The organism is Burkholderia sp. Cy-637 (genome assembly GCF_011753175.1).
GTDB lineage: Bacteria > Pseudomonadota > Gammaproteobacteria > Burkholderiales > Burkholderiaceae > Burkholderia > Burkholderia gladioli.
Window position 1 is genome coordinate 1 of the sequence record NZ_VWWC01000014.1, and the last position, 53,970, is coordinate 53,970.

Sequence of the window (53,970 nt, forward strand, 5' to 3'; positions counted from 1 at the left end):
CAGCGCCGGCTACGCCTCGCTGCTGGCCTCGGTGGCCCGCCACGTGGCCGCGCCGGTGGTGCTGGGCCGCACGCTGGCCGAGGCGACGCCCGAAGCCGCGCGCGAGGACGAGACGCAACGCGCGGTGCTGATCCACCTGCTCGACGACGCGCTGTACCATCCCGCGCCCGAGCGGCTCTCGCATGCACTGGCGCAGGCCGCGCTGCATCGCGCGACGGCCGCCCAGGCGCTGGCGCTGGCGCCGAAGGTGCGGGTCGCGGCGCTGGTGCGCGGGCGCGCCCCGCATGCCGACGAACTGGCGGCGGCCGCCTGCTACCTGGCCGATGCGCCGGGCGTGACGGGCGCCACGCTGAGCGTGGACGGCGGCGAGCATCTCGCCCCGCCCGCGGCCGGCCAAGCCTGAGGACCGGCGCGCCGAGCGCGCCATTTCGCGTGTTAGCACGCCTATTTGACTGGACCGACCATGTTTTCCGCCCTCCTGCACCCCAGGCTCGCCGACTGCCGCAGGCTCTACCTGCGTGACCACGAGGTCTCCATGCGTATCGGCGCGTTCGAGCACGAGAAGCGTGGCGAACAGCGTGTCGTGATCAACATCGACGTGTTCGTGCCGCTCGCCCTGACCACCCCGCTCAAGGACAAGCTGCGCGAGGTGATCGACTACGATCTGATGAAGCAGGCCGTCGCGCATTGCATCGCGAGCGGCCATATCCACCTGCAGGAAACGCTGGTCGACTCGATCGCCGCGCGCCTGCTCGCGCACCAGGCGGTGCGCGCGGTGCGCGTCTCCACCGAGAAACCGGACGCCTACCCCGATTGCGACGCAGTGGGCGTCGAGGTCTTTCGCATCAAGGACGAGGAGCGAGCATGAATGCGCCCCATACCCCCGCACAACACGAGGCCGTGGAGGCCGTCGAAGCCGGGGCCGAAGCCGGCCGCCGCGCGCTGACGCGCCGCGAGCAGAAGGAAGCCTACGAGAACAACAAGCTGTTCAAGCGCATCGTGCGCCAGGTCGGCCAGGCGATCGGCGACTACAACATGATCGAGCAGGGCGACAAGGTGATGGTCTGCCTGTCGGGCGGCAAGGACAGCTACGCGATGCTCGACGTGCTGCTGCGCCTGCGCGAGCGCGCCCCGATCGACTTCGAGATCGTCGCCGTCAACCTCGACCAGAAGCAGCCGGGCTTCCCCGAGCACGTGCTGCCCGAGTACCTGCGGCAGGTGGGCGTGCCCTTCCATATCGAGAACCAGGACACCTACAGCATCGTCAAGCGGCTGGTGCCCGAGGGCAAGACCACCTGCTCGCTGTGCTCGCGGCTGCGCCGCGGCATCCTCTACCGCGTGGCGGGCGAGCTCGGCGCGACCAAGATCGCGCTCGGCCACCATCGCGACGACATCGTGCAGACCCTGCTGCTCAACATGTTCTACGGCGGCAAGCTCAAGGGCATGCCGCCCAAGCTGCAGTCCGACGACGGCCGCAACGTGGTGATCCGCCCGCTCGCCTACGTGAAGGAAACGGACCTCGAGAAGTATGCCGAGCTGCGCGAATTCCCGATCATCCCCTGCAACCTCTGCGGCAGCCAGCCGAACCTGAAGCGCGCCGAGATGAAGGCGCTGATCCGCGACTGGGACAAGCGCTTCCCGGGCCGGGTCGACAACATGTTCAACGCGCTGTCGGCGGTGGTGCCCTCGCACCTGATGGACACCACGCTGTTCCCGTTCAAGGACCTGCGCGCCACCGGCGTGGCCGATCCGGCCGGCGACATCGCCTTCGACGAAGACCCTTGCGGCACCGATGCAGGTGCCGGCAAGGGCGAGGGGCAAGCGATCTCGATCGTCCAGTTCGACGACCTGTAACAAGCGCTCACAAGTTCGTGGGAGGCCCGCCCGGCGGGCCTTCCCACGGAAAATCGGGGCGTCGGGGCCCCTCTCGACGGCACCCCTGCGTGCTAGAATCCGCAACTCCAAACTCTCCCGACACGCTGGCGCCATGAATATCGTGATTTTGGCGGCAGGCACCGGCAAGCGCATGCGTTCCGCGCTGCCGAAAGTGCTCCATCCCCTGGCTGGCAAGCCGCTCCTCTCCCACGTCATCGATACCGCCCGCTCGCTCGCGCCCTCGCGCCTGGTGGTGGTGGTCGGCCATGGCGCCGAGGCGGTGCAGGCCGCGGTGGCCGCGCCCGACGTGCAGTTCGCGCTGCAGGAACAGCAGCTCGGCACCGGCCACGCGGTGCGCCAGGCACTGCCCTTGCTCGACCCCGCCCAACCGACCCTGGTGCTGTACGGCGACGTGCCGCTCACGCGCGCGAGCACGCTCAAGCGCCTGACCGAGGCCGCCACCGACGCCCGCTACGGGATCCTGACCGTCACGCTCGACGATCCGAGCGGCTACGGCCGCATCGTGCGCGATGCCGCCGGCAGCGTGACGCGCATCGTCGAGCAGAAGGACGCCTCGCACGAGCAGCTCAAGATCGCCGAGATCAACACCGGCATCGTCGTCACGCCCACCGCGCAGCTGGCGATGTGGCTCGGCGCGCTCGGCAACGACAACGCCCAGGGCGAGTACTACCTGACCGACGTGGTCGAGCAGGCCATCGAGGCCGGTTTCGAGGTGGTCACCACCCAGCCCGACGAGGAATGGGAAACGCTCGGCGTGAACAGCAAGGCGCAGCTCGCCGAGCTCGAGCGGATCCACCAGCGCAACCAGGCCGAGGCCCTGCTGGTCGGCGGCGTGACGCTGGCCGATCCGGCGCGCATCGACATCCGCGGCTCGCTCGCCTGCGGCCGCGACGTCTCGATCGACGTGAACTGCGTGTTCGAGGGCGAGGTGGTGCTGGCCGACGGCGTGACGATCGGCGCGAACTGCGTGATCCGCAACGCCCGCGTGGGCGAAGGCGCGCGCATCGACGCGTTCTCGCACCTGGACGGCGCCCAGGTCGGCGCGCAGGCCGTGGTGGGCCCCTATGCGCGGCTGCGCCCCGGCGCCTCGCTCGGCGACGAAGCCCATGTGGGCAACTTCGTCGAGGTCAAGAACGCGGTGCTCGGCCACGGCTCGAAGGCCAACCATCTCACCTATATCGGCGACGCCGACATCGGCGCGCGCGTGAACATCGGCGCCGGCACCATCACCTGCAACTACGACGGCGCGAACAAGTTCCGCACCGTGATCGAGGACGACGTGTTCGTCGGCTCCGATACGCAGCTGGTCGCGCCGGTGCGGGTGGGCAAGGGCGTGACGATCGCGGCCGGCACCACCGTCTGGAAGGACGTGGCCGACGGCCAGCTGGTGCTCAACGACAAGACGCAGACGGAGAAATCCGGCTACGTGCGCCCGACCAAGAAGAAGGGCTGAGGAAGCGGGCCGTTGCAGCGGCTGCAGCGGCCCCGACGGGTTAGAACAGTTTCGAAGGCGCACACGGGTTGCGCCTTCCTCATTTCGGAGGATCGATCGCCATGTGCGGCATTGTCGGCGCAGTTGCGCAACGTAACATCGTTCCGGTGCTGATCGAAGGTCTGCGCCGGCTGGAATACCGCGGTTACGACTCGTGCGGCGTGGCCGTGCTCGAGAACGGCGCGCCCAAGCGCGCGCGCAGCGTGGCCCGCGTGGCCGACCTCGACGCCCAGGTGCGCGAGACGCAGCTCGAGGGCGTGACCGGCATCTCGCATACGCGCTGGGCCACGCACGGCGCGCCGGTCACCCACAACGCGCATCCGATCTTCTCGTCGGACGCGGTGGCCCTGGTGCACAACGGCATCATCGAGAACTACGAGGCGCTGCGCGAAGGGCTGCGCGCCAAGGGTTACGAGTTCGTCTCGCAGACCGATACCGAGGTGATCGCCCACCTGGTGCACAGCCTCTATCGCGGCGACCTGTTCGCCGCGGTGCGCGAGGCCGTCGCGCAACTGCACGGCGCCTACGCGATCGCGGTGATCCACAAGGACCAGCCGAACACGGTGGTAGGCGCGCGCCAGGGTTCGCCGCTGGTGGTGGGCTTCGGCGAGGGCGAGAACTTCCTCGCCTCCGACGCGCTCGCGCTGGCCGGCAGCACCGACCGCTACACCTTCCTCGAGGAAGGCGACGTCTGCGAGCTGTCGCTGGACGGCGTGAAGATCGTCGACCGCAACGGCGCGCGCGCCGAGCGCGAGATCCGCGTGGTGAGCGCCTATGGCGGCGCGGTCGAGCTGGGCCCGTATCGCCACTTCATGCAGAAGGAAATCTTCGAGCAGCCGCGCGCGATCGGCGACACCATCCCGCCGGTGGAGGCCTTCGAGCCCTCGCTGTTCGGCGACGATGCCGCGGCCACCTTCAAGGAGATCGACAGCCTGCTGATCCTCGCCTGCGGCACGAGCTACTACTCGGGCATGACGGCGAAGTACTGGCTCGAATCGATCGCGAAGATCCCCACCCAGGTGGAGATCGCCAGCGAGTACCGCTACCGCGACTCGGTGCCGAACCCGCGCGCGCTGGTGGTGGTGATCTCGCAATCGGGCGAGACCGCCGACACGCTGGCCGCGCTCAAGCACGCGCAGACGCTGGGCCACCAGCACACGCTGGCGGTGTGCAACGTCGCCACCAGCGCGATGGTGCGCCAGACCGCGCTGCAGTTCCTGACGCGCGCCGGCACCGAGATCGGGGTGGCGTCGACCAAGGCCTTCACCACGCAGCTGGTGGCGCTGTTCCTGCTGGCCGCGACGCTGGGCAAGGTGCGCGGGCATGTGGATGCGACGCGCGAGGCCGACTACATCCGCCAACTGCGGCACCTGCCGGCGGCGCTGAACAGCGTGCTGGCGCTGGAGCCGCAGATCATCGCGTGGTCGGAGGAGTTCTCGCGCAAGGAGAATGCGCTGTTCCTCGGGCGCGGGCTGCATTACCCGATCGCGCTGGAAGGCGCGCTGAAGCTGAAGGAGATTTCGTATATCCACGCGGAAGCGTATCCGGCCGGGGAGTTGAAGCACGGGCCGCTGGCGCTGGTGACGGAGGCGATGCCGGTGGTGACGGTGGCGCCGAATGACACGCTGCTGGAGAAGCTGAAGTCGAACATGCAGGAAGTGCGGGCGCGAGGGGGCGAGCTTTATGTGTTCGCCGATGCGGATACGCATATCGTCAACGACGACGGGCTGCATGTGATCCGGATGCCGGAGCATTACGGGCCCTTGTCGCCGATCTTGCATGTGGTGCCGCTGCAGTTGCTGGCTTATCACACGGCCTGTGCGCGGGGAACGGATGTGGATAAGCCGCGGAATCTGGCGAAGTCGGTGACGGTGGAGTGAGGGGGTAATCAGGGCTTGGTTGCCGTGGCAATTCGGATCAGAAGTCGTTACACGCTTCCAAGCGGTTGATTTCTCGGCGTAAGCACTTCTAATCCGAAAACCTGAAAGCGCCTGCGTTGGGGTCGGCCAGCTATGCCGTGCTTCGCACAAAAGCCAGCAGCAGGCTGTAGTCACGATTATCGGCCGCGCGCAGCGCCGTCAGGTAACGCGCGCGGACCTCATCGGCCTTGACTAGCGAGCCACCGTTGCCCCAAGTAAATGCCGGCTGCTTCATGCTGCCCAGCAGTCCGTCAGCCATGAGCCGGGAGTGGCGGCCGTTGCCGTTCGCAAAGGGATGAATCCACACCAGCTTGTGATGGAATCGTGCCGCGATTTCGTCCGGTGGGTACACCTCAAACTCAATCCAAGTTTTCGCGTCCTCAAAAAGGTTGCGGCATTGAACGGCGACCTGCGTCCAGTCACACCCGATATTCTTGTCGGATTGTCGAAACGTCCCGGCCCACTTCCATGTCTCGCCGAACATCTTCTCGTGCAAGTCGCGGCAGAATCCTTCGCTGAGAACGTCCTTGTTCCTCGCTCGGCGAAGCCATTTGACGGCCGCAAGGATGTTCGTCTGTTCCCAGTCGTTCAGGTCTGCCTTTGTCTCGAGATGGGTGGGAATCAGACCGGCGAGTTCATCCGGGTCGAGCGGTGTCTGCCCGTCCTGCACATCGAGGTCTAACGCCATAGCTCGGACCATCGGCCGCGAAGAAGCTCGGCCTTGCGCTGCTCAACCTGCTTGCGCAGCCGCTCGGCGCCCGGACGTTGGTCTTCCAGGCTCATCGTGTGCGCGACCCCATTCACCTCCTGCATGGCGATGGCGCGCGCTTGGTCATCGACCATCTGCGTCAGCGGCTTGCGTGGAACGAGCGCGTACACCAGGTCGCAATCCAGACCCTCCGCGAGCTTGCGCAACTGCCCGAGCGTGATGCGCTCATCCGCTTCGGCTTTTTCGGATTTGTGCAAAGTGGGCGCCGAGATGCCCAGGCGACTGGCCTGCTGACGTCCGGTCAGGCCCAGGGCCTCACGGATAAGCTTGAGCCAGCCCGTCGGTGGCGCACGACGCTTCGATAGTTCCGCGTATGCCTCGACCGTGCGCTGCACCTGCTCAAGTCGAAGCTCATTCATCCGGGAGTTCATTACGGTAGCCTATAAGCTAACAAGTGATGACTGAACGGTAGCCTATAGTGCAGCAAAAAACAATATTTTGATAGCCCAAAGGCTAGCAGATTAATGTTGATTGTTAGCCTATAGGCTAACGAAAGTGCATTCACGCTGAGCATGGGGATGGGCCAGCCGTTCTTTTGCCCGCCACATTTGCTCACCTATGCGCGTTCGCGAGCGCCGGTGCAAGGCGGGGACGATAGCGAGGAAATCAAGCGACGCGCCCTGGAGCAGCAGCAACAGTTCGATGACATGGTGCGGCGGGAACATGGGCAGTGAGCCCCGAGATAGCGCAAAGAGTACGCGTCATCATGTTCAATTTACTGTCGGCGCTTTCCCTGGGACCATGAAGCTGCACCCTCGTAGTCGAGGCCCCGTCCTTTAAGACAAACCGAGTCGAAAAATTCACAGCTCCATGCGAATTCGAGAAAATCAGATCAGAACGATCTCATGAAGAAATTTTTCATTTGCGTGACGTTGCTCGTTCCCTTCGGCTCACACGCCAGCCCCGCCTGTGAAGGGCAGACAACTTCCGATCTCGCGAGCTGCGCCCAAGCAGATTTCGGCCGCAAAGATCGGGAGTTGAATCGTGGCTACAACGATCTACTGAAAAAACTGCCTCTCCCTCAAAAACAAAAATTCATCGATACACAGAGAGCGTGGATCAAATACAAGGAAAATTACTGCCAACAAGCTTTCAGCGCGACCGCCCCAGGAGCCGAAGCATCGATCGACAAATGGTCGTGCCTTGCCTCAACCACGGCATCTCGAATCGACGAAATTCACTACCTCGATTCATCCACCGGGATGGATGCGTTCAGGCGCTCCCTGGCAGTGATGGCCAATCTTTACGAGGGCGGCGATACGACCAAGGTCATCTCCAAGCTGCGCAGAGACACATCCGACGGAAACAACCCCGATTGGGTCAGCTATGTCGATTTGGACTGCAGCATGACCGCCGCCAAGCTGGAGGAGGCTCACGACGTATGTGTCGCTCGACTGAATTTCTATAAGAATTGGTAACCTGAATTTCCAGGTTCCTGAACAAAGGGCGACCCGCTTGGATCGATCGAGCAGCCACCATGAAAAAGCGAAAGATATTCCACCTCGTAGCCGCCTTCGCCTTCATCCTCGTCACGACCGACATACTTGGCGCTCCCCTTCCGGCTACCCTCGCCGGCAAGTGGCAAGTCAAGGAAGTTCATCTCAATACGGAATCGGGCCGCACCACCGAATACGCATGGAACGATCCGCGTCTGAACGGGCGGATCTTCGAATTCACGCCTGATGAGGTGTCGGACGACGCCGACGATTTCCCGGATCATTGCGCGAAACCTGCCGTGCACGACATCGATGCATCGCTGCGAGATCTCATGCTCCGCAGCTTAGGTGGGTACGCATATCCAGCACCTGCCGATGTCGATCCCGTTCGCGACTACAAGCTGGAGAGTGCCGAAGGAATGCATATCCGAGCATTCACGCTCATGTGCACGACAGGCCGGTGGCAAGGCGACCTCGGCCGCTCGGACAACACGGGCAACTCGGCCGACAACAAGAACAAGGGCATCCCTGGCGCCTGGATCGCTCTCGCCGATGACCAGAAAATGTATCTGCGTTGGCGTGACGAAGTCATGTTGGTGCTTATGAAAATTCCGAGCAACGCGCCCATCCAAGCGTCGTTCCCTTGCCTCAAGGCATCGACCTCGACGGAACACGCGATTTGCGGTTCTTATCAACTGGCCGCCTTTGATCAAAGCATCGCAGAATCCTATAGACGCGCCGTAACCCAAGCCAAGGCATCAGGTTCACCGATGGCCTCCCTCATCCAGGATCAGCGCCTCTGGGTCAAGGATCGCGATGCATGTGGCTCGAATGCTGCATGCATTCTTGGGTCGATGCGAAGGCGCCTCGCGGCCCTGGCAGCAGGTTCGAATGGAAGTTAAAAATTTTCACTGATCAATCGAAGACGCCATGAATAAAATCATCTGCCTGTTGCTTCTCCTCGCCCCTTTGAGCGCACTCGCCGAAACCTGCACCGGCAACGGAACCGTCTACGACGATCTAACCTGCACGAATCGTACCCTGGCCGACGCGAAGAAAAACCTCAACGCGATCTATCAGAAGATATACGCCTCCACGCAATACAAGGCCGAGTTCGAGCAATCGCAGAAAGCCTGGCTCAACTACCGAGACAAGCAATGCAATGGCTATCTCGCGGCGGAGGCCTCGCAATCCCAGGGGGAAGGTCCCGCCCTGATCGTCAGGGATTGTCTTGCCGAACTCACCAGGCAAAGAGTGGATTACCTGAAGACGCTTCTGGAAAAATAACGGACCGACGCTGAAGGCAGCCTGCCTGTCATTTCCGCCGCACGGACATCACCAACCATCGCATCCGCGTCGAAACCTTCACCATCTTGGTGCTATTTCCGCAAACCGCTAGGCACTCAATCCCTCGCAACCACCTTCGCACCAACCAACCCTGCAAACAAAGCGCGTAAGCGTGTACTGTTCTACCAGGCGACAACAGACACAAACGCGAAACCGTAAGCGGGCAAGCTGGCTTGTCCTGCACGGGACCTGATTCGCCGGCCATCGAAGCACGCGTAACGCAGTCCCACGTGCTCCGTGCCCCCAAGCTCTCACGCTCGCTCAGCCGAGCACCGTCGCCCCGTTCCACCCGCACCACCACCAACCCCGCGCCGAGCCCCGCTCGGCCCGGCCCCTGCTCCAAATCTTTCTCAGAGTGAGGATTACCATGCCGTTCGTCACCACCAAAGATCAGGTCGAGATTTTCTACAAAGACTGGGGCCCCAAGGACGCGCAACCCATCGTCTTCCATCATGGCTGGCCCCTGTCCTCGGACGACTGGGACGCGCAGTTGCTGTTCTTCGTGCAGAAGGGCTATCGCGTGATCGCCCACGATCGTCGCGGGCATGGCCGCTCGTCGCAGGTATCGGACGGACACGACATGGACCATTACGCGGCCGACGCCTTCGCCGTGGTCGAGGCGCTCGACCTGAAGAACGCCGTCCACATCGGCCACTCGACCGGCGGCGGTGAAGTCGCCCGCTATGTCGCCAAGCATGGCGAGCCGGCCGGCCGCGTCGCGAAGGCGGTGCTGGTCAGCGCGGTGCCCCCGCTCATGCTGAAGACCGATGCCAACCCCGAAGGCCTGCCCCTCGAGGTGTTCGACGGCTTCCGCAAGGCGCTGGCCGACAACCGCGCGCAGTTCTTCCTCGACGTGCCGAGCGGCCCGTTCTATGGCTTCAACCGCCCGGGCGCGACGATTCATCAGGGCGTGATCCAGAACTGGTGGCGCCAGGGCATGATCGGCAGCGCGAAGGCGCATTACGAGGGCATCAAGGCCTTCTCGGAAACCGACCAGACCGAGGACCTGAAGGCGATTTCCGTGCCGACCCTGGTGCTGCACGGCGAGGACGACCAGATCGTGCCGATCGCCGACGCCGCGCTGAAGTCCATCAAGCTGCTGAAGAACGGCACGCTGAAGACCTACCCCGGCTTCTCGCACGGCATGCTGACGGTCAATGCCGACGTGCTCAACGCCGACCTGCTCGCCTTCATCCAGTCGTGATGCGGTAATGGAAAAGCGAGTCCGCGAACGCGTGACTCGCTTTTCTCGATACGGACTGATTATCCGGAGCCTGGCCCGATCGCATCAATCAGGCAGGCTCGCCGCCACGCTCCGCTTCCGCGCAGACAAACTCCATCTCGACCAGCGGAAACCTGACATCCCCCGGCAACAGGAAGTCGAGCCGCTCGCGCGCCTGGAAACCGTATTTCGTGTAGAAGTGCTGCCCCGTCAGCGTCGCCGTCAATTGCAGCCGCGTGAAGCCGCGCTCCCGCGCCGCCGCTTCGCTCGTCTTCATCAGCAGCGTGGCGATGCCCAGTCGGGCGAATTGCGGATGCACATAAAACGCTCGAATATGCGCCGCCTCGTTGGCCGGATCGAGGCAACCCGCTTCCCGATTCGCGACCGCCTCGCCGCCGAAGGCCTTGCGCCGAAAACTCCAGCCGCCGCAACCGGCAATCACGCCATCCGACTCGACCACGAAATAGGTCCGATCCTCGATCAGTTTCCGGTCCACGCCGAACAGCGCGCCGATCGAGAGCCTGCGCTGCTCGTCGGAATACTCGCGCATCATCAGCTCGGTGACGGAATACTCGATCAGCGCCTCGATCGAGGGAATATCCGAGAGTTCGGCATGGCGTGTTTGAAGCTGATTCATCGCGTCTCCTTCGATATAGCCGGGACTGAAAGTGCCACCGTCGATCTTGCTCCCTTTCGGCGCGCTCCGGCTCACCCCACCCGAAACCCCGCCTCCCCCGCCGCCGCCAGGCTCGCCTCGAACCTGCCGCCGTCCCCGCCCAACGCCACCGTCGCCCGCCTGGCACTCGCCAGCAAGGCCCTCACCGCCTCGGCCAGAATCGGCGGCAGATCAAAGCGCCCCTTCGGCCCCGACATCGTCAGCGCCCCCACCAGCTCGCCGCTGGCCCCGAACACCGGCGCCGACACCGAAGCCGTTTCCGGATCCCGCTCGCCGCGCGACACCGCCCAAAGCTGTTCGCACACCCCGGCCAGCTTCGGCTGGTGCTCCGTGAAGGCTCGCAGCACCTTCCCCGACGCGCCCTTGTCGATCGGAAACTCCTCGCCCACACGCACCGCCACGCGCACCGAACGCGCCGGCTCGACGCGATACAGCACCAGGCGCTTGTCGTCCTGCCGCACGTAGAACGACGCCGTCTCGGCCAAGTCCTGGCTCAGGTGCTGCAGGATCGGCTCGATCACCGGCCCGACCGCGAACGAGCGCTGGTACAGCGCCGCCAGCCGCAAGGGCGCCGGCCCGATCGCGTACTGCCCGTCGGGCAGCCGGCGAATGAAGCCGCCGTGCTCCAGCGCCGCCAGCAGCCGCAGGATCGTGCTCTTGTACAGCGCCGTGCGGCGCGACAGCTCGGCCAGCGTCAGGCGATCGTCGCCCGGGCCGAACGCCTCGAAAATCGCGAACGCGCGATCGAGCACGGCCACGCCGCTCGAATTCGCGTCCACCGCCTCCTGCGCGGAACCTGCTTCGTCTTCCATCACCCGCCCGATCCTTTCGAGATTGATACGTCGCACACTCTATCGTTCTGCCTGATAGAACACAAGATCCAGGATTTTCGCGAAATTGCGGGTTAACACGGCTTAAAACAGTACGCTCACGCTTCTATAGTTCCATCTGACAGAACATTGATCTATCAGATAGAACGCAATAAAGGAGCCGCACCATGACGACATCGTCCCCAAACCGCGTGCTGGTCAGCGAGGTCGGCCCTCGCGACGGCCTGCAGAGCATCAAGCGCGTCATGCCGACCGAGGCCAAGCTGCGCTGGATTTCCGCGCTGGCCGCAGCCGGCCTCAAGGAGATCGAGGTGGGCTCCTTCGTGCCGTCGCGCCTGCTGCCGCAGATGGCCGACATCCAGGAGGTGGTCGCGCATGCGCTGTCGATCCCGGGCCTGCACGTGGCCGTGCTGGCGCCCAACCTGCGCGGCTCGCAGCACGCCTTCGAGGCGGGCGTGCACAAGATCACGCTGCCGGTCTCGGTGACCGACGAGCACGCGATGGCGAACATCCGCAAGACCACCGCGCAGTTGATCGACGAGGTCCGCCAGATCGTCGCCCTGCGCGACGCGAGCTTTCCCGGCATCACGATCGAGGCGGGCGTCTCGGTCGCCTTCGGCTGCACGCTCGCGGGCACGGTCAGCGACGACCAGACCTTGCGCATGTGCCTGGCGATGGCCGAGGCAGGCGTCGACGAGATCGGCCTGTCCGACACCAGCGGCTACGCGAATCCCGCCCAGGTCCGCCGCCTGTTCAAGCGCCTCCAGGCGGAAGTCGGCAGCAAGGCCGGCGGTGCCCATTTCCACAACACGCGCGGCCAGGGCCTGGCCAACGTGGTGGCCGCGCTCGACGCGGGCGTGACCACCATCGACGCGAGCCAGGCGGGCCTGGGCGGCTGCCCTTACGCGCCCGGCGCCACCGGCAACATCGTCACCGAGGATCTGGTGTTCCTGCTGGAAGCGATGGGCTACGACACCGGCATCGACGTCGATGCGCTGGTGGCGGCCCGCGCGATCCTCGCCGAGGCGCTGCCCGGCGAGGCGCTCTACGGCCACCTGCCCGACGCGGGCCTGCCCAAGGGCTTCGCCTATGCCGACGGCCGCGCCCCGAGCGCGCCGCAACCCGAAGCCTGCCTGCTGGGAGTGCCGCAATGAGCCAGCAGCCCGAGCGATCGCTGCCCTACGAGGGCCTGCGCGTGGTCGAGATGACCCACATGGTGATGGGCCCGACCTGCGGCATGGTGCTGGGCGACCTCGGCGCCGAAGTCGTCAAGATCGAGCCGATCGCCGGCGACAGCACGCGCACGCTGCGCGGCTCCGGCGCCGGCTTCTTCGGCACCTTCAACCGCAACAAGAAAAGCCTCGCGGTGGACGTGAAGGACGCCCGCGGCCAGGAAATCGTGCATCGATTGCTTGGCAGTGCAGATGTGTTCAGCGAGAACTTCAAGAGCGGCACCATGGAGAAACTGGGGCTGGGCTACGCCCATCTCTCGAAGCTCAACCCGCGCCTGGTCTACGTCTCGCACAAGGGTTTCCTGCCCGGCCCCTACGAACATCGCACCGCGCTCGACGAGGTGGTGCAGATGATGGGCGGCCTGGCCTACATGACGGGCCCCGACGGGCGCCCGCTGCGCGCCGGCACCAGCGTCAACGACATCATGGGCGGCATGTTCGGCGCGATCGGCGCGATGGCGGCGCTGGCGCAGCGCGAACGAACCGGCCGCGGCCAGGAGGTGCAGAGCGCGCTGTTCGAGAACAACGTGTTCCTGGTGGCCCAGCACATGATGCAGTTCGCCGTGACGGGCAAGACCGCGGCGCCGATGCCGAACCGCATCTCGGCCTGGGCCGTCTACGACGTGTTTACCGTCAAGGACGGCGAGCAGATCTTCCTCGCGGTGGTATCGGACACGCAATGGCAACTGTTCTGCGACGCGTTCGGCTTCGCCGACCTGAAGGCCGACGCGCGCATCGCCACCAACAACCAGCGCGTGCAGGCGCGCGACTGGCTGCTGCCGCGCCTGCGCAGCCACATGGAAGCGCTCGAGGCGGCCGAGATCAGCGCGATCTTCGAGCGCATCGGCCTGCCCTATGCGCCGATCACCCGGCCGCACGAGCTGTTCGACGATCCGCACCTGCTCGCCACCGGCGGCCTGGCCGAGGTCACGCTGCCGGCCGATGCCAGCGGCGCCGGAAAGCCGGTCGCCACGCGCACGGCCCTGCTGCCGCTGACGCTGGACGGCGAGCGCCTGCGCCTGCGCGCGGCGCCGCCGGCGCTGGGCCAGCACACGCAGGCGCTGCTGCAACAGATCGGCTACCGCCCGGAGGAGATCCGGCAACTGAACCAGGCCGGCGTAGTGCGCTGCACCGAGCCACACGCCGGCGACGCGCCAGCTGCTTCGGATAACGAACTGGCCAGCGCCTGACAGCGATACGCATCACACGAGAAAGCGGCCGAAGCGCGATCGCATGCGCGCTTCCGGCCGTCCAAACGATACTGGAGACGCCATGGTTTCGATCTCGCGGGACATGACACGCGCCCTCACCCCGGCGAACGCCTCGCTCGAGCAGCAGGCGGTGAGGAAGGCGGCGTGGCGGTTCATTCCGCTGCTCTCGCTCGCCTATTTCTTCAACTACCTCGATCGCACCGGGGTCGGCTTCGCGGCGCTGACCATGAACCGCGACCTGGGCCTCACGGCCACGCAGTTCGGCTGGGGCGCGGGCATCATGTTCGCCGGCTATTGCGTGTGCGAGGTGCCGAGCAACCTCGCGCTCTACCGCTTCGGCGCGCGGCGCTGGCTGGCCCGCATCATGATCAGTTGGGGCTTCTTCGCGGCGGCCACCGCACTGGCCACCGGGCCCAACAGCTTCTACCTGATCCGGCTGCTGCTCGGCATCGGCGAGGCGGGTTTCTTCCCCGGCGTGGTGTTCTTCCTCGCGGTCTGGTTCCCGGCGCACTACCGCACCCGCGTGCTGGCCTGGTTCACGGTGTCCACGCCGCTGTCCTCGCTGGTGGGCGGCCCGCTCTCCACCTGGCTGCTGCAGATGGACGGCAGGCTCGGCATCGCGGGCTGGAAGTGGATGTTCATCGTGGAAGGCCTGCCGGCCTGCCTGCTCGGCTTCCTGGTGCTGCGGCTGCTGGCCGACAAGCCGGCCGACGCGAGCTGGCTCTCGCCCGACGAGCGGCAGGCGCTGCAGGCCGCCTTCGATCGCGACCAGGGCGCGAGCGGCAAGCGCAAGGACTTCCGCGCCGCGCTGCGCGACCCGCGCATGTACGTGCTCGCGTTGATCTCGTTCGGCTTCACGATGGGCTCCTACGGCATCGGCATCTGGCTGCCGCAGATGCTCAAGGCGCATGGCATGAGCCTGGCCGCGACCGGCTGGATCTCGGCGATCCCCTACTTCTTCGCCACCATCGCCCTGCTCGCGTGGGCCCGGCATGTGGACCGGCGCGGCGGCCACATCACCCATCTCGCGGTGGGGCTGCTGATCGGCGCGATCGCGCTGGGCGTATCCACCTGCTTCCAGCACCTGCTGCCGGCGATGACGGGCATCACGCTGGCCCTGATCGGCACCATCGCCGGGCGCACCATCTTCTACACGCTGCCGGCGCGCTTCCTGTCGGGCCAGGCGGCCGCAGGCGGCTTCGCGCTGATCAACTCGATCGGCGCGCTGGGCGGCTTCGCCGGCCCCTACCTGGTCGGTTATCTGAAGGACGGCTTCGGCACCTTCTCGTCCGGCATGATCGGCCTGGCCATCGTGCTCGGCATCACGACCCTGCTGACGCTGTCGCTCCACGCCTTCCACCGCGAATCCTGAGATCGTGACCATGAGCCATCCCTCTCGTTTTTCCGCGCGCCGCCGTCGCCTGCTGGGCGCGGCCGCCGCCTCCACCCTGCTGCCCGCGCTCGCGTCGCGGCCGGGTTTCGCCAAGGAGAACCCGCCCCCGATGAATCCCTCCAGCAACTACCTCCCGGTGCGGGCCGACTGGCTGGCCTCGGGCACCGAGGCGGCGCTCGAACCCGGGCTGCCGATCATCGACGCGCATCATCACTTCTACGAGCGCCCCGGCTGGACCTACCTGCTCGACGAATACCTGGCCGATGCGCGATCGGGGCACGACATCACGGCTTCCGTCTACATGCAGGCGCTCACGCGCTATCGCCGATCGGGCCCGGAAGCGCTGCGCCCGGTCGGCGAGATCGAATACGTGGCGGGCGTGACCGCGCCGCTGCAGCACGGCAAGCCGCAGGTGGCCAAGGGCATGGTCGGCTACGCGGACCTGCGGCAGGGAGCGGCCGTGCGCGAGGTGCTGGAGGCGGAGCTGGCCGCCGGCGACGGCCGCCTGCGCGGCATCCGCCACCTGGTGACCTGGGATGCCGATACCACGCTGGCCAATCCGCTGACCGGCGCGCCGCGCGGCTTGCTGCTCGATCGCCGTTACCAGGAAGGCATCGCGCAACTCGCGCCGCTGGGGCTGTCCTACGATGCCTGGCTGTTCTTTCCGCAACTGCCGGAACTGTTCGAGCTGGCCAAGGCGCATCCGGACCTGCCGATCATCATCAACCATTGCGGCGGCGTGGTGCGGATCGCCAGCTACGCCGCGCATCGACAGGACGTGTTCGAGCAGTGGTCGCGCTCGATGCGCGAGCTGGCGCGCCTGCCGAACGTGCACGTGAAGGTGGGCGGCCTGGGCATGCGCATCAACGGCTTCGACTTCGAGAAGGGGGAGCGCCCGCCCTCGTCGATCGAGCTGGCCGCGGCCTGGAAGCCCTGGATGCTCGCCTGCATCGAGATGTTCGGCGCCGAGCGCTGCATGTTCGAGAGCAACTTCCCGGTCGACAAGGGCTCCTATCCGTTCAGCAACGGCTGGAACGCCTTCAAGCGGCTGACCGCGGATGCCGGCGCCGACGAGCGCGCGGCGCTGTTCCGCGGCACCGCGGAGAAGGTCTATCGCCTGGGCTGAGCCGCTTCGTGGCTCCATGATTCCGGCACCGCGTGGCGCTCAACAAGCGCCACGCGCGCTCCTATACTGGCCGGCAATCCCTTCATGCCGAACCCAGGAGCCCTTGCCGTGAAAGACACGCTCGTCGTCCGTTACGTCACCCCCGCCGATTTCAACGCCTGGCTGCCGCTCTGGAACGGCTACAACGAGTTCTACGGCCGCGTGGGCGAGACGGCGCTGCCCAGGGACATCACCGAGCTGACCTGGCGCCGCTTCTTCGACGGCTACGAGCCGATGCACGCGATGGTGGCGGAATCGGCGGGCGAGATCGTCGGGCTGGTCCACTTTCTCTATCACCGCCACACCACGCTGGCCGGCCCGATCTGCTACCTGCAGGATCTCTACACGCTGGCCTCGGCGCGCGGCAAGGGCGTCGGGCGCGCGCTGATCGAGGCCGTCTATCGCGAGGCGAGGCAGGACGGCGCCGAACGCGTCTACTGGCAGACGCACGAAACCAACCAGACGGCGATGAAGCTTTACGACCAGCTCGCCAGCAAGTCGGGCTTCCTGGTGTATCGCCACGCGCTCTGAGCGCGCGCGAGCGAACGCGCCGCAATCCACCGGCGCGCGCTCGATGCGGGGCGGGCCGCGCCTGGCGCGCCGCCCGCCCCGCCCGGCTCACGCGTTGTTGGCGCTGCCGGCGCTGCTGCCGCTCGCCCGGGCCTTGCGCATCAAGGTCATCACGAACGGCAGGCACAGCGCCGTCACCAGTGCGCCGCCCACGGCGTTGTTGGCCATCGACGCATGGAAGTCGCTGTAGCCGTCCGCCGCGATCGCCGCGCCGGCCGCCGCCGAGGTGCCGATCGCCGAGCCGAACAGCGACATCCGCGAGATGGTCTTCTCGGCGGCGTCGCCCCATTCGGAGCCGGTCGGCCAGTGCAGTTCGTCGTGGCCGATCTGCAACTGCGCGGCGCCGCTCCAGCCGAGCTTGCCCACCGCCTGCTCGAACACGCTGCCGGCGATCTTGTCGAAGAACTCGCCGCCGGTATTCGCGCCGACATAGGCGAACAACTGCAGCGGCGCCTCCTTGGCGAGCTGCAGCGAAGCTTCGTCGGCCTCGGTCTTGTTGCTGATCTGCGAGATTTCGTGGAGCCTGTCGGCGAAGCCCGCGCCCGACATGCCGCGCGCGCCCTGCCCCCAGTTCACGAAGAACTGGTTGAAACCGTAAGGCACGGTGTTCGCCAACTGTGCCAGCAAGGGATTGCCCTCGCCGTCGGGGGTGCTCTTGTAGGGCTTCACGGTGTTCACGGTGTCGCGCAATCCGGCATAGACGAAGGTACGCGCGAGCGCGGGCAACTGGTCGCGCAACTGGCCGGTTTCCTTCGCGCTGAGCGCGCTGCTGATCAGCCCGGCGATCTGCAGGCCGTTGCCGATATCGGCAATGTTGGAATTGGTGCCGCGTGCGCGGCGCGAAGCCATCGCCAGCAGGTTGCCCAGGCCCATCAACGCGATCAACGCGCCGGCCGCCGCCTCCTGCGCCTTCTCGGTGCCGGGCGCGTTGTTCTGCGCCGCCCGCACCAGGCCGCTCACCACCTCGCGGATCGCCGTGGTCAGGCCGACCGCCACCGCCTCGTGGCCGGCGACATGCCCGATATTGGAAGCCCAGCCCTTCAGGTTGGCCACCAGTTGCGCGTTGCCGCCCAGCTCCGAACTGCTCGAGCTTTCCGTGCTGGCGCTCGACGGCGAGGCTTCGGCTTCATTGGTGGTGGCGTTGCGGGTCCGCAGCGGGATATCGCCTTCGCGCTCGGGCACGTCCTCGGTCTCGATCTGCAGCGAGGGGCGCTGGCTGGACGACAGGCGCGTGCGCGGCGGCGGCAGCCGGCCCGAGGCGCCGCTCGCCGACGACGCCGGGCGGCGCAGTGAGGAGTCGCTACTGTCGGGCAGCGGCGGCACGTGCAGGCTCGCGTTCGAGCCATTGCCCTGCAGCGGCAGGTGCAGGCTCTCGCTCGACACACTGCTGCGCAGCGAGGAATCGCTGCTGTCGGGCAGCGGCGGCACGTGCAGGCTCGTGTTCGAACCGTTGCCCTGCAGCGGCAGGTGCAGGCTCTCGCTCGACACGCTGCTGCGCAGCGAAGAATCGCTGCTGTCCGGCAACGGCGGTACATGCAGGCTCGCGGACGACGGCGAAGGCGGCTGCGCATGCGGCTGCAGTGCCGCCACCAGCGAGGCCATGAACTCGATCGCCTCGTCGGCGTTCCTCACCGCTTCGTTGAGTTGGGCCTCGGCCTGCGCCGGCGTGGCAGCCGGGGCCGACGGCGGGAGGTGCGGATCGTCGAGCGCCAGCGAGCTGATCGAGCTGGTGGGGCTCGACTCGCCCGAGCCGTTGATCTGTTCCTCCACCGCGTGCTGGACGTGCTGCGCCATCCTGGCCTGTAGCGGCGACAGGTTCGCCGGCGGCGATTCGACCATGCCGTTCCGCGCGGCCAGCGCGCTGTCGGAGGCGCTGCGCGCGAGCGACGACGCGCCCGTCTGCACCGGCGTGCCACCATTCAGCGAGCTCGGTCGCTGGCGGCGGCGCTGCATGGCCAGGGCCGGGTTGTTCTGCTGCTGCGTGGCCTGGGCCGGCTCGTTGATGACGGGCGTGGTGCCGTGCTGCGACGACGGCTCGGCAGTTGTCGGGGCCGGGCTGGTGCGCCCGCTGATCAGGGGAGACGGAGGCATGACGGAACTCGCTGACGCGTTGTAAGTGCCGTCACTATAGGAATTCGGCGCGGCCGTCACGGCGGCGACACGAAGTGCGTGACCGGGATGCGAACGCAGCGAGACAGGCTGGTCACGCCCGAGGCAACGGGGCGGGATCCCGGCGGGCCGCGCATCGGGCGGCCCCCGGGCCTGCCGCGGGGCGCTGCCCCTATCGCCCGGCCTCCACCACTTTCAGCCGGGCCGCGCCGGGCGGCGCGTCGCCGGCCGCCTGGTTGCGCGCGCTGCTCACCGACAGGTAGCGCATGCAGCACACGCGCAGGAACGAGGCGAAGTTGAGCGGCTCCTCGCCGCGCAGCGCCACCAGCTCGTCATGCAGCTTGGCGGCGAACTGGCTGGTGGTCATGTCCTCGCGATTGGCGATCTCCTGCAGCACGTCCCAGAACAGGTTCTCCAGGCGCACCGTGGTGACCACCCCGTGTATCCGGATCGCGCGCGTGCGCGATTCGTAGAGGATGGGATCCGCGTTGATGTAGACACTGCACATGCGAACAGTCTCCTTGAGAGGGGCCCGCGCCGCTCACAGCTCGCGCCGCTTGATGCGCCCGGCGATATGGTCGGCCTGGCGGATCGCCAGCGTGACGATGGTCAGGGTCGGATTCTCCGCCGCGCCGGTGGTGAACTGGCTGCCGTCCGAGATGAACAGGTTGGCGATGTCGTGGGTCTGCCCGAAACCGTTGCAGACCCCGTCTTCCGCGCGCGCGCTCATGCGGGCCGTGCCGAGATTATGCGTCGAAGGATAGGGCGGCACACGATAGACCGTCTTCGCGCCCGCCGCCTCGTAGACGGCGCTGCCCTGCCGGAAACCGTGCTCGCGCATCGCCTCGTCGTTGGGGTGGTCGTCAAAATGCACGTTCGCCACCGGCAGGCCGTATTGGTCCTTCACCGCGTGATTGAGCGTGATGCGGTTCGAGGCGCGCGGCATGTCCTCGCCGACGATCCACATGCCGGCCGTGTAGGGATAGGCATCCATGGCCTGGGTGAAATCGCTGCCCCAGGCGCCCGGGTTCAGGAAGGCGGCGTAGAAGGGCAGGCCCAGCGAGATGGTTTCCATGTGATAGCCGCCGGCGAAGCCGCGCCTGGTATCGAACCGCGCCTCGTCCTCGATGATGCCGGCCATGGTGGTGCCCTTGTACATCTCCACCTTCTTGTCGAACACCGCGTAGACCGAACCGGTGGTATGGCGCATGTAGTTGCGCCCCACCTGCCCCGAGGAATTGGCGAGCCCGTCCGGGTAGCGGCTCGAGGCCGAGGCCAGCAGCAGCCGCGGCGTCTCGATCGAGTTGCCGGCCACCGCCACCACGCGCGCCTTCTGGCGCTGCAGGCGGCCCTTGGCGTCGTAGTAGAGTACGGCGCTCGCCTTGCCGTGCACGTCGTGCTCGATGCGCGCCACGTGCGAGTTCGGCCGCAGCTCCATGTGGCCGGTGGCCTGCGCCTTCGGGATCTCGGTATAGAGCGTCGACCACTTCGCCCCGAAGCGGCAGCCCTGGAAGCAGAAGCCGCGCTGATAGCAGTGGCTGCGATCGTCGCGATTGGTGCTGTTGATCGCCATGTGGCCGGTATTGCACTCGCGATAGCCGAGCTTGCTCGCGCCGGCGTGCATCACCTTGAAGTTGTTGTTGCCGGGCAGGCCCGGCCAGCCATTGGTGCGCGTCACGCCCATCTTCTTCTCGGCGCGGTCGTAGTAGGGATCGAGTTCCTCGCGCGTGACCGGCCAGTCGAGCAGCGAGGCGCCCTCGATCGCACCGTAGTGGGTACGCGCCTTGAACTCGTGCGGCTGGATCCGCAGGCTCGCGCCGGCCCAGTGCGTGGTGGTGCCGCCCACCGTCTTGCAGATCCATGCCGGCAGCGTGGGAAAGTCGCGCGCCACGCGCCAGGAGCCCGAGGTGGTGCGCGGGTCGAGCCAGGACAGCAGGTGGAAGGCGTCCCATTCCTCGGTCTTGAAATCGGCCTGGGTGTTCAGCGAGCCGGCCTCCAGCACCACCACGTCGATACCCTGCTGCGCCAGTTCGTTGGCGAGCGTGCCGCCGCCCGCGCCGGAGCCAATGATCACCACCACGTTGCCGTCGTCATGCGAAAAGCGCTTGCCAGCTTGTTGCGTTGCCATGTCGGTTCTCCCAGGGGTCAGGCTGCCGGAACGGGACCGCTGTCCTGCGGCGCGGGATCGGGCAGCCAGCTCAGGTCGTCGAAGCCCTTGAACAGGTAACCCCCGTCGCCCTCGGCGGCGCCGTAGCCGAAGTGCCGATAGGCCAGGCCGTTGCTGTAGAGCGAGACCACCGCCGTGCTGCGCACCGTCTCGAAGAACGGCGTGCCGGCGAGCGCCGCGGTGTCCTTGGCCTGCGCGGCGCCGTCCTGTTTGGTCCAGTCGCCGTCGGCCGCCTTCGCGTCGAGTTGCCTGACGCCCTCGGCGAGTTGCCGGCGCGTGGCGGCATCCTTGCGCGCCTTGGCGTCGAGATCCTTCACCACCAGCGCGTAGACGGCATCGTCGAGCGACGGATGCGGGTAGATCTGCCGCGTCAGCGCCAGCAGCACCGCGCCCTGGTGCGCGTCCAGGCCCTGCAGCTCCAGGGCCCAGACCCGGCTCGGCGCCAGCGCCGCCAGCGACGAGGACAGCGCCAGCGTGCCGATCAGCACGCCGCTTCCCTTGAGCAGCTCGCGGCGCGTGAGCGCGATACGCCGCGGGCCTTCCGCTTCGGCCGGCCCCTGGCGGGCGATGCCGATGGTTTTGCCTTTCATGTGCGTCTCCTTGATTGCGGGCACGGTGTTGCTTGTCGTTGGTCTTGTTCTGATGCGGTGATGCGGGCCGGCTTGCCGATCAGCGGTAGTGGCCGTGTCGTTCCAGTACCTCGATCTTGTAGCCGTCCGGATCCTCGATGAAGAAGAAGCGGGCGATCAGTTCGCCCCGGCCGTCGCGGAACTCCTTGAGATCCTTCGGCTGCATGCCGAGCGAGATCAGCCGCGCGCGCTCGGCGGCCGCGTCGTCCACCACGAAGGCGACATGGCCGTAGCCGTCGCCATGCGTGTAGGCCGGCTCGCGGCCCTTGTTCCAGGTGAGCTCGAGTTCGGCTTCGGCCTCGGCATTGCGCAGGTAGACCAGCGAGAAATCGTCGAAGTCGAGCCGGTGCGAGGGCAGCAGCCCAAAGGCCGCCTCGTAGAACGCGAGCGAACGATCGAGCTCGCGCACGCGCACCATGGTGTGGATCAGCTTGGCCATGCGGTGCTCTCCTGGAGGCGCGATGCACATGCCGGGTAAGGCGCGGAAACGCGCCGGCTCGCGCGTGAAGCCGATGCCGCGGCCCATCGGCCGGCGATGATCGGGTGGCGTCTTGCCATGTCTGGCTCCTTGGCGTGAATGGAAGGGCGGGCCGTCACGCGCGCCTCACTTCGGCCCGAGCGTGGCGATGTAGGCGGCCAGGTCGTCGATGTCCCGGTCGGACAGGCCCTGCGCCATCGGCTGCATCATCTGGGCGGTGCCGCCGTTGCGCTGGCCGCTCTTGTAGGCGTGCAGGGCGGCGGCCACGTAGGCCGCGTTCTGGCCGCCGATCTTCGGGAAGGCGGGCGAGGTGGGCAGGCTGCCGTTCGCGCCGTGGCAGGCCACGCAGGCGCCGAATCGGGCCTGGCCCTGGGCGGGATTGCCTACCGCCTGCGCGCCGCCGGCCGCGCCCAGGCAGGCGAGCGCCAGCAGGGCCGGCGCGAGCCGTCGAGACGATGCACACGAAGTACCTGAAGCCGCGCTGCGACGAATTCGAATCATGCTTTGTCCTGTTCTCGTGGGGATGGGCCATGCATGAACGCCAGCGTAGCGAGCGCGGCCGCGGGGCTGGTAATACATGGCTAAATCCTGCCTAGGGGTTTCCCGCATGAACGTGTCGCACGCGCCGGACCTTGCTGCGCAGCAGCGAGGCTGCGTGTTTGCCCCGATGTCCGGCAGGGTAGTCTCCTTCTAAGATTCTGGATACAGAGTTCGGCATTCCGTAGACGAATAATCGAACCACCTCCCCAACCGTCGAGACAGTCCCCAGGAAGGCAGCGCGATGAAGATGCCGGAGTTTCTGTTTGGCCGATCCCCCCGCCACCAACACGAGGCCTCGTTCCTGCTCGGCGAAACCGGTTTTTCCTTCCCGCGGGCCGCGCGTCCCGCCGCCCCGCTCGATGACTGGATGCAAGGGACGCTGCCCGAAGCGGCCCGCGAGTTGCTCGCGCGGCACGGCATGCCGGTCGATGGCGAGACGCTGGACTGCCGGTGCCTCGATCGCGACGAATCGGGCGAGATCGAATCCGCGTGGCTGCTGCTACGCGCGGCCCCGGGCCTGTTGTCGATCGTGGTGCGCGACGCGCGCGCCTGCGAGCCGGCGCGCCTGCGCGAGGACATGGCGCGCGCGGTGGCCCGGGCGCAGCGCTATCGAGCCTCGGCCGCCATCGTGTTCGTGCAGGAAACACCGGCCGACGAGGCGCCGCGCCATCCCGATGCGCTGCGCCTCGCCTTCGGCAGCGACGCGACGCCTTCCGATCGCCTGCATGCGGGCACGCCCGAAGCCGGCCTTTCCACCTGGTTCGGCCGCCTCTCTCCCCGCCGCGCCAGGCAATAAGCCCCCTTCCGCCGATCCCCTTTCCTCCCTGCGGCGTCGCGCGGCAGGCGCGACGCATGGCCCGGCCATGCTGGTAAGCTACGGTATTCTGTATCCACCGATGCCGTGACCATGCCAGCCAAACTCGTGAAAATCCAGGCGCGTACCGACTACGTCGACGAGGTCTATCGCGTCCTGCTCGATGCGATCAGCGAAGGCTCGATCGCGCCGGGCACGCGCATCGTCCAGGAGGAGATCGCCGAGCAGCTGGCGGTGTCGCGCTCGCCGGTGCTGCAGGCGTTCCGGCTGCTCAAGAAGGACGGGCTGGTGGAGGATGCGCCGGGCCGCGGCCTGCAGGTCGCGCCGCTCGACGCCGAGCGCATCGGCCATCTCTACGAGCTGCGCGGCGCGCTCGACAGCCTGGCCGCGCGCCTGGCCGCGCGCAAGCAGGTCAAGCTCGACAAGTCGCTGATCGCCAACGGCCGCAAGCTCTCGAAGGGCAACGACATCAAGGCCATGATCGAGGCCGACATGGCCTTCCACAGCGCCATCTACGCGGCCTCGGGCAATCCGCTGATCGTCGACAACGCGCGCCTGCACTGGATGCTGCTGCGCCGCGTGATGGGCGCCGTGCACCAGGTGGTGGGCCAGCGCAAGACGGTATGGGACGAGCACGCCGCGATCGCCGAGGCGATCGCGGCCGGCGACGAGGAACTGGCCGCGCGGCTCAGCGTGCAGCACACCGAATTCGCGCGCGAGAACCTGGTGCGCCACATGAGCGAAGCGGTGGCCTGATCCCGCCCGCGCGGGTGCTGCAACGCAGCCCGCGCTTCAGCGCCTCGGCGAATTCACCAGGCTCGGCGGCACCAGCAGCACCAGCGCGCCGCCGACGATCAAACTGACCGACAACACCAGCACCCCCGCCCCCGCCGAGCCCGTCGCGTTCTTGATCACGCCGATCAGCGACGGGCTGACCACGCCCGAGATACTCCCCACCGAATTGGCCAGCGCCAGGCCCGCCGCGGCCGCGGCACCGCCCAGGAAGGCCGGCGGCAGCACCCAGAACTGCGAGATGGTGGTCATCACGCCCATCGTGCCGATCGTCAGGCCGATCATGGCCAGCACGGTGGAATGCGCGAACAGCACGCTGATCGCCAGCCCGATCGCGCCCGCCAGCCCCGGCACGATCAGGTGCCAGCGCCGCTCGCCATGACGGTCCGAGCTCTGGCTCACCACGATCATCGCCACCGCGCCGGCCGCGTAGGGCACCGCCGTGAGCAGCCCGACGTCGAGCGGATCCGACACGCCGCTGGCCTTGATCAGGGTCGGCAGCCAGAAGCTCACGCCGTACAGGCCCATGGTGTAGAAGAAGTAGATGCCGCTGACCAGCAGGATCTTGCGGTTCAGCAGGCCGTCCATCACCGAATGCAGCGCGCTCCTGGGCGCCTCCTCGCGCAGCTTGCGCTCGATCGCGGCCTTCTGGCCGTCGTCGAGCCAGCGCGCGTCCTGGATCCGGTCGTCGAGGAAGAAGAAGGCGATCACGCCGAGCACGATGGTGGGCAGCCCCTCCAGCAGGAACAGCCACTGCCAGCCGGCCAGGCCGTGCGCGCCGCCGAGCTGGGTCATCAGCCAGCCCGACAGCGGCCCGCCGATCACGCCCGACATGGGGATGCCCGTCATGAACAGCGCGGTGACCTTGGAGCGCCGCGAGGACGGGAACCAGTAGGTCAGGTAGAGCACGATGGCCGGGAAGAAGCCGGCCTCGGCCACGCCGAGCAGGAAGCGCATCACGTAGAACTGCAGCGGCGTGTGCACGAACATCATGCCCGCCGACAGGAAGCCCCAGGTCACCATGATCCGCGCGATCCAGCGGCGCGGGCCGACCCGCAGCAGCAACAGGTTGCTCGGCACCTCGAACAGCAGGTAGCCGATGAAGAACACGCTCGCGCCGAAGCCGTAGATGGCCTCGTTGAAACCGAGATCGCCGAGCATCTGCAGCTTGGCGAAGGCGACGTTGATGCGGTCGAGATAGGCGGCGAGGTAGCAGAGAAACAGGAACGGCACGAGCCGCAGCGTGGCTTTCGCGAACGCCGAGGACTCGCCGCCTTCTAGGAAGGCGGCCTGGCTGGGGGAATTCATGCTTGTCTCCTGAGGGGCCTTGCGGTTGCCGCGGCGGCGCGCCCTTTGCGGGTCTGTCTGCGCCGCCCGGTGCTCGGCCGAAGCGGCGCGCGGCCGCCTCGGCAATCGGGACGACTCGCGCGCGTCAGTCGAACATGTCGTGCTGGGTGGCGAGCAGGTCGTTCCAGATGGTCTGGAAATGCAGCCAGCCGATGTAGTCGCTGCCGACGTGCTCGCGGCTGTAGCGCGCGCGCTCCGGCGTGACCTCGCGCGGCACGATGCCGGTGGCCTCGATCATCAGTTGCTGCTGGCAGCAGCGCTCCAGCGCGATGAACCAGAACGCGGCCGAGTCGATGCTGTGGCGGCTCGCGGTGAGCAGGCCGTGGTTCTGGTGGATCGCCGCCTTCACGCCGGCGAAGGCATTGGCGACCTTGTTGCCGCCCTTCACCTCCACCGCCACCTTGCCTGCCTCGTCGCCGATCACCACGTGGTCCTCGTAGAACGCGGCGGCGTCCTGCGAGATCGGCGCGAGCGGCTTGCCGAGCGAGGCGAAGGCGGTGCCATGAACGGTATGCGCGTGGCACATCGCGACGATGTCGGGATGCTGCTCGTGCACCGCGGCGTGCAGCACGAAGCCGGCGCGATTGATCGCGTACTCGCCCTCCACTACGGTGCCGCGATGATCGGCGCAGATCAGGTTCGAGAGCTTCACCTGCGAGAAATGCACGGCCATCGGGTTGGTCCAGTAAAGGCCCGGATGCTCGGGATCGCGCACCGTCAGGTGGCCGGCGAAACCGTAGTCGAAACCCTGCAGCGCGAAGGCGCGGCAGGCGGCCACCAGGCGTTCCTTCAGATGGCGGCGATGCGCGTCGAGCGAATCGAACTCGGGCAGCTCGGGGAAGATCAAGCCTTCCTGCTCGGGCTGGTAGATCGACACCTTGCCGGGCTTCAGGATCGATTCGGCGGGACGTTCTGCAACCGTGGACATGGGACTGCCTCCTTCAAGGACGTTGATTGAAAAAAACGGCACGGACCGGGTCCGATCCCTTCATGCTCCGCGCCGCTCGATGCGTTGACAAACGATGGCTGTTCATACAAACATGAATCCCGTTCATACCTGGAGGCGCGCATGAGACGGATCCCGAACTTCGTACTGCTTAGAGCCTTCGAGGCGACCGCGCGGCTCAAGAGCTTCACGCGCGCCGCCGAGGAGCTGCACCTCACGCAGTCGGCGATCAGCCACCAGGTGCGCGAACTCGAGGAGCACGTCGGCCGCCGGCTGCTGACGCGCCGCCATCGCGCGGTCGAGACCACGCCCGAGGGCGCGCGCCTGCAGCACAATCTCGCGCGCGTGTTCGACGTGATCGAGGCCGCCTGCGACGAGGTCAGCCTCGCGCCCGCCGCGCAGGTGCTGGCGCTGCACAGCGCGCCAAGCTTCGCGGCCAAGTGGCTGGGCCCGCGCCTGCCGCAGTTCATGCGCGACCATCCCGACATCACGATCCGCCTGTCCTCGGGCGCCGAGCCGATCGACCTGCGCCGCGATCGCGAGATCGACGTGGCCATCTCCTACGGCCACGCGATCGAAGCGCCCGAACTCGTCACGCTGGCCATGGGCGAGGAACGCATCGCGCCGATGTGCTCGCCCTCCCTGCTCGCGCCGGGCGCCGAGCCGCGCGAGCTGATCCGGCGCCTGACGCTGATCGATTCGCAACTGAGCCGCATCGGCTGGGCCGACTGGTTCGCCGGCAACGGGCTGGTGCTGCCGAGCCGCGCCCGCCCCTCCTTCGATCGCGCCGCGCTGGCCTTGTCGGCGGCCGTCGACGGGCTGGGCGTCGCGCTCGAAACCACCCGCCTGGCCGAACGCGAACTGTCGCGCGGCGATCTCGTGGTGCTCGGCGAGGACAGCTTCGTGCCGCTCCATCGCGCCACGCACTTCCTCTCCTACCGCGAGGACGAGCGCGATACCGACAAGGTCCGTCGCTTCGTCGACTGGCTGCTCGACGCGGCGCGCCCGGCCACGTCCTGAGCCGGCGTCGCGCGAGCGCCTCATCCGTTCACATTGCCGTCCCCTCCACTTCCAGCACCGCCCGCAACTCCGCCACCAGATGCGCATGCGCGCGATGCGTATGCAGCTCCGACAACTGCGCCGCGCGTTCGGCCTCGCCGGCCTCGATCGCCTCGGCGATCGCCGCGTGCTCGTCCCAGATCGAGGCGCGCTGGCCCGATACCTGCAGCATCGCCCCCATCACGCGGCGCAGATGCACCCAATGCACGCGCGCCGTCTCGCCGATCAGCGGATTGCCCGAAGCCGCGTAGACGCCGAAATGAAAGGCCATGTCCGCGTCGATCATGGCGCCCACCTCGCCTTGCGAGGAAGCCAACCGGCCGCGCGCGAGCAGCCCCGCGTCGAGCCGCGCCCCGCGCCGCGCGGCCAGCCTCGCCGCGAGCGAATCGAGCGTGCCGCGGATCTCGTAGAGATGGCTGAGCCAGCCCGCGTCGAGCGGCGCGATCAGCACGCCGCGCCCCGGCGCGTCCTGCACCAGCCCGTCCTTCTTCAGGAGGCGCAGCGCCTGCAGCACCGGCGAGCGCGACACCGCCAGGCGCTCGGCGATCTCCTCCTGCGTGATGCGCGTACCCGGCGCCAGCGTGCCGTCGCAGATCGCGTCGGCCAGCGCCTGGTAGACGGCGTCCACGTAGTCGGTTCGCATCGGAATCCTCAGCAGCTTCGATGCCATGTGTGCCTCCTTGCCGAGCGACTGGCGACGACGAGCCGGTGTGGGAACGGCGTGCGTTCAGAGGTCGAGCACCAGATGCGTGCCGATCGGGCGCGAGACGCAGGCCGTCAGGTATTCGCGGCGTTCGTCCTCGCTCAGGATGAAGTCGTTGTGCTCGACCTCGCCCTCCAGGTAGCGCAGCTTGCAGGTCGCGCAAAGGCCCGCGCAGCACGAGGTGGGCACGGCCACGCCGGCCTCGCCGAGCGCTTCGGCGAGGCTTTGGCCGGCCTTGAGCAGGATCACCTGCCCCGTGCTGGCGATGCGCACCTCGCATTCGTCGGAGCCCGCGCCGGCCGTCTCGCGCTTCGGCAGCTCGGGCGCCTTGAAGTGCTCGAAGTGCACGCTGCCCTTCGGCCAGTGCGCGGCGGCCTCGGCGCAGGCGGCCATGAAACCGGCCGGCCCGCAGTAATAGAGCTGGGTGCCCGGCTCCGGCTCGGCGAGCAGGCGCGGCAGGTCGATCCGCTGGCCGTCGGGGCCGTCGTCGAAGTGATAGTGCAACCGGCCGGCGCGCCGCATCGCGTCGAGCTCGGCGCCGAAGGCGGCAGCCTCGCGGCTGCGCGCGCAGTAATGCAGCGCGAAGTCGATGCCGCGGCTTTCCAGTTCATGCGCCATCGCCTTGAGCGGCGTCACGCCGATGCCGCCGGCCAGCAGCAGCACCTTGCGCGCCCCGCTCGCCAGCGCGAAATGATTGCGCGGGCGGCTGACCGTGACGAGGTCGCCGGCGCGCAATTGCTCGTGCACCGCACGCGAGCCGCCGCGCCCGTTCTCGTCCTTGAGCACCGCGATCAGGTAGCGGTGCCGCTCGCCCGGCGCGTTGCACAGCGAATACTGGCGAATCAGGCCCGGCTTCAGGTGGATGTCGATATGCGCGCCGGCCTCGAAGGGCGGCAGCGCCTCGCCGGCGGGGTGCCTCAGTTCGTACGAATTGATGCCGCGGCCTTCGTAGCGGATCTGCCCGACGCGCAGCGCCAGCGTGCCGCCGGCCGCCGCATCGCTCGCGGCTTCGCCGGCATCCGTCACGACGCGTTCGGTTTCTGCGATTTCCATGTGATGTCCTCGAGGAGCGAACGGCCGGCCCGTGCCTTGCCGTTCGCGATGCGTCCCGGCCTCAGCGCTTGAGCGAGCCTTCGAGCTCGTCGAAGCGGCCCCGGACGAATTCGGCGCGAGCCTGGCCCGTCATGGTCTCGCTCTGCGTCAGGATCTCGACCACCGACTTCAGCACCTGGCGCCGGCGCTTCACCTCATCCTCGACGGTCTCGCCCTCGGCGATCTCGAACACGTTGCCCGAGCAATAGCTGTTCGGCGCGCCGGCCATCTCGCGCAGCCACTCGGCGAAACCCTGCGCCGAGGCGGCGGGATTGGTGCCGCGCACGGCGTCGCGCAGCAGCTTGCGGAACTGGTAGAGCCCGGCGTCGAAGCGGGTCGGATGTTCAAGCGCATGCACGGCGATCGGGCGCTGGCTGATGATGGCCTCGTAGTCGCCGGGCGCGTATTGCGCCTGCTTGTAGTTGGGGCGCTCGCGGTGGTTGGACGGGATCGGCGGCAGGTCCTCGAGCTTGTAGTTGCCGAAGCGCTCGGGCCGGCGCAGCGCCACCTGGCCTTCCAGGAAGTCGATCGACTCGTAGCCCACCAATTCCTTGTTGCCGACGCCGCGCGTGTCGATGCCGGGGCCCATCACGCGCCAGCCGATCATCTTGCTGTTCTCGTCGTCGACCGGCACGGTCCAGCGGATGATGTGGAAGCGGCTGAACAGCTTCTTGCGCGAGCCGTCCTCGGACGTATAGGCGTGCAGGCTCAGGTTCGGCAGCACCTGGTGCTGGACCCGCACGAACAGCTTGTCACGGTCGACGCGGCGCGCGCCGGCGCAGGCCAGGCTGCGGCCGCCCTGCACCGGCACGAAGTTCATGTCGGGCGCGACCTCCATCGAGGCGGCCCCGACCTCGTCGAAGGTGGTGCCCTGGTAATGGCCGCCCACCACGTTCTTGCCCGCGTGCAGCGCGGTGGGGTGGTAGTTGTCGGCGGCGTTGTCCTGCACCTGCAGCCAGTTGCAGTGCTGGAAGTTGCTGTAGGGCACCAGTTCGTCGCCCTCCAGCACCGTGAAATCGCCCTCCCATTCCGGGAACGGCGGCTCCTCCTCGGGCGGCCCCATGTAGGCGAACACCAGCCCGTGGCGCTCGATCGCCTTGTAGGCGCCCTGCCGGATCGAGCAGGCGAACTTCTCGGCCTCCTTCTCCTCGCCCTTCGGGAAGGGCACGTGCAGGCAACTGCCGTCGACGTCGAACACCATGCCGTGATAGCAGCACATGATGCCGTGCTCCTGGATCGCGCCGTATTCGAGCGAGGCGCCGCGGTGCACGCAATGCGCATGCAGCACGCCGACCCGGCCGCTGCCGTCGCGGAAGGCCACCAGTTCCTCGTTGAGGATCTTCAGGAAGCGCGGCGTGTCGGTCAGCTCGATCGACATGCAGACGGGGTGCCAGAAGCGCCGCATGAATTCGCCCATCGGCGTGCCGGGGCCGGTTTCGGTCAACTCCGGATCGTGCTCGGGCACCTTGTTGGTGTAGTAGCCGCCGTAGGGAATCAGTTTCTTCGCGACCGGCGCCGCGCCGCCCGCGCTGCGCTGCTCGTCCAGTTTGTCCGACTTGACGCTCATGACTTGCTTCCTCCAGTGATTGACAGGGACTTGCCGCTGTTTGAATTCTGAACTCTGTATACAGAGCGTAGTATTCCGAATCCGCGATGTCTCTATGGGTAAACACCGAGCAGGTCGAATCGCAGCTTGTGAAAGGCGGATGAAAAGCGACGGATCCCGGTGGCCCGGGCCGGTCTTGACGGCGGATTGGATGTACCTACAATCCTTGAATCGCGATCGCAGCAGGCCCCGGAATCCGCCATGCCCTCCCCGAACGGCAACCGCCCCAACCAGGCCAGGCTCTGGCGCGAGCCCGGTTTCGCCGACGCGGAACTCCTCAGCGCCAGCTATCGCACCCACCGCTTCCCGCGCCACGCGCACGACGCGTTCGCGATCGGCGTGATCGAGCGCGGCGCGCAGGCCTTCCTCGATGGACGCGGCCGGCGCGCGATCATGCCGGCCGGCAGGCTGTGCGTGATCAATCCGGGGCAGCTTCACGAAGGGCGGCCGGCCGGCGAGGATGGCTGGGACTACCGCATGGCCTATATCCCGAGCCAGGCCCTGCTCGAGTTGCTGCGGCGGGCCGACGAGGGCTTTCGCGGCGAACTGCATTTCCCCGAGCTGGTGATCGACGACGCGCCGACGCTGCGCCTGTTCCTCGAAGCGCATCGCTGCTCCGAATCGTCCGACGCGAGCCGGCTGGAAAAGACCTCACGCCTGAACGCCGCCGTGTTCCAGCTGATCGGCCGGCACGCCAGCCTGGCGCCGACGCCGCCCGCGGCGGCCCTGCCCGGCGCCGTGAAGCGCGCCCGCGACTACCTCGATGCCCACCTGGCCGAGAACCCCACGCTCGACACGCTGGCCGGGGCCGCCGGCATGAGCCCGTATCACCTGCTGCGCGAATTCCGCAAGGCGATCGGCGTGGCGCCGCATGCCTGGCTGGTGCAGCGTCGCGTCGAGCGCGCGCGTCACCTGCTGCTGCGCGGCCTGCCGTTGCGGCAGGTGGCGATCGAGGTCGGCTATTGCGACCAGGGCCACCTGAGCCGCGAATTCCGCCGCTTCTTCGGCGTGCCGCCCGGCCTCGCTCGCCGCTGAAATCCGCAAGATTGTCCAAAGCGGCCGGCATCGCGCCGGCCATGCTGCGCTTTTCGAAACATCGGCCCGAGGAGGTCCACCATGATCGATCTGCGCAGCGATACCTGCAGCCGTCCCACGTCCGCCATGCGCGAGGCGATCGCCTCGGCCGAGGTGGGCGACGACGTCTATGGCGACGATCCGAGCGTCAAGGCGCTGGAGCGCGAAGTCGCCGAATTGCTCGGCAAGGAGGATGCCGTCTACATGGTGACCGGCACCATGACCAACCAGGTCGGCATCCGCGCGCATACCGAGCCCGGCGACGCGGTGCTGTTCGACCAGCAGGCGCACGTCTACATCCTCGAAGGCGGCGCGCCGGCCGCGATCTCCGGCGTGCTGCCGCGCCTGCTGCCCGGTGCGCGCGGCATCTTCACGCCGGAGGACGTGGCGAACGCGCTGGGCGTGTCGCATCGCTTCTTCCCGGCCACCATTCCGGCACCGCCGAAGCTGCTGTGCCTGGAGAACACGCACAATCTCGGCGGCGGCAAGGTCTGGCCGCTCGACTCGCTGAAGGCCGTCTGCGAGCTGGCGCGCTCGCGCGGGCTCGCGCTACACCTGGACGGCGCCCGGCTCTGGCACGCGACGGCCGCCACCGGCATCGCGGAAAGCGAATACGCGAGGCACTTCGATTCGGTCAGCGTGTGTTTCTCGAAGGGATTGGGCGCGCCGGTCGGCTCGGCGCTGGCCGGCTCGCGCGAGTTCATCGCGCGGGCGCGCCGCTTCAAGCAGCAGATCGGCGGAGGCTTCCGGCAGGCCGGCATGATCGCGGCCGGCGCGCTGCATGCGCTGCGCCATCATCGCGAGCGGCTGGGCGAGGATCACGAACATGCGCGGCTGCTGGCCGAAGGCATCGCCGGCCTGCCCGGCATCGCGCTCGATCCCGCCACGGTGGAAACCAATATCGTGCGTTTCGGCGTCAGCTCGCTGCCGGCCGGGCGCTTCGTCGACGAGCTGCATGCGCGCGGCCTGCATGTGCTGCCGTCCGGCGCCGACGGCGTGCGCGCGATTCCCTACCTGGACATCACCCGCCGGCAGATCCAGGAAGCGATCGGCATCATCGCCTCGGTGGCCGAGGCGCACGCGGGCAGCGCCGGCACGATGGCCGGCCGAGCCGTGCAGGCGGGTGGCGCAGGGTACTGAGAAGAAGGGGAATCGATCGAGCCGCCGTCCGCTTCAGCGGCTCATCCCGAGCTGCTGCAATTCCTCGTCGCTGAACAGCCGCGAACGCGTCAGGAAGCGCATGCCGGTCGGCTGCTCCAGCGAGAACATGCCGCCGTTGCCGGGAATCACGTCGACGATCAGCTGCGTGTGCTTCCAGGATTCGTACTGGCTGTCGCTCATGTAGAAGGACATGCCCTCGATCGACCCGAGGCAGACGTCCGAGCCGCCTATGATCAGTTCGCCATCCTGAAGGCACATCGGCGCGCTGCCGTCGCAGCAGCCGCCCGACTGGTGGAACATCAGCTTGCCGTGCTTCTCGCTGAGCGTCTGGATCAGCTTGCGGGCCGCGTCGGTGGCAACGACGCGTTGCGGCAGTTCGGACATGGCGATCTCCTCCGGTGGACACGGAGCCGCGAGAGGCGGCTCCGATGCGGGTTCACTGGCCGATGCCGACGAGATAGGCGCGATCCTCGTCGGGCATGGCCTGCAGCCAGTTCGCCTCCTCGCCGGGCTCGGGCAGCACCCTGCCGTACTCGACCATCTGCGAAGGCGGCAAATCGGCAATGTACACCCAGACGGCACGCGGCTGGGCCTGCGCGGCACGCGTCACGAGCTCGACGATCGCGTCGAGCAGGCGCCGCTTCTGCTCGGCGTTGCGGCCGGCGCGGATCTGCCCGTTCACGTGGATCTGGTCCGACTTCAGCGGGCGGCCGCCGAGGAAGTGATCGCCCTCGGCGATCGGCACGAAGATCACCTGCGCGAAAAAGCCCTGCGCGCCGGTGGCCTGGCTGTGCGCCTCGGTGATGCCGGCCGCGATCCGCGCCTTCTGCTGCGCGTCGAGGCGGCCTGCCGCCGCCGATACGACATAGGTTGGCATGACGTGCTCCCGATTTCCCGATAGATGGATGTAGCTGCATCTTTCTGGCCCGATTGCCGGAACGATGCCGATTGGTTGTAGCTACATCTCATGTTACGGTCCGCCGCGCCGGACAGACAGGCGGGGTTAACCCGCCATCCTCGCCGCGCGCCTACTTCGCGTCGCTGGCGGCCTGCTGCAGGGATTCGAGCGCCTGCAGCAGGCGCTTGTTGGCGGGGCCCTTCATGAACTTGCGCACCTCGTCCTCGACCTTGTCCTGCGCCTCGCGCCAGTAAGGCTCGGCGCCGCGCAGCTTGGCGATGCCGCGCTTGCTGAGCCGGGCGACCTTGAAGCGCGCGTCCTCGTCGGCCGAGGTATCGACCCAGCCGGCCTCGATCAGGATCTTCAGGTTGCGGGAGATGGTGGTCTTGTCGAGCGCGGCCTCGGCGGCGATCTCGGTGTAGGTGGCCGCGCCGAGCCGCTCCAGCGCGCGCAGCAGCGAGAACTGCGTGATCTTGAGGCCGGCGGGACGCAGCGCGTCGTCGTAGACGCTGGTCAGCGCATTGGCCGAGCGCCGGAATTGCGTGCAGTAGCAGTCGGTGAACATGGTCGGCGGGCGCGGCAATCGAGTGATGTGATTGCGGCCGACACTACACGCGAAGAAAACGCGTGTCAAAAACGGGCAGCGCAGCCGGCGCGGCGGTCCACGAAAAGGCGGGGCCCGGTACCGGGCCCCGCTGCTTCACCACGCGCCGGCCTGGCGCCTTACAGCGTCTCGAGCGCCAGCGCGATGCCCTGCCCGCCGCCGATGCACAGCGTGACCACGCCGCGCCGCTGGCCGCGCCGGCGCATCGCGTGGATCAGCCGCGTGGCGAGGATCGCGCCGGTCGCGCCGATCGGGTGTCCATGAGCCACCGCGCCGCCCTCGCTGTTGACGATGTCCTCGGCCAGGCCCAGCGCGCGCAGCGCCACGATCGGCACGGCCGCGAAGGCCTCGTTGATCTCGATCGCCTCGATGTCGCCGATGCTCCAGCCCGCGCGCGACAGCGCCTGGCGCACCGCCGGCACCGGCCCGTAGCCGAACTGGCCCGGCTCGACGCCGGCCACGCCCCAGGCCACCAGCCGGGCGAGCGGCTCGATGCCCTGCTTCTCGGCGAAGGCGCGATCGGCCACCAGCATCGCCGCGGCGCCGGTGTTCAGGCCCGGCGCGTTGCCGGCCGTGATGGTGCCGTCCTTGCGGAAGGCCGGGCGAAGCTGGGCGAGCTTCTCCTGGGTGGTATCCGGGCGGTTGTGCTCGTCCTGCACGAACTCGATCTGCTGCTTGCCGGCCTTGACGTCGAGCGGCACGATCTCGGCCGCGAAATGGCCGGCGCGCTGCGCCTCGGCGAAACGCTGCTGCGAGCGCGCCGCCCAGCGGTCCTGGTCCTCGCGCGTCACGTGGTGCTCGGCGACCAGGTCCTCGGTATGCCAGCCCGAATGCTCGCCCGAGAAGGCGTCGAGCAGGCCGTCGAGCAGCACGCTGTCCTGCATGGTCGCGTCGCCCATCCGGTAGCCGCGGCGCGCGCCGGCCAGCAGATAGGGCGCGCGGTCCATGTTCTCCATGCCGCCGGCGATCGCGGCCTCGGCGGTGCCCAGCAGCACCTCCTGCGCGGCCGAGACGATCGCCTGGGCGCCCGAGCCGCAGACGCGGTTGACCGTCAGCGCCGGCACCGCCACCGGCACGCCGCCGTTGACCGAGGCCTGGCGCGCCGGGTTCATGCGATTGCCGGCCTGCACCACGTTGCCGAGCACCACGCTGCCCAGTTTCGAAGGATCGACGCCGGTCTGCGCCAGCACCGCCTTGATCACGTGGGCGCCGAGATCGGTGGCGGGAATGTCCTTGAGGGTGCCGTTGAAGGTGCCGATGGCGGTGCGCAGCGGCGCGGCCAGGATGATTTCACGGTTGAGGGTCACGATTGCATGCCTCCTGCTTGGGCCGGCGGCGCCGGCTGACTCGGTTTCAGGGAACACCACATTCAGTATCGTCATTGTAGTGATTTCCCTGTGTCGCTGCCGTGGCGAGCCGCGAGAAGGTCATGGCGAACGGGGACGGACCCGGCAGGCGCAGCCGGGCACGGGCAATCGGGTAGGGGAGGACGGCGGCACGAAAGGGATGCCGCGCCGGGAGGAACAGGAAAGCCAAGCGCCGGGCCGAGCGGCCCGGCACGACGGGAAGCGGGGGGTGAGCGCCAGGAAGCTGGCTAATGGCGGAGATGGCTGCGCCATGCGGAGGTGGCTACGCCATGCGGAGGCGGCTGCGCCGCTCAGTTCGCCTCGTCGAGTTCGGCGAGCGTCTTCAGGCGCTTGAGCGTGGTCTCGGACGCGTGGCGTCCCGGCACGAAGGCATGCGTCTCGCGGCTCAGCACCTTGCCGGTATGACGGTCGATCAGCACCGGATCGACGGCCTTGCCGGTTTCGCGATCGACGAAATCGACGCCCCAGGGATGGCCCTTGACGTGGCGGCGCCCCCAGGCGAACAAGGTGATCAGCACCGGCGCGAGCCCGCGCCCCTTGGCCGTCACGCGATACTCGTCGCGGCTCGATTCGGGCGTGCTGCGCACGCGCTCGAGCAGCCCGCCCTCCACCAGCTCGGACAGGCGCCTGGACAGCATGGTGGGCGAGATCTCGAGGCTCTCGCGAAACTGCTCGAAGCGCGTCGAGCCCTGCATCGCGTCGCGCAGGATCAGCAGGCTCCACCATTCGCCGACCTGCTCCAGCGCCAGCGCCACCGCGCAATCCATTCCGGCCAAGCTCTTCCGTTTCATCGCTGTTCCTGCTTCCCGCCCTGGTTCGTGCGGAAAGTATAGAAGATCCGCCCGGCCGCGCCACGGACAAGCTGCCTCGGCGGCGCGGGTATCATCGATGGCTCCCCGAACCGACCGGAGCCGACATGCCCTCTCCCGCTTCCCTTGCCCGCCTTCGCCCCGGCACGCTGCGCGCCGCGGCCGGCCTCGCGCTGCTGCCGCTGTTGATCGCCCTGCCCCTGGCCGCCCAGGCCGCCAGCTTCGACTGCAAGCAAGCCAGGCAGGCCGACGAGCGCGCGATCTGCGCCTCGCGCGCGCTCAGCGAGCAGGATGTGGAGATGTCGGTGCGCTACGAGATGCTGATGGGGCTGGTGGCGATGGGCACCCGCGGCGACATGGGCGAGGCGCAGCAGCAGTGGCTCAAGCGCCGCGCGCGTTGCGGCGCTTCGCAGTCCTGCCTGGCCACCGCCTATCGCGAGCGGATCGACGCGCTCAAGCAGCAGTATCGGCAATTGCAGAGCCGCGGGCCGTTCTGAGCAGGCGCGGCCGCCCGCCGACCGCTCGTGTAAACGCAGGCGGCCTCGCCGCAAGGGCGAGGCCGCAGGAAAAAACGATCGGGGCGGCGCGCCGCCCGGCGCTCACCGCGCCTCGGGCTCGCCCGCCTGCCGGCGCAGCCGCCAGGCCTGGCGCGGCAGCACGATATAGATCGCGCCGATCATGTTCAGCACCAGGAATACCAACTGCCCCACGGCCATCACCGCCGACGCCTTGCCGACCACGGCCTGCAGCAGGTAGGACAGCACGTTGACCGCCATCGACACCACGATGGTCCAGCCCCAGGTGGTAAGACCGAGCATCGATGCCTGGCCGAAGCTGTAGTCGGGCGGCACGCTGAGCTGGTGCTTGGCGAAGGCGCGTCGCGTCATGTAGCCGATGATCGGGATGCACAACAGGCTCACCACCAGCAGGACGCCCCCGCCGACGAGCACCAGCGCGCCCATCGAGTTGACCAGCGACGACAGCCAGTTCGACTCGCCATGCTCGGCGCGCACGATGGAATAGAGCACGAAGCCGCCGGCGACCAGCCAGATCGGCAGCGTGGCCAGCGTCTGGCGCCAGATGCAGGACCACCACAGCGACAGGCGGCGGCCGAAGGACATCTCGGGAATCATGGTGAACATGGTGGCCTCTCTTTCGTTCTGGTTGGATTCGGCATGACCCTCTTGCGCGAAGCCCCGCGACACACGCCTCTGGTGCGTGCGCCGCGGGGCCCGGGTACCGCGAGGCGCGGCGGCCGCCGCGCCCATCGCCAGCTAATTCGCCAGCTTACTTGCCGGCCTTCTCGTCCTGCTTGATCTGCGGCAGGGCCGAGGCTTCGCCCGGCGCCAGCAGCCCGACCTGCGAGTACACGCGCAGCTTGTCGCGCGTATCGGTGATGTCGAGGTTGCGCATCGTCAGTTGGCCGATCCGGTCGCGCGGCGAGAAGGTCGAGGCGACCTTCTCCATCGACAGGCGCTCCGGCGCGTAGGTCAGGTTCGGCGAGATCGTGCTGAGGATCGAATAATCGTTGCCGCGACGCAGCTCGATCTTCACCTCGCCGGTGATCGCGCGCGCCACCCAGCGCTGGGCCGTCTCGCGCAGCATGATGGCCTGCGGATCGAACCAGCGGCCCTGGTACAGCAGGCGGCCGAGGCGGCGGCCGCTCTCGCGGTACTGCTCGATGGTGTCCTCGTTGTGGATGCCGGTGACCAGGCGCTCGTAGGCAATGTAGAGCAGCGCCAGGCCCGGGGCCTCGTAGATGCCGCGGCTCTTGGCCTCGATGATGCGGTTCTCGATCTGGTCGCTCATGCCCAGGCCGTGGCGGCCGCCGATGCGGTTGGCTTCCAGCAGCAGCTCGACTTGATCAGCGTATTCCACGCCGTTCAGCGCGACCGGGCGGCCTTCCTCGAAGCGCACCGTCACTTCCTCGGCGGCGATCTTCACGTCGTCGCGCCAGAACGCCACGCCCATGATCGGGTTGACGATCTTGATGCCCGATTCCAGGCTTTCCAGGTCCTTGGCCTCGTGGGTGGCGCCCAGCAGGTTCGAATCGGTCGAATAGGCCTTCTCGGCCGACATCTTGTAGCCGAAACCGGCCTTGTTCATGAACTCCGACATCTCGGCGCGGCCGCCCAGCTCGTCGATGAACTGCTGGTCCAGCCAGGGCTTGTAGATCTTCAGGTCCGGGTTGACCAGCAGGCCGTAGCGGTAGAAGCGCTCGATGTCGTTGCCCTTGTAGGTGCTGCCGTCGCCCCAGATGTTGACGCCGTCTTCCTTCATGGCGGCCACCAGCATGGTGCCGGTCACGGCGCGGCCAATCGGGGTCGTATTGAAATAGGTGACGCCGGCCGTCGAGATATGGAAGGCGCCCGATTGCAGGGCGGCGATGCCCTCGGCCACCAGTTGCGCGCGGCAATCGATCAGGCGGGCGTTCTCGGCGCCGTATTCGCGGGCGCGTTGCGGGATCGCGTCGTAGTCGGCCTCGTCGGGCTGGCCGAGGTTCGCGGTGTAGGCGTAAGGCACGGCGCCCTTGATCCGCATCCAGTGCAGCGCGGCGCTGGTATCGAGACCGCCGGAGAAGGCGATGCCGACCTTCTGGCCGGTCGGGAGACTTTCAAGAATCGTGGTCATGACGAGGAAACCGATTAAATCGTGATCGAAAGGAGGAGCGCGTAACCCGTAAGTATCGGCGGTGCCTGATTATGAGGCAAGTCTTGTCGCCGGCCCGAATGCCGCCCGGGATACCGGGAGAATCGCCGCCGGGCGCCCGCCCGGCGCGGATCCGGGCCGAAAGGGCGGCTCGCCATCCCAATTTGGGACGAGGAAGCCCGCCGCCGGCGGATCGACGCCGGCCGGCCGCTCGGCGCCCCGCCGGCGCCCGCCGGTCCTTAAACAAAATTTCATCCGACGATACGGTTGTTTCAGAAATGGCCCCGGCAGGCGGTCCGATAATCGACGCATCGTGACCTGGACAGGAGCCGGAGATGACACGCCCGATGAGTATCGAAATGATCAACGAATACGGAAAGCAAGCCGTGCTGGTCTCGATCGATCGAGCCTCGGTGATCCTCGATCCGGCCGACGTCGACGCGGTGATCCAGTACCTGAGCCTGCTGCGCGCCTCGATGCAGCCGGCCGTGCCCGAGGCGCCCTCGCGCTCCGAGCAGTACGTGGTCGAGATGGATCCCTGCTGGTACACCGAGCAGCACGCGCTGTACGGCGGCGCGGTGCTGTTCCTGCGCCATACCGGGCTGGGCTGGAGCGGCTTCGCGCTGCCGCCGCGCAGCCTGGAGCGGCTGCACGAATCGCTGGGCCGCCACCTGGAGGAGCAGCGCGAGGCCACCGGCCTGCCGAACTGAGGCGCGCCGCGCCCCGTGCGCGGCGCGCGATTCTGAAAAAACCTTCATGTTCCGGGCGGCGAGTTGTTAACGCCGCGCGCCGATCATGGATGCATCGCAATCGTTGTTCACACAACCATGAACCAGCTCCAGGCGATGCGTGTCTTCACGCGTGTAGTCGATCTAGAAAGCTTCAACCTCGCGGCGCGCCAGCTCGGCATGTCGGCCGCGGCCGTCACGCGCAGCGTCGGCATGCTGGAGGCGCACCTGAACATGCGCCTGCTGAACCGCACCACGCGCAGCCTGTCGCTGACCGAGGCGGGCCGCGAATACCTCGACGGCTGCCGCACCATCATCGAGAAACTCGACGAGATCGAATCGAACCTGGTGCGCGCCACGCGGGACCCGCGCGGCACGCTGCGGGTGGCCGCCTCGATGAGCTTCGCCGCCGGCGGCCTGGGCGAGCTGCTGGCCGCCTACCGGCTGCAGCATCCGCGCGTGGGTTTCGACGTGACCACCTTCGACACCCATATCGACATGGTGGAAGGCGGCTACGACGTCTGCTTCTCCGACGACCGCCGGCTGGTCAGCGCCACCCTGGTGTCGCGCGCGCTGACCACGGTGCGCGAGGTACTGGTGGCCTCGCCCGCCTATCTCGCGCGTCACGGCACGCCGAGCGACCCGGGCGCGCTCGGCGAGCACAGCCTGCTGACGGTCTCCGACGGCTCCGCGCGCACCTGGGAGTTCGCCGACCGCGACGGCGTGTGCCGCGTCTACACCGGCCAGGCGCTGGCCTCCAGCGGCAGCGCGATGGTGAGGGTGGCCGCGCTCAGCCACATGGGCATCGCCCTGCTGCCCGAGCCGCTGGTGGCGGGCGACCTGGCGCGCGGCGACCTGGTCGCCCTGCTCGACGGCCACGCGGCCAACGGCGGCCCGCGCAGCATCTCGATCCTCTACCCAGGCCGCAACTATCTGTCGATGAAGGTCCGCAGCTTCATCGATTTCGCGGTGGGCCGCTATCGCGGCGCGGATCGCGCCGCCACCTTGCGCGCCGTCGCCTGATACCGCTCCATGTCGAAGATCCTGACGATCGAGGACGATGTCCTGATCGCCGACAGCATCGCGCGCCAGCTCCACGCGCAGGGCCATAGCGTCGACGTCGCGCGCACCGGCCGCGAGGGCATCGCCAAGGTGATGGCGGGCGACTACGACGCCGTCACGCTCGACCGCATGCTGCCCGACCTGGATGGCCTGGCGATCCTCTCCACCATGCGCGGCGTCGGCCTCGACACGCCGGTGCTGGTGATGAGCGCGATGTCCGAGGTCGACCAGCGCATCGCCGGGCTGCGCGCCGGCGGCGACGACTACCTGGTCAAGCCCTTCTCGCTCGACGAGATGGTGGCGCGCCTGGAGGTGCTGATGCGCCGCCGCCCGCGCAACGCGCACGCCGAGACGGTGCTGCGCGCCAACGGCATCGAGCTGGACCTGGTGCGGCGCACGGCGATGCTCGGCGCGCGCGAGCTGGACCTGCTGCCCACCGAGTTCCGCGTGCTCGAATTCATGATGCGCCACGCCGGGCGCGTGCTCACGCGCACCATGATCTTCGAGGGCGTGTGGGGCTGCCGCTTCGATCCCGGCACCAACCTGATCGACGTGCACGTCGGCCGGCTGCGCCGCAAGATCAATCGCTCGGGCGAGAGCCCCCTGATCCGCACCATCCGCGGCGCCGGCTACATGCTCGGCTGAGCGCCGCGGCGCGATCCTCGCCTCCGGCATCACGATGCCCCGCCCATGCGGGGCATCGTCGTTCTGGTTGCGCGCGCAAGCATTCATCGTCGCTTCATCGGCATGTCACGCATCACGGCGCAGGCCCGGCACGCAAGCGCGCCGCCCTCGCCGCCATCGCGCCGGGCCATGAAACTTCTTTCATGTTTTTAGCGGCAGGCTGTTAGGGCGTGCTCCCCAGAATGCTGTCGTCGGCGCGTGTCCGCGTTTTCCCCAGGCGGCCGCGCCAGCCCCTCACCCGAACGACGCTTTCTACGGAGCAGCATCACATGCTGAAAATCGTCCGGCTCGCCCTGGTCCGGCCCTACACGTTCATCGTGCTGGCGCTGCTGATCCTGCTGGCAGGCCCGCTCGCGGCGCTACGCACGCCCACCGACATCTTCCCGGACATCCGCATTCCGGTGATCAGCGTGATCTGGAATTACTCCGGCCTGCAGCCGGACGACATGTCGGGGCGCATCGTCACGTACTACGAACGTACGCTCGGCACCACCGTCAACGACGTGCAGCACATCGAGTCGCAGTCGTTCCGCAGCTTCGGCATCGTCAAGATCTTCTTCCAGCCGACGGTGGACATCCGCACCGCCACCGCGCAGGTCACCTCGATCTCGCAGACCGTGCTCAAGCAGATGCCGCCGGGCACCACGCCGCCGCAGATCCTCAACTACAACGCCTCGACCGTGCCGGTGCTGCAGATCGCGCTGACCAGCAGCACGCTGGACGAGCAGAAGCTGGAGGACTACGCGGAGAACTTCATCCGCCCGCAACTGCTGTCGGTGCCCGGCGTGGCGATCCCGACGCCCTATGGCGGCAAGACCCGCGAGGTGCAGATCGACCTCGACCCGCAGGCGCTGCAATCGAAGGGGCTGTCGGCGCAGGACGTGGCGCACGCGCTGGCGCAGCAGAACCAGATCATCCCGGCCGGCACGCAGAAGATCGGCCGCTTCGAATACAACATCAAGCTCAACAACAGCCCGCTCGCGCTCGATGCGTTGAACGACCTGCCGATCAAGTCGGTGGGCGGCACCACCATCTACATCCGCGACGTGGCCCACGTGCGCGACGGCTTCCCGCCGCAGACCAACATCGTGCGCGTGGACGGCCATCGCGCGGTGCTGATGAGCATCCTGAAGAACGGCTCGGCCTCCACGCTCGACATCATCTCGGGCGTGAAGGCCAAGCTGCCGCTGATCGAGCAGACCCTGCCGCCGGGCCTGAAGCTGGTCACCATGGGCGACCAGTCGACCTTCGTGAAGGGCGCCGTGAGCGGCGTGGCGCGCGAGGGCGTGATCGCCGCCGCGCTGACCTCGCTGATGATCCTGCTGTTCCTCGGCTCCTGGCGCTCGACCCTGATCATCGCCGCCTCGATCCCGCTGGCCGTGCTCTCGGCGATCGCGCTGCTGGCCGCCACCGGCGAGACCCTCAACGTGATGACGCTCGGCGGCCTCGCGCTGGCGGTCGGGATCCTGGTGGACGACGCCACGGTGACCATCGAGAACGTCAACTGGCACCTCGAGCAGGGCAAGGACACGCGCAGCGCGATCATCGACGGCGCGCGGCAGATCGTGATGCCGGCGCTGGTCTCGCTGATGTGCATCTGCATCGTGTTCGTGCCGATGCTGATGCTCGACGGCATCTCGCGCTTCCTGTTCGTGCCGATGGCCAAGGCGGTGATCTTCGCGATGATCTCCTCCTTCGTGCTGTCGCGCACCTTCGTGCCGATGCTCGCGCAATACCTGCTCAAGCCGCATGCCTCGGCCGGCCACGCCTCGGGCGAGATGGCCGCGATCATGGACCCGCACGCGGGCCACGCCGGCGCGCACGACGTGCCGCCCTCGCGCAATCCGCTGGTGCGCTTCCAGCGCGCCTTCGAGCGTCGCTTCGAGGCGGTGCGCGCCTCGTACCGGATCCTGCTGGGGCTGGCGCTGACCCGCCGCAAGCCCTTCGTGACCGGCTTCCTGTGCGTGGTGGCCGTCTCCTTCCTGCTGGCGCCCTGGCTCGGCCGCAACTTCTTCCCGACCATCGATTCGGGCGAGATCTCGCTGCACGTGCGCGCGCCGGTCGGCACCCGCGTGGAGGAGACCGCCGCCGAGTTCGACCGCATCGAGAACACCATCCGCGGCGTGATCCCGCCTGCGCAGCTGCGCGAGGTGATCGACAACATCGGCCTGCCCAAGAGCGGCATCAACCTGACCTACAACAACAGCGGCACGATCGGGCCGCAGGACGGCGACATCCTGATCTCGCTGTCCGAGGATCACACGCCCACCGCCGACTACGTGCGCAAGCTGCGCGAGCTGCTGCCGCGCGCCTACCCCGGCACCAGCTTCTCGTTCCTGCCGGCCGACATCGTCAGCCAGATCCTCAACTTCGGCGCGCCGGCCCCGGTCGACCTGCAGGTGGCCGGCCCGAACCAGGCCGCCAACCTGAAGTACGCGCGCGAGCTGTATCGCCGGATGCGCCTGATCCCCGGCATCGCCGACACGCGCATCCAGCAGGCCACCACCTATCCGCAGTTCACGGTGGCGGTCGATCGCACGCGCGCCGACCAGCTCGGCATCACCGAGCAGGACGTCACCAACTCGGTGGTCGCCACCCTGGCCGGCACCAGCCAGGTGGACCCGACCTACTGGCTCAACCCGAGGAACGGCGTGTCCTACCCGATCGTGGCGCAGACCCCGCAATACCGCATGACCACCCTCTCGGCGCTGCAGAACCTGCCGGTGACGGGCGCCAGCGGCGATTCGCAGCTGCTCGGCGGGCTGGCCACCATCACGCGCGGCATCGGCGACGCGGTGGTCTCGCACTACAACATCGAGCCGCTGTTCGACATCTACGCCACCACCCAGGGCCGCGACCTCGGCGCGATCGCCACCGACATCGACGGCATCGTCAAGGCCACCGCCCACGACCTGCCCAAGGGCTCCACCGTCACGCTGCGCGGCCAGGTGCAGACCATGAACGGCGCCTTCGCCGGCCTGCTGCTGGGCTTGGTGGGCGCGATCGCGCTGATCTACCTGCTGATCGTGGTGAACTTCCACTCCTGGGCCGATGCCTTCGTGATCGTCTCGGCGCTGCCCGCGGCGCTGGCCGGCATCGTCTGGATGCTGTTCACCACCCACACGCCCTTGTCGGTGCCGGCGCTGACCGGCGCGATCCTCTGCATGGGCGTGGCCACCGCCAACTCGATCCTGGTGGTCAGCTTCGCGCGCGAACGCCTGGCCGAAACCGGCAACGCGCTGGCCGCCGCGCTCGAGGCCGGCTTCACGCGCTTTCGCCCGGTGCTGATGACGGCCCTGGCGATGATCATCGGCATGGCGCCGATGGCGCTCGGCCTGGGCGACGGCGGCGAGCAGAACGCCCCGCTCGGCCGCGCCGTGATCGGCGGCCTGGCCTGCGCCACGCTGGCCACGCTGTTCTTCGTCCCCGTCGTGTTCAGCCTCGTGCATCGGCGCGACGCGCACCAGCACGACGGCACCCGCGCTTCCTCCTCTTCCGCGTCCGGAGCTTCCCATGTCCACTGAGATCGAAATCAAGTCGCCGAAACGGCTGCCCAACCTCAAGCTGGTCGCCGCGCTCGCCGCGCTGGTCGCGCTCGGCATCGTGGCCACCGGCATCGCCGGGCGCGTCCACGCGAAACAGGAACTGACCGGCTGGTCCGCCGCGCAGGCGGTGCCGACCGTGGTGGCCTACACGCCCTCGAGCGGCGCCGACGGCGCGTCCCTGGTGCTGCCGGGCCACCTGTCGGCGTTCGAGAACGCGCCGATCCACGCGCAGGTGTCGGGCTACCTGCATGCCTGGTACGCCGATATCGGCGCGCACGTGAAGTCGGGCCAGTTGCTCGGCCTGATCGACACGCCCGAGCTCGACCAGCAGTTGCAGCAGGCGCGCGCCGACCTGCAGAGCTCGCTGGCCAACGAGAAGCTGGCCGCCTCCACCGCCGCGCGCTGGACCCGGATGCTGGCGCAGGATTCGGTCTCGCAGCAGGAAACCGACGAGAAAACCAGCGACCTGGCCGCCAAGCAGGCGATCGTCGCGGCCAACCAGGCCAACGTGCGGCGCCTGGAGGCGCTGGAAGCCTTCAAGCGCATCGTCGCGCCCTTCGACGGCGTGGTCACCGCGCGCAAGACCGACATCGGCCAGTTGATCTCGGCCGGCCAGGGCACCGGGCCCGAGCTGTTCGCGGTATCCGACGTGCACCAGTTGCGCGTCTACGTGAGCGTGCCGCAGAACGAGGCCGCCGCGATCCATCCCGGCATGAGCGCCACGCTCACCGTGCCCGAGCACCCGGGCGAGACCTTCCACGCGAAGCTGGTCGACACCGACGATTCGATCGCCGGCGCCACCGGCACCCTGCTGGTGCAGCTGATGGTGGACAACCAGGACGGCAAGCTGATCCCCGGCGAATACACCGAGGTGCATTTCGCGCTGCCCGCCGGCAGCAGCCACGCGCTGACGATTCCCGCCAGCTCGCTGATCTTCCGCCAGGCGGGCCTGCAGGTGGCGGTGGTCGGCAAGGACAATCGCGCGGTGCTCAAGCCGGTGACGATCGGCACCGACTTCGGCACCCACGTGCAGATCGCCACCGGCCTCGCGCCCGACGATCGCGTGATCGACAACCCGCCCGACTCGCTGTCCAACGGCGACCCGGTGCGGCTCGCGCCGCCGGCCGGCACGGTCGCCTCGACGGCGGGCAACACGGAGCAGGCGAATGGGTAAACGTCGGCTCTGCGCGATGCTGGCCGGCGTCGCCTTTCTTTCCGCCTGCTCGTTCGCGCCCGTCTATCACGCGCCGCGAACGGCGCTGCCGACCACCTTCAAGGAAGCGGGCGGTTGGCAGGCCGCGCAGCCGGCCGACCGCATCGAGCGCGACGGCTGGTGGAAGGCGTTCCGCGATCCGGCGCTCGACAAACTGGAGATCCAGGTGGCGGCGGCCAACCCCGACGTGGCCGCCGCCGTGGCGCGCCACGACGAGGCCGGCGCGCTGTTCGACCAGGCCCGCTCGGGGCTGTTTCCGACCCTCGGCCTGGGCGCGCAGATCTCCAGCAACCGCGCCTCGGCCACGCGCCCCTTGCGCGGCGCGACCCAGCCCGACATCTACGGGGCCAACACGCTGGATGCCGGCTTCGACTACGACCTCGACCTGTGGGGCAAGGTGCGCAACGAGGTGGCCGCGGGCCGCGCCGACGCGCAGGCCGCCGCCGACGACCTGGCCTCGGTACGCCTGAGCCTGCAGGCGAGCCTGGCCACGGCCTACTTCAAGCTGCGCGGGCTGGACCAGCAGCAGAAGCTGCTGGCCGACACGATCGACACCTACCAGCGCGCGCTGAAGCTGACGCTGAGCCGGCACGCGGGCGGCATCGCCTCCGACCTCGACGTCTCGCGCGCACGGACCCAGCTCGATTCGGCGCGCGCCTCGGCCGAGGACGTGCGCGCGCGCCGCGCGCTCTACGAGCATGCGATCGCCACCCTGGTCGGCGTGCCGGCTTCCGCGTTCTCGCTGGCACCGGACCTGACGGTGGCCTACCTGCCCGCGATCCCGGCCGGCATCCCCGCCACGCTGCTGCAGCGCCGCCCCGACGTGGCGGCCGCCGAGCGGCGCATGGCGGCCGCCAACGCGCGGATCGGCGTGGCGCGCGCGGCCTTCTTCCCCGACATCACGCTCGGGCTGATCGGCGGCTACCAGAGCTCGGGGCTCGGCCACTGGCTCAGCGCGCCCAACGAGATCTGGTCGATCGGGCCGAGCCTGGCGCTGACGCTGTTCGACGGCGGCCGCCGCCAGGCGATCACCGACCAGGCTCACGCCAAGCTGGCCGAGAACGGCGCGCAGTATCGCGCGGTGGTGCTGGCCGCCTGCCAGCAGGTGGAGGACAACCTCGCGCTCACCCATCACCTCGGCGACGAGGCCGACCGCGAGCAGGAAGCGCTCGACGCGGCCGAGCGCACCTTGCAGTTGTCGATGTCGCGCTACCGCGATGGCGTGGTCAGCTACCTCGACGTGGTGACGGCGCAGACCACCGAGCTGAACACGAAGATCACCATGCTGGAGCTGGATACGCGCCGGCAACTGGCGGCGGTGGGCTTGATCGCGGCGCTGGGCGGCGGGTGGTCGGTGGATCGGGCGGCGACGATGGCCGCGACGAGCGACAAGGCGAACGAGAAGACGAACGACAAGGCGAACGCGGCGCCCGCAACCAGGCCGGCCGCGCCGGTGCCGGCGGCGATGCCGGTTTCGACCACGGGGCCGAACCTGGCGACGACGCGCTCGACCAGCTAGCTAGATCTCCTGCGACATGTGTGGTGCGTGTCGCGTTTTCAGGCACCCGTCGCGAGGCGGGTGCCGTTTTTTTGCCGGTAGGAAAAACGGGCCGCCGGAAAGGCAGCCCGTCGTCGTCGCCGACCACAACGCCGGCAGCGTCACCACACTCGGTTCGGCGCTCAGCTCGGCGCTCGATTCGCCAATTGCCGTGTCGCGGCAACGAAGTCCGGATCGTCGAACAACGCGTGCAGCAGGCTTTGGAAGATGGCCGAGCTATGGTCGAATCCATCCGTGGCGGCGAGCACGCCGATGAAATGCGTGTCCCACTGCGCCCTGGCCTGCAAGGCCTTGTCGTAGACGACCGTGCCGTCGCGCCGAATCACGAACCGGCCGGCCAGCTCCGCCTGACCATCGAGGACGCTGAGGCGGGTCAGGCTCGCGTCCAGCGTCGCCGGCGCGTCGGCCCCGTCATGGCCGGCCGTCTTCAGCTCCGTGCGCATCGCCTGGTTCAGGTAATCCGACCACGAACCCTTGCCCGGCGGCACGATATGCATCGACCGCACCTGGGTCTGGATGTTGGCCGGATCGGTGCCGGTCGTCACGCGAAAGCGGACGTCGGCCGGCATTTGCGCCAGCGCCATCTGGTTGGCGATGCTCGCCTGGTATTGCGGCACCGGCTGCGTCACGCACCCGCCGCAGGCGAGCGCGCCGGCCACCGCGACCGACGCGGCGAGCACGCGCCAGGCGCGCCGCGAGGGAGCCCTGGCCGGCATCATTGCGCCAGATCCGAGGACTGGTCGAGTTCATCGAGGCTCTTCGCGACGATCTGCTTGAGCATCGTGCTGGTGGCGTCCTGCACGGTCATCGGCGTCAGTCCGTCCGGGCCCGATGCGTTGCCGATGGTCGTATGGATCGCGTGCTTGACCACCTTGGTCACGACATCGTGCCCCGGCTCGACATAGCTGGCCGTGCAGATGTAGCCGTCGGTGACCATCGAGCCGACCAGGCCGAACGTCAGGCCCGTGCCGAAGCCCTTGGCGGCGACGTTGTCCGTCAAGGGCACGTTGTTGATCGAGATCGACAGCTTGCGGCCCGACGGCACGGGATCGTAGGACACCTGGCTGAACAGGCCCGATTGCGAGACCTGTTCGTACACGCGCGGCTTGAGGGCCTCGGTGGCGCGTGCGTTGGCGACGCCCTTGGTCTGGAATTCGACCAGCAGCTGCACCGGCTGCGGGCTGGCGGCTTTCTTCAGATCGGTGTAATGCGTTTCGCCGAGTGCCGGGTCGACATAGGAATGCACCGACATGCAGGCGGACAGCGAGAAGGCGAGCGTGAGCGCGCTCGCGCCGGTGATGAGGCGTTGGGTGTTGAACATGATGGCCTGTTGTTTGTAGTTTTGACCGAATACGCGAGAAGATCGCGCCCCCGGGGAAGTGCCTCGCCGCTCCACTGCGCGCTCCACGGCGCGATCCACGGCCCGACGCTCGGACGGCGTCGTCGCGGGATCGACGGCACTTGGTGTTGCTTTACGGCGGGAATCGGCCGTTCTTTAGGGCCGCACCGGCCAGCCGCGGCGCCGGCCATAAAAAAACCCCGCGACGCATCCGCGTCACGGGGCCGAAGATCACCGCCCAGACCGTCCCGGCATCGCTGCAGCCGATGTCGTGACGGCGGCGGGAACCGCACTACCGGCGCACCCGGTCGCTCACCGGATGCGCCGCCACCCAAGCGCGCGAATCGATCGATCCTCGCGCCGGGCCGGGCCGCGCGGCCCGGCCGGCTTGAACCGGCGAGGACCGGTCAGAACTTGTGACGAATGCCGGCCGCCACCACGGCCTGGCGATCGTTGCCCGAGGCGGCGAGGTTGAAGATCCCCGCATTGCCCAGCACGGCCACGCCGTCGGCGCCCGTCACGCGCTGGTACACGCCTTCCAGGTAGAGGTCGGTACGGCGCGACAGCGCGTAGTCGGCCTGCAGCATGAACTGGTTCCACTTCGGCGCGATGCTGCGGCCGGCGTTGTCGAAGCGGCCCTGCGTGAAGGTGTAGGAGCCGCCCAGCGAGAGCGCCGGCGTCAGGAAGTAGCGCGCGTTCAGTTCGTAGTTGCTGAAGGTCAGCAGCTGGCCGTTCACGTTGCCGTACGAGCCGCCTTGCGAGAGCTCGCGCGGGTCGTTCAGGATCGTGCGCGTGTAGACGAAGCCCACCGTGGCCTTGTCGAACGCGTAACGCGCGCCGGCGCCGAAGGTGCGCCAGCGGCCGCCCACCAGCATCGAATCGCCGTCCGAGCTGCTCAGCGCGCCGCCGGTGTTCTGCGGCGTGTTCACGCCGCCCGGCTGGTTCGACTGCAGGTAGGCCACGGCCAGGTTGACCGGGCCGTTCGCGTATTGCGCGCCGAGGCTGTAGGCGTTGTTGTTGCTGAACTGGCCGCCCGCGTTGCTGAAGGCGTAGGCGCCGCCGAACGTGAAGCCGCCGTAGTTGGCGCTGCGGAACTTCACGGAGTTGTTCATCCGCGTGTCGTTGGCGAGGTTGTCGTTGTCGTAGGGATGGTCGGCGATGTTGCCGCCGAAGCCCGAGCCGGTGGCCGACAGCGGCGCCACGAAGTCGACCAGGAAGTCGTACTGGCGGCCCAGCGTGACGGTGCCCCATTGCTGGCTCGCGAGACCGACCCAGGCCTGGCGGCCGAACTCGTCGCCGCCGTTGCCGAACTTGCCGTTGGCCACGTTGAAGCCGTTCTCGAGGGTGAACACGGCAGCCAGCCCGCCGCCCAGGTCCTCGTTGCCGCGCAGGCCCCAGCGCGAGGTGCTGACGTTGCCGCTCTGCACGCCGTAGGTCGGGCCCGCGCCGCCCGAGGATTTCTGGTTGCTGATGTAGTCCAGGCCCGCGTCGATCGTGCCGTACAGCGTGACGCTGCTCTGCGCATGCGCGGCGGTCGAAAGCAGGCACGCGAGCGCCGCCGGGATTGCCAGGTATTTCTTCATGATGGTTTCGCTAGAGTGGGTCGGTCTTCTCGCACCGCCGGCTGCGTGTGGAAAAGCCGATCCGTCCGCGATGCGATGGCGCCCAATTTAGGCAGCGGGCGTGACAGCGCCGTTATGAAAACGGCCTGAAAAATGAAACCTTTTTCATCCACGCGATATGCCGGCTTCATGTCGATGCCGACAGCCCCCGGGGCGCTGCATGAATTTCTTTTCACCCTGCGTATGCCGATCCGCTATCGCCCCCCCTCTATGCTTGTCCTCAACCCGATGCGTCACGTCGAGATGCCGCGACGGGGATGAAACCAGTCATTGATCATGAGGACAACGAAGATGAACACCACCAAGCTAGTCGCGACGACCCTGCTCGCCGCCTTCGCCGCGCTTTCGATTCCCGCCTTCGCGCAGACCAGCGCCCAGCCGATGCGGATGACGCCGGCCGCCACCAAGGACGGCGTGCCGGGCGCCGCGGCCAACAGCCAGTGGGCCGCCGCCAATGGCCAGTGGGTCGCGCCCTATGGCCAGCCGGTGCACGAGAAGACGCGCGCCGAGGTCTACCAGGAGCTCGTGCAGGCCGAGCAGGACGGCCAGCTCCAGTACCTGAACTCCACGCTCTACGCGCACTGATGCGCGCCGCCTTGCGGCCGGCCCCGGCGTCCCGCTCACGCCGCCCGCGCCGTCCGCAGCGCCGCCGCTCCCTACCTGACTCGCTCGCCAATCATGAAGCTTCGTCCCCTCCTGCTGCGTTCCACCCGTCTCGCGCTGCTCGCCGTCGCCGCCGGCGCCCTGTTGTCCGGCTGCGCCGCCGCGCGGCCCAATGGCCCCGGCGACTGCGTCGGCCCGCCCGATTTCTGCGTGCCTTTCTTCGGTTCGTGATTCGATCCGTCAATGCGCGAGGGGCGCGCTGCCGTCGGCAGCGCGCCCCTCGCGTCCATGCATGATGTCGCCGCTTGGTGAAGCGGCCGCGCCGCGCGCTCAGGCGTCCGGCAAGCTCACCTGGTAGCCGTAGCGGCTCACCGTATCGATCCTGACGTCGGGCAGGTGCCGCGCGAGCTTGCGACGCAACCGCGACACCACCAGGTTGACGCTCGACGGATCGACATCCTCCTTGTCCTGCCACACATAACGGATCAACTGGTCGCGCGGCACCGGCGCGTTCGGATGGCGCATCAGGCATTCGAGCAGCAGGAACTCGCGGCGCGTCACCGCCAGCCGCAGCTTGCCGTCCTTGAGCTCGCGCGACAGCGTCTCGAAGCTCGAGGAAGCGGCGGGCGCATGCGGGCCTTCCGCCTCGCGCGGCCCGGCCAGGCGCTGCAGGGCCTGCAGGCGCTCATGCAGCTCGATGAAGGAATAAGGCGCGCCGAAGCAGGCGTCGGCACCGGCGCGCAGCGCGCGGATCCGTTCGCTCGCCGAGGCATGGCCGAGCAGCACCACCAGCGCCGCGCCGCCGCCGTCGGCCACGAAGCGCGGCAGCATGCCGATCAGCGCGGCGTCGGCGCCGGGCTCGAAGGCGGTCACCACGATCGCGTCGAAGGCTTCCTGCGAGGCCAGGAACAGGCCGTCGCGCAACTCGTCGGCGCGCTGCAGGCTGTGGCCGCTCTCCTGCAGGGCCTTGTGCAGCCAGGACGCTTCCGGGTGCGGTGAAGTGACGAGCAGGACACGCATGCTCAGCAGGCCCCCCGGCGGCAGGCAAGGCGAGCGATCCTCATACCAGCGACCTCGACCAGCATTCGATCGTGACGCGCGTGCCGGGCTCGGCGCTACCGATGCGCAGCGTGAAGTCATGCACGTTGAGCACCGTCGAGACGATGCTCAGGCCCAGCCCCGAGCCGGCCAGGTGCCCGGTGCGGCGGCTGCGGTAGCGGTGCTGCAGCACGGCCTCGCGCTCGTCGGGGGCGATGCCGGGGCCGTCGTCGCTGACGTCGATCTGCGGGCCCTGCAGGCGCTGGCGCAGCTCGAGCCGCACCGTGCCGCCCGAGGCCGAATACTTGAGCGCGTTGTCGAGCAGGTTGGTGAGCGCCTCGAACAGCAGCGCGCGATCGCCGTGCACCGCGTCGACGCGTTCGGTGAGGACCTCGAAGCGGATATCGCGACTCTCGGCCAGCGGCTCGAACAGTTCGCCGATATCGATCACCAGCGCCTCCAGGTCGACCTCGGCGAAACCGCCGCGCCGCTGCAGCGTGCCGATCTCGGCGATCCGCAGCATGGCGCGGAAACGCCCGAGCAGCGCATCGGTCTCGTTGCGCGCGCGCGAGACCA

Annotated in this window: 55 protein-coding genes and 1 pseudogene (1 of these 56 only partly in view); 29 read left to right on the forward strand and 27 right to left on the reverse strand. The window is 68.0% G+C overall.

Features of this window, described 5'->3' with window-relative positions:
• The 5 genes and pseudogenes from F3J10_RS06565 to glmS form a co-directional block, all read left to right on the forward strand.
• A pseudogene (locus F3J10_RS06565) lies at nt 1-403 on the forward strand (short-chain dehydrogenase); the annotation flags it as partial.
• Between the two features lie 60 nt (nt 404-463).
• Nucleotides 464-868 carry a dihydroneopterin aldolase gene (locus F3J10_RS06570; RefSeq protein WP_013699587.1) on the forward strand — a complete coding sequence of 135 codons (405 nt, stop codon included), beginning with the start codon at nt 464-466 and terminating at the stop codon, nt 866-868.
• Nucleotides 865-1,854 carry a tRNA 2-thiocytidine(32) synthetase TtcA gene (gene ttcA, locus F3J10_RS06575; protein ID WP_025098675.1) on the forward strand — a complete coding sequence of 330 codons (990 nt, stop codon included), beginning with the start codon at nt 865-867 and terminating at the stop codon, nt 1,852-1,854. Before F3J10_RS06570 ends, ttcA begins: the two co-directional genes overlap by 4 nt.
• Before the next feature lie 133 nt (nt 1,855-1,987).
• Nucleotides 1,988-3,349, forward strand: a complete 1,362-nt coding sequence (gene glmU / locus F3J10_RS06580; protein ID WP_013699589.1) for a bifunctional UDP-N-acetylglucosamine diphosphorylase/glucosamine-1-phosphate N-acetyltransferase GlmU — start codon at nt 1,988-1,990, stop codon at nt 3,347-3,349.
• 101 nt (nt 3,350-3,450) lie between these two features.
• Entirely contained in the window at nt 3,451-5,268 is a 1,818-nt protein-coding gene (gene glmS / locus F3J10_RS06585) for a glutamine--fructose-6-phosphate transaminase (isomerizing) (RefSeq protein WP_017921280.1), read from the forward strand.
• A 130-nt stretch (nt 5,269-5,398) separates the two neighbouring features.
• On the opposite strand, the gene F3J10_RS06590 is transcribed toward glmS, so the two are convergent.
• Both F3J10_RS06590 and F3J10_RS06595 read right to left on the reverse strand, forming a co-directional pair.
• Complete coding sequence (locus tag F3J10_RS06590) at nt 5,399-5,995, reverse strand: mobile mystery protein B (protein WP_167241718.1); 597 nt, start codon at nt 5,993-5,995, stop codon at nt 5,399-5,401.
• Nucleotides 5,986-6,447 (reverse strand): mobile mystery protein A, encoded by a 462-nt coding sequence (locus F3J10_RS06595; RefSeq protein WP_025098678.1) that lies wholly within the window; start codon nt 6,445-6,447, stop codon nt 5,986-5,988. Before F3J10_RS06595 ends, F3J10_RS06590 begins: the two co-directional genes overlap by 10 nt.
• A gap of 147 nt (nt 6,448-6,594) precedes the next feature.
• On the opposite strand from F3J10_RS06595, the gene F3J10_RS06600 reads away from it, so the two are divergent.
• The 5 genes from F3J10_RS06600 (at nt 6,595) to F3J10_RS06620 (ending at nt 10,063) form a co-directional block, all read left to right on the forward strand.
• Nucleotides 6,595-6,750, forward strand: coding sequence for a hypothetical protein (locus F3J10_RS06600; RefSeq protein ID WP_161783280.1), 156 nt, complete (start codon nt 6,595-6,597; stop codon nt 6,748-6,750).
• Between the two features lie 171 nt (nt 6,751-6,921).
• Nucleotides 6,922-7,494, forward strand: coding sequence for a lysozyme inhibitor LprI family protein (locus F3J10_RS06605; protein WP_166912486.1), 573 nt, complete (start codon nt 6,922-6,924; stop codon nt 7,492-7,494).
• Between the two features lie 59 nt (nt 7,495-7,553).
• The gene (locus F3J10_RS06610; protein WP_166912484.1) at nt 7,554-8,414 is read left to right on the forward strand and encodes a lysozyme inhibitor LprI family protein; all 861 of its coding nucleotides are present in this window, start codon (nt 7,554-7,556) and stop codon (nt 8,412-8,414) included.
• A 28-nt stretch (nt 8,415-8,442) separates the two neighbouring features.
• Entirely contained in the window at nt 8,443-8,799 is a 357-nt protein-coding gene (locus F3J10_RS06615; RefSeq protein WP_166912482.1) for a lysozyme inhibitor LprI family protein, read from the forward strand.
• A 427-nt stretch (nt 8,800-9,226) separates the two neighbouring features.
• Nucleotides 9,227-10,063 (forward strand): alpha/beta hydrolase, encoded by an 837-nt coding sequence (locus F3J10_RS06620; RefSeq protein WP_025102202.1) that lies wholly within the window; start codon nt 9,227-9,229, stop codon nt 10,061-10,063.
• Nucleotides 10,064-10,151: 88 nt separating this feature from the next.
• Here F3J10_RS06620 and F3J10_RS06625 read toward each other — a convergent pair whose 3' ends face one another.
• Both F3J10_RS06625 and F3J10_RS06630 read right to left on the reverse strand, forming a co-directional pair.
• Nucleotides 10,152-10,793: a GNAT family N-acetyltransferase gene (locus F3J10_RS06625; protein WP_166912480.1), complete on the reverse strand. Its 642-nt coding sequence runs from the start codon at nt 10,791-10,793 to the stop codon at nt 10,152-10,154.
• Entirely contained in the window at nt 10,790-11,569 is a 780-nt protein-coding gene (locus tag F3J10_RS06630) for an IclR family transcriptional regulator (RefSeq protein WP_167241719.1), read from the reverse strand. The genes F3J10_RS06625 and F3J10_RS06630 overlap by 4 nt, the downstream gene beginning before the upstream one ends.
• Nucleotides 11,570-11,754: 185 nt before the next feature.
• Between F3J10_RS06630 and F3J10_RS06635 the strand changes: the two genes are divergently transcribed.
• The 5 genes from F3J10_RS06635 to F3J10_RS06655 all read left to right on the forward strand — a co-directional run bounded on the left by F3J10_RS06635 (nt 11,755) and on the right by F3J10_RS06655 (nt 17,119).
• Entirely contained in the window at nt 11,755-12,741 is a 987-nt protein-coding gene (locus F3J10_RS06635) for a hydroxymethylglutaryl-CoA lyase (RefSeq protein ID WP_167241720.1), read from the forward strand.
• Complete coding sequence (locus F3J10_RS06640; RefSeq protein ID WP_167241721.1) at nt 12,738-14,009, forward strand: CaiB/BaiF CoA-transferase family protein; 1,272 nt, start codon at nt 12,738-12,740, stop codon at nt 14,007-14,009. Before F3J10_RS06635 ends, F3J10_RS06640 begins: the two co-directional genes overlap by 4 nt.
• Before the next feature lie 103 nt (nt 14,010-14,112).
• The gene (locus tag F3J10_RS06645; protein ID WP_205200182.1) at nt 14,113-15,402 is read left to right on the forward strand and encodes an MFS transporter; all 1,290 of its coding nucleotides are present in this window, start codon (nt 14,113-14,115) and stop codon (nt 15,400-15,402) included.
• A gap of 10 nt (nt 15,403-15,412) precedes the next feature.
• Entirely contained in the window at nt 15,413-16,549 is a 1,137-nt protein-coding gene (locus F3J10_RS06650) for an amidohydrolase family protein (RefSeq protein WP_167241723.1), read from the forward strand.
• Between the two features lie 108 nt (nt 16,550-16,657).
• Nucleotides 16,658-17,119 carry a GNAT family N-acetyltransferase gene (locus tag F3J10_RS06655; RefSeq protein WP_166912468.1) on the forward strand — a complete coding sequence of 154 codons (462 nt, stop codon included), beginning with the start codon at nt 16,658-16,660 and terminating at the stop codon, nt 17,117-17,119.
• Nucleotides 17,120-17,206: 87 nt separating this feature from the next.
• On the opposite strand, the gene F3J10_RS06660 is transcribed toward F3J10_RS06655, so the two are convergent.
• The 6 genes from F3J10_RS06660 to F3J10_RS06685 all read right to left on the reverse strand — a co-directional run bounded on the left by F3J10_RS06660 (nt 17,207) and on the right by F3J10_RS06685 (nt 23,042).
• Entirely contained in the window at nt 17,207-19,249 is a 2,043-nt protein-coding gene (locus tag F3J10_RS06660; RefSeq protein WP_167241724.1) for a hypothetical protein, read from the reverse strand.
• A 190-nt stretch (nt 19,250-19,439) separates the two neighbouring features.
• Nucleotides 19,440-19,775: a ribbon-helix-helix domain-containing protein gene (locus F3J10_RS06665; protein ID WP_013699603.1), complete on the reverse strand. Its 336-nt coding sequence runs from the start codon at nt 19,773-19,775 to the stop codon at nt 19,440-19,442.
• A 33-nt stretch (nt 19,776-19,808) separates the two neighbouring features.
• On the reverse strand, nt 19,809-21,395 hold the full coding sequence (locus tag F3J10_RS06670) for a GMC family oxidoreductase (RefSeq protein ID WP_167241725.1): 1,587 nt from the start codon (nt 21,393-21,395) through the stop codon (nt 19,809-19,811).
• 17 nt (nt 21,396-21,412) lie between these two features.
• On the reverse strand, nt 21,413-22,024 hold the full coding sequence (locus tag F3J10_RS06675; protein ID WP_167241726.1) for a twin-arginine translocation signal domain-containing protein: 612 nt from the start codon (nt 22,022-22,024) through the stop codon (nt 21,413-21,415).
• Nucleotides 22,025-22,103: 79 nt separating this feature from the next.
• Nucleotides 22,104-22,502 carry a VOC family protein gene (locus tag F3J10_RS06680; protein WP_025099385.1) on the reverse strand — a complete coding sequence of 133 codons (399 nt, stop codon included), beginning with the start codon at nt 22,500-22,502 and terminating at the stop codon, nt 22,104-22,106.
• A gap of 165 nt (nt 22,503-22,667) precedes the next feature.
• On the reverse strand, nt 22,668-23,042 hold the full coding sequence (locus tag F3J10_RS06685) for a c-type cytochrome (protein ID WP_167241727.1): 375 nt from the start codon (nt 23,040-23,042) through the stop codon (nt 22,668-22,670).
• Nucleotides 23,043-23,448: 406 nt separating this feature from the next.
• Here F3J10_RS06685 and F3J10_RS06690 point away from each other — a divergent pair, with 406 nt between their 5' ends.
• Together F3J10_RS06690 and F3J10_RS06695 are read left to right on the forward strand one after the other, a co-directional pair.
• On the forward strand, nt 23,449-23,877 hold the full coding sequence (locus tag F3J10_RS06690) for a hypothetical protein (protein WP_167241728.1): 429 nt from the start codon (nt 23,449-23,451) through the stop codon (nt 23,875-23,877).
• A gap of 111 nt (nt 23,878-23,988) precedes the next feature.
• On the forward strand, nt 23,989-24,651 hold the full coding sequence (locus F3J10_RS06695) for a GntR family transcriptional regulator (RefSeq protein ID WP_029950650.1): 663 nt from the start codon (nt 23,989-23,991) through the stop codon (nt 24,649-24,651).
• 36 nt (nt 24,652-24,687) lie between these two features.
• Here the strand turns inward: F3J10_RS06695 and F3J10_RS06700 are convergent, their stop codons facing one another.
• Both F3J10_RS06700 and F3J10_RS06705 read right to left on the reverse strand, forming a co-directional pair.
• Nucleotides 24,688-25,995, reverse strand: a complete 1,308-nt coding sequence (locus tag F3J10_RS06700; protein WP_025099388.1) for an MFS transporter — start codon at nt 25,993-25,995, stop codon at nt 24,688-24,690.
• A 124-nt stretch (nt 25,996-26,119) separates the two neighbouring features.
• Complete coding sequence (locus tag F3J10_RS06705; protein WP_025099389.1) at nt 26,120-26,962, reverse strand: class II aldolase/adducin family protein; 843 nt, start codon at nt 26,960-26,962, stop codon at nt 26,120-26,122.
• Nucleotides 26,963-27,103: 141 nt separating this feature from the next.
• Between F3J10_RS06705 and F3J10_RS06710 the strand changes: the two genes are divergently transcribed.
• The gene (locus F3J10_RS06710) at nt 27,104-28,000 is read left to right on the forward strand and encodes a LysR substrate-binding domain-containing protein (protein WP_025099390.1); all 897 of its coding nucleotides are present in this window, start codon (nt 27,104-27,106) and stop codon (nt 27,998-28,000) included.
• A 28-nt stretch (nt 28,001-28,028) separates the two neighbouring features.
• Here F3J10_RS06710 and F3J10_RS06715 read toward each other — a convergent pair whose 3' ends face one another.
• The 3 genes from F3J10_RS06715 to F3J10_RS06725 form a co-directional block, all read right to left on the reverse strand.
• Nucleotides 28,029-28,709 carry a GntR family transcriptional regulator gene (locus F3J10_RS06715; RefSeq protein WP_025099391.1) on the reverse strand — a complete coding sequence of 227 codons (681 nt, stop codon included), beginning with the start codon at nt 28,707-28,709 and terminating at the stop codon, nt 28,029-28,031.
• Between the two features lie 57 nt (nt 28,710-28,766).
• On the reverse strand, nt 28,767-29,795 hold the full coding sequence (locus F3J10_RS06720) for a PDR/VanB family oxidoreductase (protein WP_167229597.1): 1,029 nt from the start codon (nt 29,793-29,795) through the stop codon (nt 28,767-28,769).
• A gap of 61 nt (nt 29,796-29,856) precedes the next feature.
• Complete coding sequence (locus F3J10_RS06725; RefSeq protein ID WP_167229594.1) at nt 29,857-31,401, reverse strand: Rieske 2Fe-2S domain-containing protein; 1,545 nt, start codon at nt 31,399-31,401, stop codon at nt 29,857-29,859.
• Nucleotides 31,402-31,641: 240 nt separating this feature from the next.
• On the opposite strand from F3J10_RS06725, the gene F3J10_RS06730 reads away from it, so the two are divergent.
• Nucleotides 31,642-32,475, forward strand: coding sequence for an AraC family transcriptional regulator (locus tag F3J10_RS06730; protein WP_025099394.1), 834 nt, complete (start codon nt 31,642-31,644; stop codon nt 32,473-32,475).
• A gap of 81 nt (nt 32,476-32,556) precedes the next feature.
• On the forward strand, nt 32,557-33,654 hold the full coding sequence (locus tag F3J10_RS06735) for a threonine aldolase family protein (protein ID WP_167229591.1): 1,098 nt from the start codon (nt 32,557-32,559) through the stop codon (nt 33,652-33,654).
• 33 nt (nt 33,655-33,687) lie between these two features.
• Here the strand turns inward: F3J10_RS06735 and F3J10_RS06740 are convergent, their stop codons facing one another.
• From F3J10_RS06740 to F3J10_RS06760, 5 genes are all read right to left on the reverse strand, one after another.
• On the reverse strand, nt 33,688-34,059 hold the full coding sequence (locus F3J10_RS06740) for a DUF779 domain-containing protein (RefSeq protein WP_025099396.1): 372 nt from the start codon (nt 34,057-34,059) through the stop codon (nt 33,688-33,690).
• A gap of 52 nt (nt 34,060-34,111) precedes the next feature.
• Nucleotides 34,112-34,552, reverse strand: a complete 441-nt coding sequence (locus tag F3J10_RS06745; RefSeq protein ID WP_025099397.1) for a tautomerase family protein — start codon at nt 34,550-34,552, stop codon at nt 34,112-34,114.
• 151 nt (nt 34,553-34,703) lie between these two features.
• Nucleotides 34,704-35,138, reverse strand: a complete 435-nt coding sequence (locus F3J10_RS06750; RefSeq protein ID WP_013699612.1) for a MarR family winged helix-turn-helix transcriptional regulator — start codon at nt 35,136-35,138, stop codon at nt 34,704-34,706.
• A gap of 158 nt (nt 35,139-35,296) precedes the next feature.
• Entirely contained in the window at nt 35,297-36,484 is a 1,188-nt protein-coding gene (locus F3J10_RS06755) for a thiolase family protein (protein WP_025099398.1), read from the reverse strand.
• Nucleotides 36,485-36,834: 350 nt separating this feature from the next.
• Nucleotides 36,835-37,335, reverse strand: a complete 501-nt coding sequence (locus F3J10_RS06760) for a helix-turn-helix domain-containing protein (RefSeq protein ID WP_025099399.1) — start codon at nt 37,333-37,335, stop codon at nt 36,835-36,837.
• Nucleotides 37,336-37,460: 125 nt separating this feature from the next.
• Between F3J10_RS06760 and F3J10_RS06765 the strand changes: the two genes are divergently transcribed.
• Nucleotides 37,461-37,850: a lysozyme inhibitor LprI family protein gene (locus tag F3J10_RS06765; RefSeq protein ID WP_167241729.1), complete on the forward strand. Its 390-nt coding sequence runs from the start codon at nt 37,461-37,463 to the stop codon at nt 37,848-37,850.
• Between the two features lie 102 nt (nt 37,851-37,952).
• On the opposite strand, the gene F3J10_RS06770 is transcribed toward F3J10_RS06765, so the two are convergent.
• Together F3J10_RS06770 and argG are read right to left on the reverse strand one after the other, a co-directional pair.
• The gene (locus F3J10_RS06770) at nt 37,953-38,495 is read right to left on the reverse strand and encodes a hypothetical protein (RefSeq protein WP_025099401.1); all 543 of its coding nucleotides are present in this window, start codon (nt 38,493-38,495) and stop codon (nt 37,953-37,955) included.
• A 145-nt stretch (nt 38,496-38,640) separates the two neighbouring features.
• Nucleotides 38,641-39,984: an argininosuccinate synthase gene (gene argG, locus F3J10_RS06775; RefSeq protein ID WP_025099402.1), complete on the reverse strand. Its 1,344-nt coding sequence runs from the start codon at nt 39,982-39,984 to the stop codon at nt 38,641-38,643.
• A 353-nt stretch (nt 39,985-40,337) separates the two neighbouring features.
• Here argG and F3J10_RS06780 point away from each other — a divergent pair, with 353 nt between their 5' ends.
• The 6 genes from F3J10_RS06780 to F3J10_RS06805 all read left to right on the forward strand — a co-directional run bounded on the left by F3J10_RS06780 (nt 40,338) and on the right by F3J10_RS06805 (nt 48,753).
• Complete coding sequence (locus F3J10_RS06780; protein WP_025099403.1) at nt 40,338-40,712, forward strand: hypothetical protein; 375 nt, start codon at nt 40,338-40,340, stop codon at nt 40,710-40,712.
• A gap of 117 nt (nt 40,713-40,829) precedes the next feature.
• On the forward strand, nt 40,830-41,753 hold the full coding sequence (locus F3J10_RS06785; protein ID WP_167241730.1) for a LysR family transcriptional regulator: 924 nt from the start codon (nt 40,830-40,832) through the stop codon (nt 41,751-41,753).
• Nucleotides 41,754-41,762: 9 nt separating this feature from the next.
• A complete protein-coding gene (locus tag F3J10_RS06790) occupies nt 41,763-42,437 on the forward strand; it encodes a response regulator transcription factor (RefSeq protein ID WP_013699620.1) in 675 nt (224 codons plus the stop codon).
• A 308-nt stretch (nt 42,438-42,745) separates the two neighbouring features.
• Entirely contained in the window at nt 42,746-46,000 is a 3,255-nt protein-coding gene (locus F3J10_RS06795) for an efflux RND transporter permease subunit (protein WP_166912457.1), read from the forward strand.
• Complete coding sequence (locus F3J10_RS06800) at nt 45,990-47,195, forward strand: efflux RND transporter periplasmic adaptor subunit (protein WP_025099406.1); 1,206 nt, start codon at nt 45,990-45,992, stop codon at nt 47,193-47,195. The genes F3J10_RS06795 and F3J10_RS06800 overlap by 11 nt, the downstream gene beginning before the upstream one ends.
• Nucleotides 47,188-48,753, forward strand: a complete 1,566-nt coding sequence (locus F3J10_RS06805) for an efflux transporter outer membrane subunit (protein ID WP_167241731.1) — start codon at nt 47,188-47,190, stop codon at nt 48,751-48,753. The genes F3J10_RS06800 and F3J10_RS06805 overlap by 8 nt, the downstream gene beginning before the upstream one ends.
• A 161-nt stretch (nt 48,754-48,914) precedes the next feature.
• On the opposite strand, the gene F3J10_RS06810 is transcribed toward F3J10_RS06805, so the two are convergent.
• From F3J10_RS06810 to F3J10_RS06820, 3 genes are all read right to left on the reverse strand, one after another.
• Nucleotides 48,915-49,511 carry a hypothetical protein gene (locus tag F3J10_RS06810; RefSeq protein WP_167241732.1) on the reverse strand — a complete coding sequence of 199 codons (597 nt, stop codon included), beginning with the start codon at nt 49,509-49,511 and terminating at the stop codon, nt 48,915-48,917.
• A complete protein-coding gene (locus F3J10_RS06815) occupies nt 49,508-50,113 on the reverse strand; it encodes a hypothetical protein (RefSeq protein WP_167241733.1) in 606 nt (201 codons plus the stop codon). Before F3J10_RS06815 ends, F3J10_RS06810 begins: the two co-directional genes overlap by 4 nt.
• Before the next feature lie 425 nt (nt 50,114-50,538).
• The gene (locus F3J10_RS06820; RefSeq protein WP_025099410.1) at nt 50,539-51,714 is read right to left on the reverse strand and encodes a porin; all 1,176 of its coding nucleotides are present in this window, start codon (nt 51,712-51,714) and stop codon (nt 50,539-50,541) included.
• Nucleotides 51,715-52,044: 330 nt separating this feature from the next.
• Between F3J10_RS06820 and F3J10_RS06825 the strand changes: the two genes are divergently transcribed.
• Nucleotides 52,045-52,338: a DUF4148 domain-containing protein gene (locus F3J10_RS06825; RefSeq protein ID WP_025099411.1), complete on the forward strand. Its 294-nt coding sequence runs from the start codon at nt 52,045-52,047 to the stop codon at nt 52,336-52,338.
• A 93-nt stretch (nt 52,339-52,431) separates the two neighbouring features.
• Nucleotides 52,432-52,587 carry a hypothetical protein gene (locus tag F3J10_RS06830; RefSeq protein ID WP_013699628.1) on the forward strand — a complete coding sequence of 52 codons (156 nt, stop codon included), beginning with the start codon at nt 52,432-52,434 and terminating at the stop codon, nt 52,585-52,587.
• A 99-nt stretch (nt 52,588-52,686) separates the two neighbouring features.
• Here the strand turns inward: F3J10_RS06830 and F3J10_RS06835 are convergent, their stop codons facing one another.
• A complete protein-coding gene (locus tag F3J10_RS06835) occupies nt 52,687-53,376 on the reverse strand; it encodes a response regulator transcription factor (RefSeq protein WP_025099412.1) in 690 nt (229 codons plus the stop codon).
• Nucleotides 53,377-53,416: 40 nt separating this feature from the next.
• On the reverse strand, nt 53,417-53,970 hold the end of the coding sequence (locus F3J10_RS06840; RefSeq protein WP_051598300.1) for a HAMP domain-containing sensor histidine kinase. The gene runs 760 nt beyond the window's last position; only the last 554 of its 1,314 coding nucleotides appear in the window; its start codon lies beyond the right edge, outside the window; the stop codon is at nt 53,417-53,419.

What these genes read in the sequence shown, in the direction of transcription:
- F3J10_RS06570 (WP_013699587.1), top strand. Translation starts at nt 464, where the DNA reads ATGTTTTCCGCCCTCCTGCACCCCAGGCTCGCCGACTGCCGCAGGCTC.
- ttcA (WP_025098675.1), top strand. Translation starts at nt 865, where the DNA reads ATGAATGCGCCCCATACCCCCGCACAACACGAGGCCGTGGAGGCCGTC.
- glmU (WP_013699589.1), top strand. Translation starts at nt 1,988, where the DNA reads ATGAATATCGTGATTTTGGCGGCAGGCACCGGCAAGCGCATGCGTTCC.
- glmS (WP_017921280.1), top strand. Translation starts at nt 3,451, where the DNA reads ATGTGCGGCATTGTCGGCGCAGTTGCGCAACGTAACATCGTTCCGGTG.
- F3J10_RS06590 (WP_167241718.1), bottom strand. Translation starts at nt 5,995, where the DNA reads ATGGCGTTAGACCTCGATGTGCAGGACGGGCAGACACCGCTCGACCCG.
- F3J10_RS06595 (WP_025098678.1), bottom strand. Translation starts at nt 6,447, where the DNA reads ATGAACTCCCGGATGAATGAGCTTCGACTTGAGCAGGTGCAGCGCACG.
- F3J10_RS06600 (WP_161783280.1), top strand. Translation starts at nt 6,595, where the DNA reads ATGGGCCAGCCGTTCTTTTGCCCGCCACATTTGCTCACCTATGCGCGT.
- F3J10_RS06605 (WP_166912486.1), top strand. Translation starts at nt 6,922, where the DNA reads ATGAAGAAATTTTTCATTTGCGTGACGTTGCTCGTTCCCTTCGGCTCA.
- F3J10_RS06610 (WP_166912484.1), top strand. Translation starts at nt 7,554, where the DNA reads ATGAAAAAGCGAAAGATATTCCACCTCGTAGCCGCCTTCGCCTTCATC.
- F3J10_RS06615 (WP_166912482.1), top strand. Translation starts at nt 8,443, where the DNA reads ATGAATAAAATCATCTGCCTGTTGCTTCTCCTCGCCCCTTTGAGCGCA.
- F3J10_RS06620 (WP_025102202.1), top strand. Translation starts at nt 9,227, where the DNA reads ATGCCGTTCGTCACCACCAAAGATCAGGTCGAGATTTTCTACAAAGAC.
- F3J10_RS06630 (WP_167241719.1), bottom strand. Translation starts at nt 11,569, where the DNA reads ATGGAAGACGAAGCAGGTTCCGCGCAGGAGGCGGTGGACGCGAATTCG.
- F3J10_RS06635 (WP_167241720.1), top strand. Translation starts at nt 11,755, where the DNA reads ATGACGACATCGTCCCCAAACCGCGTGCTGGTCAGCGAGGTCGGCCCT.
- F3J10_RS06640 (WP_167241721.1), top strand. Translation starts at nt 12,738, where the DNA reads ATGAGCCAGCAGCCCGAGCGATCGCTGCCCTACGAGGGCCTGCGCGTG.
- F3J10_RS06645 (WP_205200182.1), top strand. Translation starts at nt 14,113, where the DNA reads ATGACACGCGCCCTCACCCCGGCGAACGCCTCGCTCGAGCAGCAGGCG.
- F3J10_RS06650 (WP_167241723.1), top strand. Translation starts at nt 15,413, where the DNA reads ATGAGCCATCCCTCTCGTTTTTCCGCGCGCCGCCGTCGCCTGCTGGGC.
- F3J10_RS06660 (WP_167241724.1), bottom strand. Translation starts at nt 19,249, where the DNA reads ATGCCTCCGTCTCCCCTGATCAGCGGGCGCACCAGCCCGGCCCCGACA.
- F3J10_RS06665 (WP_013699603.1), bottom strand. Translation starts at nt 19,775, where the DNA reads ATGTGCAGTGTCTACATCAACGCGGATCCCATCCTCTACGAATCGCGC.
- F3J10_RS06670 (WP_167241725.1), bottom strand. Translation starts at nt 21,395, where the DNA reads ATGGCAACGCAACAAGCTGGCAAGCGCTTTTCGCATGACGACGGCAAC.
- F3J10_RS06675 (WP_167241726.1), bottom strand. Translation starts at nt 22,024, where the DNA reads ATGAAAGGCAAAACCATCGGCATCGCCCGCCAGGGGCCGGCCGAAGCG.
- F3J10_RS06680 (WP_025099385.1), bottom strand. Translation starts at nt 22,502, where the DNA reads ATGGCCAAGCTGATCCACACCATGGTGCGCGTGCGCGAGCTCGATCGT.
- F3J10_RS06685 (WP_167241727.1), bottom strand. Translation starts at nt 23,042, where the DNA reads ATGATTCGAATTCGTCGCAGCGCGGCTTCAGGTACTTCGTGTGCATCG.
- F3J10_RS06690 (WP_167241728.1), top strand. Translation starts at nt 23,449, where the DNA reads ATGCAAGGGACGCTGCCCGAAGCGGCCCGCGAGTTGCTCGCGCGGCAC.
- F3J10_RS06695 (WP_029950650.1), top strand. Translation starts at nt 23,989, where the DNA reads ATGCCAGCCAAACTCGTGAAAATCCAGGCGCGTACCGACTACGTCGAC.
- F3J10_RS06700 (WP_025099388.1), bottom strand. Translation starts at nt 25,995, where the DNA reads ATGAATTCCCCCAGCCAGGCCGCCTTCCTAGAAGGCGGCGAGTCCTCG.
- F3J10_RS06705 (WP_025099389.1), bottom strand. Translation starts at nt 26,962, where the DNA reads ATGTCCACGGTTGCAGAACGTCCCGCCGAATCGATCCTGAAGCCCGGC.
- F3J10_RS06710 (WP_025099390.1), top strand. Translation starts at nt 27,104, where the DNA reads ATGAGACGGATCCCGAACTTCGTACTGCTTAGAGCCTTCGAGGCGACC.
- F3J10_RS06715 (WP_025099391.1), bottom strand. Translation starts at nt 28,709, where the DNA reads ATGGCATCGAAGCTGCTGAGGATTCCGATGCGAACCGACTACGTGGAC.
- F3J10_RS06720 (WP_167229597.1), bottom strand. Translation starts at nt 29,795, where the DNA reads ATGGAAATCGCAGAAACCGAACGCGTCGTGACGGATGCCGGCGAAGCC.
- F3J10_RS06725 (WP_167229594.1), bottom strand. Translation starts at nt 31,401, where the DNA reads ATGAGCGTCAAGTCGGACAAACTGGACGAGCAGCGCAGCGCGGGCGGC.
- F3J10_RS06730 (WP_025099394.1), top strand. Translation starts at nt 31,642, where the DNA reads ATGCCCTCCCCGAACGGCAACCGCCCCAACCAGGCCAGGCTCTGGCGC.
- F3J10_RS06735 (WP_167229591.1), top strand. Translation starts at nt 32,557, where the DNA reads ATGATCGATCTGCGCAGCGATACCTGCAGCCGTCCCACGTCCGCCATG.
- F3J10_RS06740 (WP_025099396.1), bottom strand. Translation starts at nt 34,059, where the DNA reads ATGTCCGAACTGCCGCAACGCGTCGTTGCCACCGACGCGGCCCGCAAG.
- F3J10_RS06745 (WP_025099397.1), bottom strand. Translation starts at nt 34,552, where the DNA reads ATGCCAACCTATGTCGTATCGGCGGCGGCAGGCCGCCTCGACGCGCAG.
- F3J10_RS06750 (WP_013699612.1), bottom strand. Translation starts at nt 35,138, where the DNA reads ATGTTCACCGACTGCTACTGCACGCAATTCCGGCGCTCGGCCAATGCG.
- F3J10_RS06760 (WP_025099399.1), bottom strand. Translation starts at nt 37,335, where the DNA reads ATGAAACGGAAGAGCTTGGCCGGAATGGATTGCGCGGTGGCGCTGGCG.
- F3J10_RS06765 (WP_167241729.1), top strand. Translation starts at nt 37,461, where the DNA reads ATGCCCTCTCCCGCTTCCCTTGCCCGCCTTCGCCCCGGCACGCTGCGC.
- F3J10_RS06770 (WP_025099401.1), bottom strand. Translation starts at nt 38,495, where the DNA reads ATGTTCACCATGATTCCCGAGATGTCCTTCGGCCGCCGCCTGTCGCTG.
- argG (WP_025099402.1), bottom strand. Translation starts at nt 39,984, where the DNA reads ATGACCACGATTCTTGAAAGTCTCCCGACCGGCCAGAAGGTCGGCATC.
- F3J10_RS06780 (WP_025099403.1), top strand. Translation starts at nt 40,338, where the DNA reads ATGACACGCCCGATGAGTATCGAAATGATCAACGAATACGGAAAGCAA.
- F3J10_RS06785 (WP_167241730.1), top strand. Translation starts at nt 40,830, where the DNA reads ATGAACCAGCTCCAGGCGATGCGTGTCTTCACGCGTGTAGTCGATCTA.
- F3J10_RS06790 (WP_013699620.1), top strand. Translation starts at nt 41,763, where the DNA reads ATGTCGAAGATCCTGACGATCGAGGACGATGTCCTGATCGCCGACAGC.
- F3J10_RS06795 (WP_166912457.1), top strand. Translation starts at nt 42,746, where the DNA reads ATGCTGAAAATCGTCCGGCTCGCCCTGGTCCGGCCCTACACGTTCATC.
- F3J10_RS06800 (WP_025099406.1), top strand. Translation starts at nt 45,990, where the DNA reads ATGTCCACTGAGATCGAAATCAAGTCGCCGAAACGGCTGCCCAACCTC.
- F3J10_RS06805 (WP_167241731.1), top strand. Translation starts at nt 47,188, where the DNA reads ATGGGTAAACGTCGGCTCTGCGCGATGCTGGCCGGCGTCGCCTTTCTT.
- F3J10_RS06810 (WP_167241732.1), bottom strand. Translation starts at nt 49,511, where the DNA reads ATGATGCCGGCCAGGGCTCCCTCGCGGCGCGCCTGGCGCGTGCTCGCC.
- F3J10_RS06815 (WP_167241733.1), bottom strand. Translation starts at nt 50,113, where the DNA reads ATGTTCAACACCCAACGCCTCATCACCGGCGCGAGCGCGCTCACGCTC.
- F3J10_RS06820 (WP_025099410.1), bottom strand. Translation starts at nt 51,714, where the DNA reads ATGAAGAAATACCTGGCAATCCCGGCGGCGCTCGCGTGCCTGCTTTCG.
- F3J10_RS06825 (WP_025099411.1), top strand. Translation starts at nt 52,045, where the DNA reads ATGAACACCACCAAGCTAGTCGCGACGACCCTGCTCGCCGCCTTCGCC.
- F3J10_RS06830 (WP_013699628.1), top strand. Translation starts at nt 52,432, where the DNA reads ATGAAGCTTCGTCCCCTCCTGCTGCGTTCCACCCGTCTCGCGCTGCTC.
- F3J10_RS06835 (WP_025099412.1), bottom strand. Translation starts at nt 53,376, where the DNA reads ATGCGTGTCCTGCTCGTCACTTCACCGCACCCGGAAGCGTCCTGGCTG.